This is a genomic window from Psychrobacter sp. NG25, from assembly GCF_015234355.1.
In the GTDB taxonomy this organism is placed as follows: domain Bacteria; phylum Pseudomonadota; class Gammaproteobacteria; order Pseudomonadales; family Moraxellaceae; genus Psychrobacter.
This window is the reverse complement of the sequence record NZ_JADGMV010000009.1, coordinates 57,672-115,342: the sequence shown is the minus strand read 5'-3', so window position 1 is coordinate 115,342 and position 57,671 is coordinate 57,672. Positions and strand designations below refer to the sequence as shown.

The 57,671-nt window shown below is 42.5% G+C and carries 48 protein-coding genes and 1 pseudogene (2 of these 49 cut by a window edge); 21 read left to right on the top strand and 28 right to left on the bottom strand.

The features are described 5' to 3' along the window. From IPZ60_RS13040 to pilG, 4 genes and pseudogenes are all read right to left on the bottom strand, one after another. Nucleotides 1–989 (bottom strand): annotated as a pseudogene (locus tag IPZ60_RS13040) (methyl-accepting chemotaxis protein) (its annotated part extends 58 nt beyond the left edge of the window); the annotation flags it as partial. A gap of 531 nt (nt 990–1,520) precedes the next feature. Then, nucleotides 1,521–2,051 (bottom strand): chemotaxis protein CheW, encoded by a 531-nt coding sequence (locus tag IPZ60_RS13035; RefSeq protein WP_194198165.1) that lies wholly within the window; start codon nt 2,049–2,051, stop codon nt 1,521–1,523. Nucleotides 2,052–2,054: 3 nt separating this feature from the next. Next, nucleotides 2,055–2,417 (bottom strand): PleD family two-component system response regulator, encoded by a 363-nt coding sequence (locus tag IPZ60_RS13030; RefSeq protein WP_194198164.1) that lies wholly within the window; start codon nt 2,415–2,417, stop codon nt 2,055–2,057. A 281-nt stretch (nt 2,418–2,698) separates the two neighbouring features. After that, nucleotides 2,699–3,076, bottom strand: a complete 378-nt coding sequence (pilG, locus tag IPZ60_RS13025; RefSeq protein ID WP_110924035.1) for a twitching motility response regulator PilG — start codon at nt 3,074–3,076, stop codon at nt 2,699–2,701. 680 nt (nt 3,077–3,756) lie between these two features. Between pilG and IPZ60_RS13020 the strand changes: the two genes are divergently transcribed. From IPZ60_RS13020 to IPZ60_RS12990, 7 genes are all read left to right on the top strand, one after another. After that, a complete protein-coding gene (locus IPZ60_RS13020) occupies nt 3,757–5,016 on the top strand; it encodes an efflux RND transporter periplasmic adaptor subunit (protein WP_194198163.1) in 1,260 nt (419 codons plus the stop codon). Nucleotides 5,017–5,325: 309 nt separating this feature from the next. Continuing rightward, nucleotides 5,326–6,048 (top strand): response regulator transcription factor, encoded by a 723-nt coding sequence (locus IPZ60_RS13015; protein ID WP_110924036.1) that lies wholly within the window; start codon nt 5,326–5,328, stop codon nt 6,046–6,048. 106 nt (nt 6,049–6,154) lie between these two features. Next, nucleotides 6,155–8,242 carry a sensor histidine kinase gene (locus IPZ60_RS13010; protein WP_194198162.1) on the top strand — a complete coding sequence of 696 codons (2,088 nt, stop codon included), beginning with the start codon at nt 6,155–6,157 and terminating at the stop codon, nt 8,240–8,242. 256 nt (nt 8,243–8,498) lie between these two features. Next, entirely contained in the window at nt 8,499–9,269 is a 771-nt protein-coding gene (locus IPZ60_RS13005; RefSeq protein ID WP_194198161.1) for a methionine ABC transporter ATP-binding protein, read from the top strand. A 48-nt stretch (nt 9,270–9,317) separates the two neighbouring features. After that, nucleotides 9,318–9,974, top strand: coding sequence for a methionine ABC transporter permease (locus IPZ60_RS13000; RefSeq protein ID WP_370463045.1), 657 nt, complete (start codon nt 9,318–9,320; stop codon nt 9,972–9,974). Nucleotides 9,975–10,204: 230 nt separating this feature from the next. Then, the gene (locus IPZ60_RS12995; RefSeq protein ID WP_194198159.1) at nt 10,205–11,161 is read left to right on the top strand and encodes a MetQ/NlpA family ABC transporter substrate-binding protein; all 957 of its coding nucleotides are present in this window, start codon (nt 10,205–10,207) and stop codon (nt 11,159–11,161) included. Nucleotides 11,162–11,557: 396 nt separating this feature from the next. After that, nucleotides 11,558–12,406 (top strand): aldo/keto reductase, encoded by an 849-nt coding sequence (locus IPZ60_RS12990; RefSeq protein ID WP_194198158.1) that lies wholly within the window; start codon nt 11,558–11,560, stop codon nt 12,404–12,406. Between the two features lie 243 nt (nt 12,407–12,649). On the opposite strand, the gene ccmE is transcribed toward IPZ60_RS12990, so the two are convergent. The 5 genes from ccmE to ccmA all read right to left on the bottom strand — a co-directional run bounded on the left by ccmE (nt 12,650) and on the right by ccmA (nt 16,072). Next, a complete protein-coding gene (gene ccmE / locus IPZ60_RS12985) occupies nt 12,650–13,150 on the bottom strand; it encodes a cytochrome c maturation protein CcmE (RefSeq protein ID WP_194198157.1) in 501 nt (166 codons plus the stop codon). 244 nt (nt 13,151–13,394) lie between these two features. Then, nucleotides 13,395–13,616, bottom strand: a complete 222-nt coding sequence (ccmD, locus tag IPZ60_RS12980; protein WP_110924042.1) for a heme exporter protein CcmD — start codon at nt 13,614–13,616, stop codon at nt 13,395–13,397. Nucleotides 13,617–13,632: 16 nt separating this feature from the next. Beyond that, nucleotides 13,633–14,421 (bottom strand): heme ABC transporter permease CcmC, encoded by a 789-nt coding sequence (gene ccmC / locus IPZ60_RS12975; protein WP_110924043.1) that lies wholly within the window; start codon nt 14,419–14,421, stop codon nt 13,633–13,635. A gap of 214 nt (nt 14,422–14,635) precedes the next feature. Then, a complete protein-coding gene (locus IPZ60_RS12970) occupies nt 14,636–15,292 on the bottom strand; it encodes a heme exporter protein CcmB (protein WP_110924123.1) in 657 nt (218 codons plus the stop codon). A 150-nt stretch (nt 15,293–15,442) separates the two neighbouring features. Then, nucleotides 15,443–16,072: a heme ABC exporter ATP-binding protein CcmA gene (ccmA, locus tag IPZ60_RS12965; protein WP_194198156.1), complete on the bottom strand. Its 630-nt coding sequence runs from the start codon at nt 16,070–16,072 to the stop codon at nt 15,443–15,445. Nucleotides 16,073–16,205: 133 nt separating this feature from the next. On the opposite strand from ccmA, the gene IPZ60_RS12960 reads away from it, so the two are divergent. From IPZ60_RS12960 to IPZ60_RS12950, 3 genes are all read left to right on the top strand, one after another. Continuing rightward, complete coding sequence (locus IPZ60_RS12960; protein WP_227669363.1) at nt 16,206–17,255, top strand: hypothetical protein; 1,050 nt, start codon at nt 16,206–16,208, stop codon at nt 17,253–17,255. Nucleotides 17,256–17,319: 64 nt separating this feature from the next. Beyond that, nucleotides 17,320–18,114 (top strand): YbjN domain-containing protein, encoded by a 795-nt coding sequence (locus IPZ60_RS12955; protein ID WP_194198155.1) that lies wholly within the window; start codon nt 17,320–17,322, stop codon nt 18,112–18,114. Nucleotides 18,115–18,172: 58 nt separating this feature from the next. After that, nucleotides 18,173–19,081, top strand: coding sequence for a histone deacetylase (locus IPZ60_RS12950; protein WP_194198154.1), 909 nt, complete (start codon nt 18,173–18,175; stop codon nt 19,079–19,081). A gap of 33 nt (nt 19,082–19,114) precedes the next feature. On the opposite strand, the gene IPZ60_RS12945 is transcribed toward IPZ60_RS12950, so the two are convergent. Next, on the bottom strand, nt 19,115–19,897 hold the full coding sequence (locus IPZ60_RS12945) for a sulfite exporter TauE/SafE family protein (protein WP_194198153.1): 783 nt from the start codon (nt 19,895–19,897) through the stop codon (nt 19,115–19,117). A gap of 223 nt (nt 19,898–20,120) precedes the next feature. After that, complete coding sequence (gene coaBC, locus IPZ60_RS12940) at nt 20,121–21,494, bottom strand: bifunctional phosphopantothenoylcysteine decarboxylase/phosphopantothenate--cysteine ligase CoaBC (protein ID WP_194198152.1); 1,374 nt, start codon at nt 21,492–21,494, stop codon at nt 20,121–20,123. A 128-nt stretch (nt 21,495–21,622) separates the two neighbouring features. Here coaBC and radC point away from each other — a divergent pair, with 128 nt between their 5' ends. The 3 genes from radC to IPZ60_RS12925 all read left to right on the top strand — a co-directional run bounded on the left by radC (nt 21,623) and on the right by IPZ60_RS12925 (nt 27,453). After that, complete coding sequence (gene radC / locus IPZ60_RS12935; protein ID WP_194198151.1) at nt 21,623–22,306, top strand: DNA repair protein RadC; 684 nt, start codon at nt 21,623–21,625, stop codon at nt 22,304–22,306. A 301-nt stretch (nt 22,307–22,607) separates the two neighbouring features. After that, entirely contained in the window at nt 22,608–25,676 is a 3,069-nt protein-coding gene (locus tag IPZ60_RS12930) for an acyl-CoA dehydrogenase (RefSeq protein WP_194198150.1), read from the top strand. 400 nt (nt 25,677–26,076) lie between these two features. Further along, on the top strand, nt 26,077–27,453 hold the full coding sequence (locus IPZ60_RS12925) for a dicarboxylate/amino acid:cation symporter (RefSeq protein WP_194198149.1): 1,377 nt from the start codon (nt 26,077–26,079) through the stop codon (nt 27,451–27,453). A gap of 95 nt (nt 27,454–27,548) precedes the next feature. Here the strand turns inward: IPZ60_RS12925 and IPZ60_RS12920 are convergent, their stop codons facing one another. Continuing rightward, a complete protein-coding gene (locus tag IPZ60_RS12920; RefSeq protein ID WP_110924051.1) occupies nt 27,549–28,304 on the bottom strand; it encodes a TSUP family transporter in 756 nt (251 codons plus the stop codon). Nucleotides 28,305–28,801: 497 nt separating this feature from the next. Here IPZ60_RS12920 and nhaA point away from each other — a divergent pair, with 497 nt between their 5' ends. The 3 genes from nhaA to IPZ60_RS12905 all read left to right on the top strand — a co-directional run bounded on the left by nhaA (nt 28,802) and on the right by IPZ60_RS12905 (nt 32,134). Next, complete coding sequence (gene nhaA, locus IPZ60_RS12915) at nt 28,802–30,004, top strand: Na+/H+ antiporter NhaA (protein ID WP_194198148.1); 1,203 nt, start codon at nt 28,802–28,804, stop codon at nt 30,002–30,004. Nucleotides 30,005–30,167: 163 nt separating this feature from the next. Next, entirely contained in the window at nt 30,168–30,752 is a 585-nt protein-coding gene (locus IPZ60_RS12910) for a DUF2799 domain-containing protein (RefSeq protein WP_194198147.1), read from the top strand. Between the two features lie 41 nt (nt 30,753–30,793). Then, on the top strand, nt 30,794–32,134 hold the full coding sequence (locus IPZ60_RS12905) for an oxygenase MpaB family protein (RefSeq protein WP_194198146.1): 1,341 nt from the start codon (nt 30,794–30,796) through the stop codon (nt 32,132–32,134). A 113-nt stretch (nt 32,135–32,247) separates the two neighbouring features. Here the strand turns inward: IPZ60_RS12905 and IPZ60_RS12900 are convergent, their stop codons facing one another. Next, complete coding sequence (locus tag IPZ60_RS12900; RefSeq protein ID WP_194198145.1) at nt 32,248–32,985, bottom strand: CoA pyrophosphatase; 738 nt, start codon at nt 32,983–32,985, stop codon at nt 32,248–32,250. Between the two features lie 481 nt (nt 32,986–33,466). Between IPZ60_RS12900 and IPZ60_RS12895 the strand changes: the two genes are divergently transcribed. Continuing rightward, a complete protein-coding gene (locus tag IPZ60_RS12895; protein WP_194198144.1) occupies nt 33,467–34,030 on the top strand; it encodes an NUDIX hydrolase in 564 nt (187 codons plus the stop codon). Between the two features lie 99 nt (nt 34,031–34,129). Here the strand turns inward: IPZ60_RS12895 and IPZ60_RS12890 are convergent, their stop codons facing one another. Continuing rightward, nucleotides 34,130–34,594, bottom strand: coding sequence for an ABZJ_00895 family protein (locus IPZ60_RS12890; RefSeq protein WP_194198143.1), 465 nt, complete (start codon nt 34,592–34,594; stop codon nt 34,130–34,132). A gap of 158 nt (nt 34,595–34,752) precedes the next feature. After that, nucleotides 34,753–37,845, bottom strand: a complete 3,093-nt coding sequence (locus IPZ60_RS12885; RefSeq protein ID WP_194198142.1) for an insulinase family protein — start codon at nt 37,843–37,845, stop codon at nt 34,753–34,755. A 584-nt stretch (nt 37,846–38,429) separates the two neighbouring features. On the opposite strand from IPZ60_RS12885, the gene IPZ60_RS12880 reads away from it, so the two are divergent. Further along, nucleotides 38,430–38,891 carry a universal stress protein gene (locus IPZ60_RS12880; protein WP_194198141.1) on the top strand — a complete coding sequence of 154 codons (462 nt, stop codon included), beginning with the start codon at nt 38,430–38,432 and terminating at the stop codon, nt 38,889–38,891. A 90-nt stretch (nt 38,892–38,981) separates the two neighbouring features. Continuing rightward, a complete protein-coding gene (locus IPZ60_RS12875; RefSeq protein ID WP_194198140.1) occupies nt 38,982–39,443 on the top strand; it encodes a universal stress protein in 462 nt (153 codons plus the stop codon). A 142-nt stretch (nt 39,444–39,585) separates the two neighbouring features. Here the strand turns inward: IPZ60_RS12875 and IPZ60_RS12870 are convergent, their stop codons facing one another. Next, nucleotides 39,586–40,521: a LysR substrate-binding domain-containing protein gene (locus IPZ60_RS12870; RefSeq protein WP_194198139.1), complete on the bottom strand. Its 936-nt coding sequence runs from the start codon at nt 40,519–40,521 to the stop codon at nt 39,586–39,588. Nucleotides 40,522–40,744: 223 nt separating this feature from the next. Here IPZ60_RS12870 and IPZ60_RS12865 point away from each other — a divergent pair, with 223 nt between their 5' ends. Continuing rightward, nucleotides 40,745–41,827: a YeiH family protein gene (locus IPZ60_RS12865; RefSeq protein ID WP_194198138.1), complete on the top strand. Its 1,083-nt coding sequence runs from the start codon at nt 40,745–40,747 to the stop codon at nt 41,825–41,827. A gap of 245 nt (nt 41,828–42,072) precedes the next feature. Here IPZ60_RS12865 and IPZ60_RS12860 read toward each other — a convergent pair whose 3' ends face one another. The 6 genes from IPZ60_RS12860 to IPZ60_RS12835 all read right to left on the bottom strand — a co-directional run bounded on the left by IPZ60_RS12860 (nt 42,073) and on the right by IPZ60_RS12835 (nt 51,293). After that, on the bottom strand, nt 42,073–42,282 hold the full coding sequence (locus tag IPZ60_RS12860; protein ID WP_045453470.1) for a cold-shock protein: 210 nt from the start codon (nt 42,280–42,282) through the stop codon (nt 42,073–42,075). 244 nt (nt 42,283–42,526) lie between these two features. Beyond that, entirely contained in the window at nt 42,527–42,949 is a 423-nt protein-coding gene (locus IPZ60_RS12855) for a YbaN family protein (protein ID WP_194198137.1), read from the bottom strand. Between the two features lie 405 nt (nt 42,950–43,354). Next, the gene (locus IPZ60_RS12850) at nt 43,355–44,656 is read right to left on the bottom strand and encodes a VWA domain-containing protein (RefSeq protein ID WP_194198136.1); all 1,302 of its coding nucleotides are present in this window, start codon (nt 44,654–44,656) and stop codon (nt 43,355–43,357) included. Between the two features lie 52 nt (nt 44,657–44,708). Next, a complete protein-coding gene (locus IPZ60_RS12845; protein WP_194198135.1) occupies nt 44,709–46,310 on the bottom strand; it encodes a hypothetical protein in 1,602 nt (533 codons plus the stop codon). Nucleotides 46,311–46,534: 224 nt separating this feature from the next. Next, complete coding sequence (locus IPZ60_RS12840; RefSeq protein WP_194198134.1) at nt 46,535–47,989, bottom strand: Na+/H+ antiporter family protein; 1,455 nt, start codon at nt 47,987–47,989, stop codon at nt 46,535–46,537. Nucleotides 47,990–48,347: 358 nt separating this feature from the next. Continuing rightward, on the bottom strand, nt 48,348–51,293 hold the full coding sequence (locus IPZ60_RS12835) for a valine--tRNA ligase (protein WP_194198133.1): 2,946 nt from the start codon (nt 51,291–51,293) through the stop codon (nt 48,348–48,350). Nucleotides 51,294–51,609: 316 nt separating this feature from the next. On the opposite strand from IPZ60_RS12835, the gene IPZ60_RS12830 reads away from it, so the two are divergent. Next, nucleotides 51,610–52,782, top strand: a complete 1,173-nt coding sequence (locus IPZ60_RS12830) for a formate/nitrite transporter family protein (RefSeq protein WP_320108740.1) — start codon at nt 51,610–51,612, stop codon at nt 52,780–52,782. A gap of 192 nt (nt 52,783–52,974) precedes the next feature. Here IPZ60_RS12830 and IPZ60_RS12825 read toward each other — a convergent pair whose 3' ends face one another. The 6 genes from IPZ60_RS12825 to IPZ60_RS12800 form a co-directional block, all read right to left on the bottom strand. Then, nucleotides 52,975–53,898, bottom strand: a complete 924-nt coding sequence (locus IPZ60_RS12825; protein WP_110924069.1) for a bile acid:sodium symporter family protein — start codon at nt 53,896–53,898, stop codon at nt 52,975–52,977. 492 nt (nt 53,899–54,390) lie between these two features. Continuing rightward, complete coding sequence (locus tag IPZ60_RS12820; RefSeq protein WP_110924071.1) at nt 54,391–54,861, bottom strand: YbjQ family protein; 471 nt, start codon at nt 54,859–54,861, stop codon at nt 54,391–54,393. 49 nt (nt 54,862–54,910) lie between these two features. Beyond that, nucleotides 54,911–55,375, bottom strand: a complete 465-nt coding sequence (locus IPZ60_RS12815; protein WP_194198132.1) for a YbjQ family protein — start codon at nt 55,373–55,375, stop codon at nt 54,911–54,913. Nucleotides 55,376–55,469: 94 nt separating this feature from the next. After that, complete coding sequence (locus IPZ60_RS12810) at nt 55,470–56,027, bottom strand: YecA family protein (protein ID WP_110924074.1); 558 nt, start codon at nt 56,025–56,027, stop codon at nt 55,470–55,472. 293 nt (nt 56,028–56,320) lie between these two features. Further along, entirely contained in the window at nt 56,321–56,557 is a 237-nt protein-coding gene (locus IPZ60_RS12805) for a PA3496 family putative envelope integrity protein (protein ID WP_110924075.1), read from the bottom strand. 211 nt (nt 56,558–56,768) lie between these two features. Then, nucleotides 56,769–57,671: the 3' portion of a hypothetical protein gene (locus tag IPZ60_RS12800; protein ID WP_194198131.1), read on the bottom strand. It continues 573 nt past the right edge of the window; 903 of the gene's 1,476 nt are visible here — the last part of the coding sequence; its start codon lies off the right edge, out of view; it ends in the stop codon at nt 56,769–56,771.

Below are 57,671 nucleotides of genomic sequence, written 5' to 3'. Positions count from 1 at the left end.
TTAAAGCCTGTTACGGATTCTTGTAGTGCTGCAGCCATTTCGCTCAGCTCACCAATAGATCTCGCCGTTGCCATCGTACCAGAGGACGTTTGTGAAGTAATATCCTGAATGATATTCATGGTGTGTGAGATATGTCCAGCAGACTCGGCCTGTTGCAATGCAGCATTCGAGATGTTTTGAATCAAATCAGCCAACGTGTTAGAAACGCTCTGTACCTCTTCTAGTGCTTCACCAGCATCTTTTGCTAACCGCGCACCGCGCACAACTTCAGAGGTCGTTGACTCCATCGATACAACCGCTTCGTTGGTATCTGCCTGAATGGTTTTTACCAGTGTTTCAATCTGTTTTGTTGCATTGGCTGAACGCTCAGCCAGTCGCTGTACTTCATCAGCAACAACCGCAAAGCCTCGACCCGCTTCACCAGCCATCGATGCCTGAATAGCAGCGTTCAATGCCAAAACGTTGGTTTGGTCAGCAATATCATTAATCAAACTAACGATATCACCAATCTCTTGCGAAGACTCACCCAGACGTTTGATACGTTTTGACGTCTCTTGAATCTGATCACGAATAACGTTCATACCTTCAATGGAGCGCTGTACAACTTCTGCCCCATTATAAGCAATGGCAACTGAGCGCTGAGCAACAGTCGCAGACTCTGAAGCGTTATTTGAAACTTGGTCGATCGAGATTGTCATCTCATTAATGGCCGCTGATACACCAGCAATTTCTTGCGCTTGATGTTCAGATGCTTCAGCAAGCTCAACCGCATTCATCTGCGTTTGATCTGAAGATTGCGAAACGCGATCAGCCGTATTGTTGATAACCAGTACCAACTGACGGAGTTGGTCAATTGCAAAGTTCACTGAATCAGCAATTGCGCCAGTGAAATCTTCTGATACTGTTGCATTGACCGTCAAATCACCTTCTGCCAAATCACCCAATTCATCAAGCAAACGCAGAATAGCTACCTGGTTACGCTCGTTTTCTTCTTGAATTTGACGCGCACGCTCAGACTCAGCTTCTGCTTCTTGACGTCGACGTAGTGTTTCTTTTTCGATAAGTAATCGTTCTGAGCCACCACGCTGCTTAAGTAATTGGTACAGAGCAAATAGAATCCCCAGCACCCCTATTGCGAACACAACTACGGGCAAAACAACTGACTGAGTAAAGTCAGAAAAATACTGACTCACCGATGATAAGGAATTTACCAACCAAATCAAACAGGCCACACTTATCGAAACAAAAAGCACTAATAATAATTTCCACTCACTATTAGCGTTTGTGCCACCCGCTGTTGCATTAGGTGTACCAGCTACAGGTTTATTTATAACATCACTCATCATGCGTATTCCTTTCAAACAATCATCAAAGTCTTATCGTGACTGACTTTGACAATCTCATTGTTATAAAAACAACAGTGATTAACAAAGCCTGTGTGAATGCTGACATCCAACCGTATCGTATCGTGCGCTATTATTTGATCATAGCCCTAACAGTCAGATATCTGTTATCGATAGCTATATTGCAGCATCGGTATATTGCAAGTCTTGTGCGAGTAAACTGGGCATAAAAACATACCAGTCTTGTTCATTTTTAAAGAACTTACCATGATTATAAGGTGCAAAAGGCGAGTTAGACTCAATTGCCTCTGCACGGTATTGATCATGAGTAAATTGTTCGATACCAATAACTTGATCTACGACCAGTCCTGAAAAGAGATTGTCATGATCGATGACAATGACTTTACGTTGGCTCATTTGCGTTAAGCGACTAGAAACCTGTAGAAATCGGGACAAGTCAGTTATCGGTAGTAAGCGTCCACGAATATTGGCGATACCCAGCATCCAAGGCTTTACTAAAGGCAAGCTGGTATACTCTGGCATGGCTAATACTTCTGATACCTGACCCATCGGCGCAACCAAACGCTGTCCACCAATCTCAAATACAACACCTTGCCAATCATACTCTTGTCCACCGCGGCGACCACTTTTGCGCGCGCGTGCCAAATCTGCTAAACGCAGAAGCTCAATAAAACCTTTGGAAGCCACAATCTACTCCATTACTTTGCGAATGATATTAACCAAGCTATTTTCATCAACTGGTTTGGCGATATACTCTTTAGCACCTTGACGCTTTCCCCAAACTCTATCTGTTTCTTGATTTTTAGTACTGATCATAATCACAGGAATATGATCAGTCGTTTTACCACGAGTAATTTTTCGAGTGGCTTGAAAACCATTCATTTCAGGCATTACTACATCCATCAAGATGACATCTGGTAAATGATCAACTGCCATTTGACAGCCTTGCTCGCCATTTGTCGCCTCTAATACTTGAAAGTTATGTCTAGCAAGCATATCGCGAAATTTCGCCATCTCAGATGGCGAGTCGTCAATGACTAAAACGGTAGTCATAGGAATTTCCTTTATTTTCGAAAATATCCAAGAGGATATGTTGTTATATTATTGAGACAACTAGAGTAAAAATCATTTGCCAGAGATAAGCGGCAAAATCACTTTTTTAACAGTTGTTGTGAAATATTGAGCAATTATTATTAATTGTCACTCATGTTAAGTATTTTGACTTTGTAACTCAACCTACAAAAACATGCATAAATCATACCAACAATAATCCTAAACGAAACTTTATATTTGCAGATGTACATACTTTACTACTAGCAATGACACTTGCTGTATTAGCGGTACTGGTTGATTGCCTCAAACAGCTCGTCTTTACTAAACGGCTTTGTCAGATACTCATCAGAACCAACAATACGACCACGTGCTTTATCAAATAAGCCATCTTTGGAAGACAGCATAATGACTGGTTTGTTAGCATAGTCAGGGTTGTTTTTTATCAGAGCACAAGTCTGATAACCATCTAAACGTGGCATCATAATATCGACAAAAATAATGTCTGGGTTGTTATCAACAATCTTTGCTAAAGCATCAAAGCCGTCAATAGCAGTTACGACTTCGCAGCCCGCTTTTTGAAGTAAGGTTTCTGCGGTACGGCGAATGGTTTTTGAATCATCAATTACCATTACTTTCAAACCATTAAAATCATTTTCCATTATCATTGTCCTATAAACGACTATTTATTCGTAATTCTATCGATCAATACAAAATTTTAACGTGTCATATCACTTATTATCGGATTGATACGAACGGCTAAATTTGCATTACCATGTGTTATGACAGAGAACCTACTATCTGTCAGTATCGGCCCATCAAACATGCTGTCAACATGAGTTACTATACGCACTTTTTTATTAATAACCTTAAAAAAATAAGCCAAAAAAATAAGTTTTTCAGGTGAACTACTCAACTTTCAGTATCACTAATTAAGATAGGGCTCTTTTTATATCATGTAAAGCACTGCCCCACTGACCGCTTGAATTGTTATCTAAATAGAGACAGTTCAAATCAAAATAGTCGATAACTTTATGATATTTTTACATTATATAGAAACGATGAAAATATTGCTGAATAATCTTCTTTTGTTCTATAAATGTATCAATTTACTTTATTAGGTTTGTTTTTAGCACAATTATTGACCTCTTTCTAGTCATAATCAAGTCAATGTACGAACTGCCCAGTAATGTAAAGATTTTTTTTGCTAGCCATATTTGCTATTTTTAACATTATTCGGTCTGGTAATCGCATATTTATAAAATTAAGTAAGTGTTTAGCAGCCGTTTCACCGCACTGTAATTCACTATATAATAAAATGATAACTACTATGGTGAACGCGATGACAGTTTCCAAAATTTTAAAAAACAGCAGCTATGTATTGAGTGCCATACTCATTACTGCCTGTCAGCCACCATCGCCTACTGACGCAGCACTAGCCACCGAAAAAAGCCCAACAGTAGATACTCCCGTTGTCATTACCGATGATAGTGTAACCATTACACCTGATCATATATTGAGTATAAAACCTTCACGTTACCAGCCTAGCCTTGGCCTACAAGGCAACATTGAACCTATTAAGCAAACCCAATTTGTGACAGTACATCCTATCAATGTAGAAGAGGTCTTGGTTACTAAAGGCCAATGGGTAGAAAAAGGTACACCACTACTCGTTGTCAGACGATTGGAAACAGAAAGCAAAACGGTCAACTCATCTAATACATCAGACGATATAGCGACAGACTCAGGTAAGCCTGATCAAGACACTCAGGTGCAAAATGGTACTGATGTTGCCAAACAGACTAACGCTCAAGATACCAACGCAAACGCTAAACTCAATCAACCTACGCTAAATAATGATACAACCATTAAGAAAACTTCATCTGATGGCACAGAGCCATTAACGAAAAATGCAGCTATAGCTAGCTCAAGTGATGACGAGGTTAATAGTAGTAAGGGCATAGAGATCTCAAAGCCTCAGTATAAATTGATTACTATCCGTGCTAGCTTTTCAGGACGCGTAGAAAACCTGTATGCAAGAGCGGGTCAAAAGCTAGAAGCTCGAATGCCACTCCTAAAATTTAGTGATGAAACTAAATTACACTTTACTGCTATGCTACCTATTCAAGCTGAACCCCAACTATCGGTAGGTCAAACTGTCAACTTTACTGCTGAAAATATCTTAGAAAAATTTACGGGACAAATCAGTAAGCTGACTGCGACCAGTCAACCGAAAAGACTTATGGTCAATGTTGATGTTATTGACAATGAGGTCAGTCGTAAGCAGTTATTACCAAATATGAAAGTAACCGGGCGAGTCAATTATGGTCAGATAGATGTGGGTACTATTGTACCGAAGCGTGCGCTACACGATGTCGACTTGACAGAGTTGCAAGCGCCACCATATAAACCTCTCACGCCACTGACGGCTAATGTGTGGATTATCGGACAAGATCAGCATTTAAAACGCTACCCTATTGAGGTAGTCGAGTACAATCCCTCGACAGAACAATATTTAATTGCAGGTATTAGCAATGACAGTCTGATTTGTTTGGCTGATTTGCCGCTTGATTCTGATGGTAAAAAGGTCAATGTTTCGTAGTCATCCATACCGACAGTTACATTGTGTAGAAATATTAACAAAGCCTCTCTTGTTTTGTAACAGCCTAATTAGGCAATATAACAGTATGATATATCGCATTAGCCAAGTATTATAAATTACTAAGAACTAACTACTGGCTAGATAGTTTTTACTTCTGAAAGCAATTACTTTTGAAAGAAACTTTGAAATCTTAGAGGCTTGATGGTTTGAATGCTTTAGAAATTAAAATCATTGATGTATTTGTCATGATTTAAATATCAGAGCATATTAAACTTCTGATAAACCATAACAACAACTAGAGGATAACCCATGAGTAAGCAAATTTTATTGATTGAAGACGATCCTGATTTAGCTGAATTGATCAGCGATTATTTAACCATGAACTATTATGATGTGCATCATGCAGGTCTTGGTCAAGAAGGTCTTGAATTATTAGATACCAAAGAGCGTGATATTGACTTGGTTGTTCTTGATTTGATGCTACCTGATATGGATGGTATGCAAGTGTGTCAGAAAATTCGCGGCAACAAAAACAATATGACCAACAAAGTGCCAATCATCATGCTGACAGCGAAAGGTGATACAACCGATCGCGTATTAGGTCTTGAGATGGGTGCTGATGACTATATCTCTAAGCCTTTTGAACCGCGTGAACTGCTAGCACGTATTCGTGCTGTCATTCGTCGTCACGAGCAACCGAATCAAGCAGATAGCCAGTCAGACAGTTTGACCTTTGGTCGTTTGAGCGTATTCCCTGATAGCCATGAGGTAACTATCGATGATGAAGCTGTACGTTTGACGACGCATCAGTTCCAATTGTTGCATTATTTTGCCACACATTCTGGTAAAGTACTGAATCGTGAGCAGCTTTGGCAAGCTATGCCAAACGATGATAGCTCAGACAACATCGATCGTGCCATTGACGTTCATATCTCACGTCTAAGAGCTCTAATTGAAGACAATCCACGCCAGCCAAAACGTATCATCACGGTACGCGGTGTCGGTTATCAATTTGCCACTGATCAGGTTTGATCACAGAAAACAGCTGACGGATCGAAAAAACACTCATACTGTTGATTTAGTCGTATAGAATCAACAGTATGCATCGATATAAGCGTCTAATAATAGAGATGGTTTAATGCAGCAGTTGGGTTTTCGTTCCGTATTTGCCAAGTTGTTTGCCAGTGTCATGATGGCACTTATCTTATTTGCAGTGGCTATGGTGCTGTTGACGCAACTTGTGCATGATAAAGATGCAGGTATTCGCTCAGAAGTACTCGCTACACAAATCTTAGGACAAATAGACCCGTTCCTGCATGAACTAAATACCTCCATTAGCCGAGACAATCGCTTACAGTCTCGCTTTATGTTGGCAGTGGTCAAAAAAAGCTTTGATATCTTTGATGAGTCATTACAAGCTAAGATGGGCTTGTATGACAGCCAAGGTCGGTTGCTCATGCAAACAGACAACAGTGACCTACCGCTAGAGCTGCCAGAACCGCCTTCTTTGTTATCTCGTGTTTTCCCTTCATTTGCAGAAACGTCCCCTACCAAGCAAGCTCAAGTCTATAGCGCTACTGGCTATACACTGTTATATGAATCACGCTTACCACCCAAAAAACCCGTACTATCTGCTGCCTTGAATTTATTCACAGGTACTTTGTTGCTGCTATTCATTATGGCAGGTGTCTTATGGTGGATTGCTCGAACCATTACTTGGCGTATCAATCAGATGAGCCAACAGATGACACAGTTGGGTGATGGCGACTTTACGGTACGAGTGAATGCTCGTGGTAACGATGAGATTGCATCATTGGCACGCGGATTTAACCAAGCTGCACAAAAAATCGAACATCTTATCGATGCCAATAACTTGCTATTAGCACACGCCTCTCATGAGCTACGCACGCCCATTACTCGTATCCGCTTGCAAATCGAAATGATGGACATGCTGACTGGTACGCTACCAACCGATACCAAAGCAAAATTTGATAAACGTGCTCATGCAATCAATCGTGACTTGTCAGGGCTTAATGATTTAGTAGAGAGTATTTTATTGGTCAGCCGCTTAGATGCTGGTCATGCCCTCCAACAAGTTGAGCATTTAGATTTATACGACTTAGTCAATCAAGAACGCCAGCATTATCCTGAAGCTACTCTAATTGGTGAGCACATCGTCATTGATGGCCAGTCATCGATGTTGACTCATTTAATCCGCAACTTACTAACCAATGCAATGTTACATGGCAAACCGCCAGTGACAGTATTACTGTACGGTGTTCAAACGATCGATGAAGCTGATAACGTTCCTGACTATCTGCTACAAACCGTGTTATGCAAAAGCTTTGCTGATTATGGTAGCTCTGATTTCGAATCATATGATGCACCCATCGATGTCAGCGAAAATGGCACTCGCGACGCTTTAGATTTAGATGATTCGTTGAATACTATCGATAAGAGCAAGTCTGAAATAACAGATACAAAAGATATATTACCAGCACCGCCTATCTATAAAAACGGTACAAGCATTACGCCAGATACTGATGACGAAAACCTGGAAACTAGTGTTACTCTTATAGAAGACAATGCTAACGATAAACAGAATGATGCTGATATTACTAAAAATTCAACAAATCTCAGCGATACAGTTGAGACCAATAGCGAATCTTCATTGATTGCTGACTATTACAGCTTCACCAATGATTTGACCGACAGAATCAAAAAAGTTATTTGGAGAATCGTTCCCGATACTGAGGTGTCTACTGATAGCGATACAAGCATTCATTCAAAAGACGGTCAAAAAACGAATAAAGCATCTATTGATTCTGGCATCGTGAAAAATAACACCAAAACTGGCATGCAGAATGACTCTAAAGATAATGATCAAAATACTGTTGAAACTCAGAGTTCACCACGCAAAGAAAGCCTATTTGCCAAGCACATAAAGAAAGCCAAAGCGGAACCTGTACGCCCATTACCTAAATATGCAGTGCTGGCAGTGATTGACGAAGGTACAGGTATTCCTGAAGACAAACGTGAAGAAGTATTCAGTCCCTTCGTGCGTTTACAGCAAAAAAATAAAGGCTCTGGACTAGGCTTGTCTTTAGTGTCGCAAATTGTCACTGCACACCAAGGCCGTATTCTCACCGACACACTCAATGGCTATACTCGGTTTTTAGTCATCATACCAGTCGAGCATGATCCGCATTACCACCAGTATGATTAGTTGATCGTGCTATCAGATGCACATTTCCTATCACGCCTTCACTACCCTCTCGCTTCCTCAAAGTTCTCACTACTAATAGCTATTAGTCATAAGCCTGTCACGGATGTGCATATCCAAAGTGCTTGATAATATGCTATATTAGCGCCCCTTATTATAGGGTTGTTAACGGTTGTTTTTTAATTGGCTTCTTACACAGTAGTAGAAGCGAAACAACACGTTCATGACTATTAAAATATTATTGAATTTTGAGCCCTCCATGAATGACATGATTGTCTTAAACGATGTGACCAAAAGCTTCTTAAGCGACCGATCAATCAAGGACAAAAACGGCAAACCGCATTGGTTTACTGCCGTTGAGCCGACATCTCTCACTATCCAACAAGGCGAAATATTCGGCCTAATGGGATATTCAGGTGCCGGTAAATCAACCTTATTGCGTCTGATTAATATGCTGGAACGCCCAGATGCCGGTCAAGTCATCATCGATGGTACTGACTTAACGACGTTATCTGCCAGTGAGCTGCGTATCGCACGTCATAATATTGGTATGATTTTTCAGCAGTTTAACCTGATGTCTAATCAAACTGTTTTTGATAACGTTGCATTTAACTTAAAAATCTCTGGTTATCCAAGCCGTGACATTCATAAGCGAGTGATGGATTGTCTAGCAATCGTTGACTTAACCGACCGTGCAGGCCACTACCCTGCGCAGCTATCAGGTGGACAAAAGCAGCGTGTTGGTATCGCCCGTGCGATTGCACCCAGTCCAAAAGTACTATTGGCCGATGAGCCAACCAGTGCACTAGATCCTGCGACGACCCGCAGTTTGCTGACATGCTTACGTGATATCAACGAGCAACTTGGTGTCACCATTGTCATTGTGACTCATGAGATGAGTGTCATTCGTAGACTCTGTGATCGCGCTGCATTGTTACATCAAGGACAACTACTAGAAGTTGCAGATGTAAGAGACGGTCTGATTCAGGCAACCACCCCTATTGGCCAAGGCTTAGTGCACGAAGACTAATGAGGCAGGAGAAAAAACATGTTAACTGGTAGTGAATTATCCGCCTCGATAGATAAACTGTTGGTGCTGCGCAAAGAAATTATAAGTGCCTTTATTGATACGTTTATTATGCTCGGTATCTCTACAACAGTCGCCATTGTCATTGGTGGGCTGTTTGGCATATTCTTATTTTTGTCCAGTGATCGACAGTTTTTGCAAAATAAGACGCTATATGGCGTGCTTGGTGGTATCACTAACTTTATGCGCGCCTTTCCTTTTGTGATTTTAATGATTGCTATGAGCCCTTTTACTAAGGCAATCGTAGGTACTGGTATTGGTCCTATTGCCGCATCATTAGTACTCGCTATCGCTGGTTCGTTTTACTTTGCCCGTTTGGTCGAGCAAAACTTACGTGAAGTGCCGCGCGGTATCATTGAAGCCACTGAATCGATGGGTGCACGTCCCTTTACCATCATCAAAGTTTTACTCAATGAAGCCCGCTCAGGACTGGTATTGTCCGTGACCATACTTTGTATCAGCCTGCTCTCTTATTCAGCAGCTGCGGGTATGATTGGTGGTGGCGGTCTGGGTGATTTGGCCATTCGTTATGGCTATTATCGCTACCAAACTGAGGTTATGGTTTTTATCGTTATTGTATTATCGATAATGGTCATCTCAATTCAAGCTTCTGGTAACTGGTTAGCCACTCGCTTGGATAAACGCTAGAAATAGTATTAAGAAAGAATAAAACGAAGTGAAACAGTGCTTATATGAAGAATGCTCAAGGCTTGATGCCGATTCATACTAAGCAAAATGCTTGACTTTGTTACTGAGACCCTTTAATTTTGTTACTAAATTAGCAACCATTAACTCAGCAGCATTACTATTGATAATGTTGCTTTTTTTGATGGTCACTATTTAACCCTTTACTCCATACCTCTTATTAAGGAAGTTCTATGAAATTAACAGATATCAGCCGTCAGTTGGCGACTGCATTTGCCGCTGTTGGCGTATCAAGCCTAGTGCTAGTTGGCTGTAGCAATTCATCAGCACCAGAAGCGACACAAGAACCTGTGACTGAGGGATCAACTGCAGAAACTGCTGCTAGTGATATCGACCCTGAGCATACAAAAATCATTATCGGTACTACTGAAGGTGATTTTGCCGATATGGTACGTAACCAAGTAAAAGGCTCACTTGAAGCTCAAGGCTATGAAGTTGAACTGATTGCCTTTACTGACTATGTGCGCCCTAACCTTGCATTGGCTGAAGGTGATTTGGATATCAATATTTTCCAGCATAAGCCTTATCTTGATAACTTCAAAAAAGAAAACAATCTTGATCTAGTAGAAGCATTCCAAGTACCAACGGCGCCACTTGGCATTTACTCAGGTAAAAAGAACACGCTTGACGCTGCTTTCAAAGGCATGAGTGTTTCTGCACCTAACGATCCAAGTAACTTTGCACGCGCCTTGGTTATGATGAATGATCTTGGTTGGATTAAGCTAAAAGACAATATCGATCCACTAACTGCATCAAAAGCTGATATCGCTGACAACAGTAAATACGATATCGATATCATCGAATTAGAAGCTGCTCAATTACCACGCGCCCGTGATGAAGTTGACTTTGCCGTTATCAATGGTAACTATGCAACGGACGCAGGTATCGAGCTGACTGAAGCTCTATTCCAAGAGCCAAGCTTCTCTTATGTCAACTGGTCAGCGATTAAGTCTGCTGATACTGGCAAAAAATGGGTTGAAGACGTGACCAACGCTTATAACTCAGAAGCTTTCAAGAAGTACGCTCATGACACTTTCCCAGGTTATAAATATCCAAAAATCTGGGGCGCTGATCATGGCGCGCATACTGACGCCGCTGCACCTGCTGAAGCTGAAGCAGCTGCTCAGTAAGTAGACTAACACTCAAAAATGGTTGCTCTAAATAAACCATTTTTGAGTTTAAGTAGTAAAAGCCCATCATTCATAAATGATGGGCTTTTTTTGGTCTCAATTTTATCAATGATAAACAATTACTTATCGTCAATTCGATTTAAAAATAGTACAAGGCAACTGAGTGTAGACGCATATTGAATACTTCAAGCGAAGCTAACGCAGTAATATTTTTATAGTGGAATGATCTATATAGTGAAAATGACGTTACAGCCTGTTAGTCCTTTGTAGGAAACCGTCACTTGCTCTTTCACTTCACACTGATTTTTCTTATAGTAGATAAGCTTAATAGTTACTAGGTAAAATTAAATACAACTATTGCTGATAAATTAAATAATAAACTATAAGGATAATAATATGAGTGTTAAAAACTATAAAATTCGTACCGCTGGACAAGCGAACATCCCTGTACTCGGTCTCGGCACATGGCAATCAACCGGACAGGATTGCATTGAGGTCGTCAAACAAGCGTTAGAGATGGGTTACGAGCATATCGATACTGCACAGGCTTATGGCAATGAGAAAGAAGTTGGTCAAGGTATCAAACAATCAGGTGTGGCTCGCGATAAGTTCTTTTTGACGACGAAAATATTTCCTGACGATATGAAGTTTCAACCAGAAAAACTAATCGCAGCGGCCAAGCGCTCTTTGGAAGATTTAGATACTGATTACGTCGATTTACTGCTGTTACACTGGCCTGATGATCGTGTGCCACTGTCTGAAACCATTCCTGCATTATGTGAATTACAGAAACAGGGTTTAACGCGTCATATCGGTGTTTCTAACTTTAATATCGCTAACATTATTGAAGCTAAAAAGTACGCTGACGTACCAATTGTGGTCAATCAGGTTGAGTTTCATCCGTTCATCAAGCAAAACACATTGCAGACTTTCTTGAACAATCACCATATTTTATTAGAAGCTTACTCACCGCTCGCGCGTGGTGATGTGTTTGATAACGATACCATTAAAGAAATTGCAGATAAGCATAATGTGACACCAGCACAGATATCATTGGCTTGGATTTTATCAGATAAACATCGTGTCGCCATTCCGAAGACTGCAAACCCTGACCATCTACAAGGCAACTTATATGCCCTCAACGTGCAATTGAGTGCTGAAGAATTAGAAAAAATTGGCAACTTAGCTAGCAGAGCTGGTCGCAAAATTGAACATCCTGACTATAGCCCTGTATGGGATGACTAATTCTTCGTTGGATTCTACCGTATCCTAAATCTAAACGAGCAAAGCACATATTTGATTAGGATATATTCTAAAATCATATAAAAAAGAGCCGCTAATTGATTTTAGCGGCTCTTTTTTATGGTTAAATTCGTTCAAATACAGTCGATTCAGTTTAAAAGCAGTACAAGGCAACCGAGCGTAGATGTATATTAAATACTTTGAGCGAGGTTTACGCTGTAATACTTTTATAGTGGAATGAATATATTACTGCTGCAGCGTATCGGTCTCATGAACCTTTTCAGCAGGATTGTATTGCTCAGAAGAAGGTACGGCACCGCTTCGATTGTTCTCTTTCATTGATTTGGCTACTTCTGGAGGCATGTAGTTTTCGTCATGCTTAGCCAATACTTCACCAGCTACAAAGGTATCACCTTGCATTTTACCAGTGGCAACCACACCTGAGTTTTCAGCGAATAAATCTGGCAAGATACCTTGATAAGTTACTGGAACGGTTGATTCAAAATCAGTAATCGCAAACTCAACATTCAGTGGATTGTCTGCTGCACGCTGTACGCTACCCGCTACCACCATACCGCCTGCACGAATGCGCTTATCTTGTGGCGCCTCACCTTTTGCTATCGCGGTCGCGTCAAAATAATAATCAGTCTGTTGCCCAATAGCATAAATAACCAATACCACGGCGATCGCTGCACCTGCAAGCGTAAACATAACCCACATCAGTTTTTTGCGACGAACTGCGTTCATACCACTACCTCATTGATGAGTCGCTGTTTTACAAACCATAATCAATCTATAAAACAGAAAAATTTGAAGAAACTACCATTAGAAAAACTTTCTAAAAATGTCTTTCTAATCGTACTCTTCTAACGGCTATATGGTAGCATTTTTCGGACAAATCAATAGGCCTTATAGTGAGGTATGATGTTACCCATTGATAAATGGCTCACTGACCATTTATGCACTAAAGTCATGATATCGAAATGTTTTTTTAACGAGAGTGCTTGGTCGCAGATGGTGTTGCTTTAGTCGTACGCTGTGCCTGACGTGCTTGCTGAATTGTCAGCTGCTTGATAAGGGCTTGTCTCTGGCGGCGACTATAAGCAATAAAAATCAGCATCGCGCCAACCGTGATTGCCCAACATGACCAAACAAAAACACCATGCTTACCCATGGCGATGAACTCAGATACGCTATAAAAATAGGGCTGCATAATCGTTTCCTAGCCGTTATTTATGTTGACCACGGATGTATTCTTTCACCCATGCTTTGCCTTGGTCACGATACAATATCAAAGTATTGGTACGATAAATGGCTAATGTTGCCACCAGTAAATAGCTACCAATTACCATCAATAGCAATGGCATCCACATATCTGCCGACATCTTTGGCGCTGAGGTTAAACTAAAAGTTGAACCTTGATGCAACGTATTCCACCACTGTACTGAGTACTTGATAATCGGTAAGTTCACGGCACCAACAATCGATAAAATGGCTGCCGCTTTGCCGCGATTGGCAGTATGCTCAAAGGCTGCGAACAATGCCATGACACCGGCATATAAGAATGCCAAAATCAGCATAGACGTTAAGCGTGCATCCCAGACCCAATAAGTGCCCCAAGTGGGTTTTGCCCAAATGGAGCCTGTAATCAAGCTAATAATACAGAGCAAGAAGCCTATGGGAGCAATCGCCTGAGCCACCAAACTGGCTGTCTTAATCTTCCAGACTAAATAAATTGCCCCTAGTATAGCGAGCGCAAAATAAATAGAAATCGCAAGACCAGCAGCTGGTACGTGGATAAAGATAATGCGATAGCTATTGCCCTGCAAGTAGTCAGGCGGCGCAAAAGCAAGCCCCCAAACGCTACCTATCAGCAGGCAAATACTGGCTAATATGGCCAACCACTTAACCCAAGGTCCAAAGATACGGAAAAACTCCTTGGTACCCACAGTGGTCAAAAAGCCTTGCCAAATGCGCTGCCACAGGCTAGGAGATGAGACGTTATTCAGGTTGGGCATGGGGATAAACCTATTTGCGCAGCTCTTTGATCATAACAGACACAGCACACTATGAGCGCTACTATCTATTGACCTGCTGGCGTTAAACACTGGATAGAATCTACAAGTGATTGTTTGCGTATTAAGTTGGCTATTATAGCAAAATTACCCGTTTTCAACAGGCTGTTAATACAAAGGTTTTTTATGAGGACTGTTGATGCATCCTACTTGGTTTTTAATTAAGCCACGCCATTTTTAAGGTCATCGCAATCACCCATGGCATGATCAAAACTGAAATAATACTGCCTGCCAATAATAACGCTAAAATAGGCAAGCCATTCAAACCAGAAGCGAACAAATCAACGGCACCAGTCGCAAAAATCAATACCGGCAACTGCATTGGCAAGGCGATTAATGGCACGAGCACTGCGCCATTTTTCAATGATAGCGTCAAACTACTGGCAACTGCCGACAGCATCAAAAGCATGGGACTACCCGTCACAATAGAGGCCATTAGTATCCACGCCTCAAACCAACTAAGCTGAAACAATGGTACGGCAAGCAAGCTGAGCGCTGCCACAATACCACTACTAAAAATCCAATGAATCACCAAACGTATCAATACCCACAGTGGCAATGAAGCATTGGCGACGACTAATTGTGCGAGCGTACCATTATCAAGCGCGGGCTTAAATAGTCCATCAACGCCCATTACTAGTGATAATAGCGCGGCAATCCATACGGCAGACACACCGAGCCGCTGCAATAGCGCAGGCTCGCTACCAACTGCTAACGGAAACAAGGTTATAATGACTAGAAATAGTACTAAAGGATACAACCACTGCACCGCGCCCTGCTGCTTCACTTGCCATTCACGACGCCACAACTGCATAAAACCAATGCCGCGCACAGCTGATACGATAACGTTCGAGCCTTTATTTGTTGTTTGTACGGGGCTGTCTGTCATTATCCGTCCTTTTACCTATACTGCTTATAGTTATCACACTTATTGAAGCTATCGCACTTCTTATAGCTATCGCATTCACACCATATAATCTGACAAATCGAGCACTTGATTGGCAACGCCAACGGCCTGATGACTGGTCATTAATATTGAGCCACCAGCATTAGCAAAGTCACTCAATCTGTCTTCCATTCGCTCCACCATATCGACATCAAGCGCAGTAAAAGGCTCATCAAGTAACCACAAAGGTGTGATATCAGGGGTCAGTAGATATAATCTTGCGAGGGTAATACGGCGAGTCTGCCCAGCAGATAAATGACTTGAGCTAACGGTCTCAAATCCTTGTAATCCTACCCAAGCGAGCGCATCATCAATATCAGCCACACTGGGTGTGATACCATATAAATTCAGTAGAAAAGTCAGGTTTTGTGCCACGGTGAGATTTGGATGAATACCCAATTGGTGCGAGACATATAAAGGTTGAATAGGCAGACTTAAAGCCCCTTGGTAAGCAACCTCACCAGTAATGACTGGCAGTAATCCAGCCAGCTGCATCAATAGTGTCGTTTTACCCGTACCATTTGCACCAATTAAATGACAGATGCTACCTGCAGATAAATTGAGAGAGACGGCTTCACATAAAGGTATTTCACCGCGCTGGACTGTCAAACCGTCAAGCACCAGTAAAGGCGTATCCAAAGCTGTCATCAAAACCTCTCATTATTTATCAAACAGTAATCAATATTCACCACAAACAAATATGATGTTCATGGCATAATACTTTATGCTTACCACAAACACTCAGTATAACAAATTGTCGATTACTATGACCTCAAAACCTATGCAGACTTCAAAAGATAACCAAAACCTAGACTTAGAAACAAACACGTCGACGTTTACCATTAATAGCTTAATCAATGCCCAAGTTGATTTTATGCAGCATTGGTTACGCCAGCAGGCTGAGCCACTGAGTATGGAAGCTTGGCAATGGTTTGGCACACAACCACTTAACAAATACATCAGCCGTGATAACTTGCAGCATTTGATGAGTGATTGGCTACTAAGTCAGCCCATGACGGCGGTGATGCGTAAGGATATCCGTGATATTTTGCACACGGTTATTTATCACCCAGTCAATGATAACGTACCCCTATCCGAGCTAGTAGATGATACACAGGTTGAGACGCTAGCCAACTATGTAGGCAGTCATGAACAGCAGCGCAATGTTTTAATTCACACGCTAGTTGGCAATGAAACCTTTGCAGACTTACTGACCCAGACGCTATATCACGCGATCAACGACTTTATGGAAAGCACACTAGATAAAGCAGGCGGTGTTGGTAAATTGATGAAACTGGGACGTAGCTCTTTTGAAAAGGCGACCAACAGAAATCTTGACGAAAAGCTGCAAGCCTATTTGCACCGCAATATTAAAGATTTAACACGTCGAGCAGAAGCCAATGCACAAGCACATCTATCAAATGAAGAAGTGGCACGGTTATTAGTCACTGGTTGGGCGCGCATCAAAGAGCAGCCTGTCAGTCACTTGCAAACATATCTGCGTGACGAGCCTGACAACAGTAGTATTGATCATATCGAAGCCAGTATTCAGCAGAGCTATAACCGCCTGCGCGTGTCGCCGTATTTACATACGCTAGCAGCAGCAAGCATCGATACTTGGTATGACAATCATCAAACAGACACGATTGCGACTGTCGCTGCCAGTTTGCATATTGATGAGCAAGCCATGACACAGTTTAGTACGATGCTACTGCCTGTCGTACACGATGCGCTTGATAGTCCATGGTTTGTGGCACATATTCGTCAGATGTTAGAAGCGTTTTATGCACAATCGCATATCAAAGAAGGGTTGGCACTCAATAACGAGTAACTCAACATTTTGGGTTAAACAGCGGACACCATTATCATTCACTTATTGATCAGCAACATACATTATGAGCCAAACGACTAAACGCAGCTTGTGGCAAAAACTCAAACAGTTATTGACTGCTGCTGCACCGCAGGCTGTTGCTGATACTGATGTGCGCAATGATGATATAAGTAGCAGAGAGACTAGTGTCTTACATGACCATAATGATGACCATAGTGACTCGCATAATCATAATGAGAATAAGAGCAACTCTAACTCTCCCATTGAAAATGAAAGTGAGCAGGTGCAACCTGATGCTTTAAGCTTAGATAAACAGCAACCCGAGCAATCTGACACACTTATTATCGACTGTCTGAAGCAGTATCTTAATACCAAAAAATGGCACTATACTTATCATCGCCCGAAAGCCAATGATGACCAGCAATCACATCATTTGTCTTTTTCGATGCGTCACAAACAACTAATCTGTGCTTATCTATTTCGCTGGCAGGAGAAAAACAAGCTGCTGGCCATCTATGGTATTTTGCCATTTTCAATCCCAGAGAGTCATCAAAGCGCTGCGATGCTACTAATCACTCAAATCAATTACAATATGATGATTGGTAACTTGGAAATGGATGTTAATGACGGAGAAATACGCTATAAAACCGCCATCGATGTCGAAGCAGTTGATATAGACAAGGCACTGATCGAACACTTACTACAAAGCGTGGTTGCTATGACCACCGTCGCTCATGAGTTATTTAGTGATTTAATCAACAATCAAGATCCTGCAGAAGACATGCAAACATTACTTGCAGAGTTAAACCAACAAGCAGACGCTCGCACGTTCTTTTTGCCCACGCAGTTTGTACAATAGAGCCATCGTTAGCCATTATCCTACTATCCACTCACCCGTTTAGAAAACCATCGCCCTTATGCTAAAAATTGCTTACTCTGATATTTTTCGTTACTCAGTGCCTGAAAAGCATCGCTTCCCTATGCAGAAGTACACCATGATTCCTGAGCGCTTACTGGCCGAAGGGACTATCACGACCGATAACTTTTTTGCGCCTGCACGCTTGAGTGAAGACGAGATTTTGACCACTCATACGCATGATTACTGGTATCAACTGAAAACGCAGACATTACCGCGGAGAGAAGCACGTGCCATTGGCTTTGACATGACACCCGGGCTGGTAGAACGTGGTCGTTATATTGCCCATGCGACATATGAATGCGCATTATATGCACAGCAATATGGCGTGGCAATGAATGTCGCAGGTGGCACACATCACGCGTTTTCCGATCATGGTGAAGGGTTTTGTGTCTTTAACGATGTCTGTATTGCTAGTAATTTATTATTAGATCGCGGATTGGCACAAAAGATTTTGGTGGTTGATTTAGATGTGCATCAAGGTAATGGCAACGCTAGCATTATGTTAGATGAGCCACGCGTTTTTGTGTTCAGTATGCATGGTGCAAAGAACTATCCTTTTCGCAAGCAAATATCAGATTTGGATATTGAGCTAGATAACGATACGGGTGATGCCGAGTATTTACAGATATTAAAGGATACGCTACCACGCCTAATAAAAAAGTTTGCACCCGACATGATTTTTTATCAGTCTGCGGTAGACGTATTGGCCACTGATAAATTAGGGAAACTCGGTTTGACGATGGAAGGTTGTAAAGCGCGTGATGAATATGTATTGCAGCAAGCAAAAGCCACCTACATTCCTGTTGCTATCGTGATGGGTGGTGGCTATTCAGAAGATATTGAAGATGTGGTCGAAGCGCACTGCAATACTTTCCGTCTGGCGCAGCAGATATTCTTTGGTAAGTAAACTGCACCTATGCCAACTTAAAGACGTTGGCTACTACAAAAATGCCGTAATCCCCTGCCAACCCACACGAATACCAAGCACCGTGACAATCAATAAAATAAGCTGACGAAAGCGAGCTTGCGGCAAGTAACGACGCAGGCGAATACCAACCAAAAGAGTAATGATAGATATCACACTGAGTAAAGTAATCAGCTGCCACTCACCACTGGTCAACGCCATAATTGGTTCACGTAGTACGATAATCTGGGCAACTTTACCCAAGAAATAACACATATTGCCGACTTTCGCGATGGTGTTTTTATCATCGCTGGCAGACAGCAGATACATCATCAGGATGGTCGACATGGCATTGGTCGCACCGCCAATAACGCCGGCGCTAAAACCAACCATAATCAGCACAGGCTTGGTATCTGGTAGACGTATTTGTTTGCCAAGTAAACTACTGATGACATAAAAGGCAATAACCGCTGCCAATGTTAATAAAATATAAGCACTATCTATCCATAGCAATAACTTGGCACCCAATATACTGCCAAGTAAGCTGGTCAATGCCAGTAACCAATAACGCCGACCATAATAAGTAAAGTTTTGCCAAATCGTACGACCACCACCAGACAACCAAGTCATCGCATTGAGTAGTATAGAGGGAAAAATAACCAGCACAATAGCGTGTGGTAACGGGTAAATACTCGCAAGTGCCGTGGTTGTCACCAACGTCACACCTAGCCCGCTAATACCATGCAGCAGCGATGCCATTGCAAAAATCAAAGTCAGTATTAGCATCTGCATGCTATCGTTACCCGCCATTTCCATCATATGTCATACCACTCACGGCTTTATGTCTACATTTATAGCGACAGCACTAAGGCCTGCCCTAATTTCAATAATGGCAATAAAAACGCAATAGTTCTTAGTCCAGTAAAGCAACTAAGGACAGATAATATTTTCATATTACCTGTCCTTAATGCCGTTCGATGGGGACTTAGCCAGTTTCGTTTTGGCGCATCACATACTGTCTTATTTAGATTGAACGCATATCTTAGCTATTATGGCGCTGCCAAACTGTTTCACCGATGATGCTAGCCAATTGCTCAGCAATCTTATCTTTGCTTGCTTTTTCAAGCATGATGCTATCATTCTCATAATGCTCTGAGAAAAACACCTGCATAGCATTATCGTCACTAGCAAAACCAATATCAGCCCGTGAGACATCATTACAAGCAATCAAATCTAAGTTTTTGGAAATAAGTTTACCACGAGCATAGTGCTCGACATCTTGGGTTTCTGCGGCAAAACCAACGACAAACAATTCTGGATGAGCAAGAGAAATAGTCGCCAAAATATCAGGATTTTTAACTAAATTAAGCATCATTGCATCTTGCGTTTTTTTGATTTTTTGCGGAGCAGCCTCTTCCGTACGATAATCAGCAACAGCAGCCGTCGCAATAAAGATATCAGCGACTCTCACATTATCATCGGTGCTAACCGTGACATCATCCTGCTCGTCCCCGCAATCGCAATCACCGTGGTGGTCATGTGAATGTGAGTGGTCATGATGATCATGGTCGTGGTCATGCTCGTCTTCAGATATGTACTGTAGCTCGCTATGTGTACCATCCACACATTGTTGCGCGGCAGTCAGCATCTCTTGCGCAGACAAGACATCTATGCGCGTGACTTTAAGCGGTGTAGGCAGTGCCACCTTACCACCTGTGATCAAAATCACCTCGGCACCAGCAGCTACACATGCACGTGCCAAAGCAAAACCCATTTTTCCGGTAGAGTGATTAGACAAATAACGAACTGGATCAATTGCTTCTACTGTCGGTCCAGCGGTAATCACCACTCGCTTGCCTGCAAGTAGTTGCGGTGTCGTTTGCATGGCATTGAATAATAATACTTCGGCCAATAGCTGCTCAGGCTCAGGTAGTCGCCCTGCTCCCACATCACCACAAGCCTGTTCACCGCTTGCAGGCTGTATCACATGATAATTCATGTCGCCCAGCGTTTGCACATTCAGGTTTACCGCTGGATGTGCCCACATCTGCTGATTCATCGCAGGGGCGACAATGACAGGTGCGGTGGTAGCAAGACAAACGGTGGCCAGCAGATCATCCGCCATACCCATCGCAAGACGTGCGAGCGTATTGGCCGAGGCTGGCGCAATGACGATTAAATCTGCCCATTTAGCCAATTCAATATGCCCCATCCCTGCTTCTGCTTGCTCATCCAGTAGTGAGATATGCACCTCATTACCAGTCAAGGCCTGCAGTGTCAGCGGTGTGATAAAGGCCTGTGCACCTGTGGTCATAATGACGCGCACATTAAAGCCCGCTTTAATTAATAAGCGGGCAAATATAGCAGATTTATAAGCGGCGATACCGCCAGTGATAGCAAGCACAATATTAGACATAAGCATGGCAACAATAAAAAAGTTGAAAGATAAAATTGCGCTTATAGTAACAATTATGAGATAAGTTGGGTAAGAATTTCGATATTTACCAAATATCTCTAGCAGCAATCCATTTTCAAGGAGTGATAATGGCGATCAAAGACTGGCATGAAGATGACAGACCACGTGAAAAGTTGTTGAAGTTTGGTGCGGCTCATTTGTCCGATGCAGAAATATTAGCCATATTTCTACGTACAGGCACTCAATCACAGTCAGCGATTGAGTTGGCTCGTCATTTGATCGAGCAGTTTGGTAGCTTAGCAGAACTATTGGCAGCCCCGCAAGACATCGTTCTAGCCTGTCATGGTATCGGCCCTGCAAAATACTCACAGATGTTAGCCTCGCTTGAGATGGGTACGCGCTATCTAGACAGTCAACTCAAAACAGGCCAAGCGCTCGGGCGCTCTCAAGCAGTCAAAGATTATATCAGCACTCAATTGCGCGGTGAGCATCGCGAGGTTTTTGCTGTTCTTTGTCTGGACAATGCACTCAACCTGTTAAACTTTGAGATACTATTCACAGGCGGCATCTCATCATGCTCCGTCTGCATGAAGCACGTATTACGCCACGCATTAAGTCACGCAGCCAGCCAGTTAATCATCGCGCACAATCATCCTCATACCGACTCCAAGCCATCGACAGCTGATAACTTACTCACCTATGAGTTAAAAAATGCCTGTGATTTATTAGACATATCGCTAGTCGATCATATTATCGTCGGACGTAACGATACTCTATCCTATGCCGAAAGCTGTTTGGCGCCTTTTGGTTAGTTTTATCTGACTTATTTGGTCTTTGGTCGCACTAGCTATATACTTTATGCAGCTTGATACATATTATCGACACAGCGTAGCATTTTAACCGTTGATAGTCGCCGACAACTGTTTCATATTGATGGCTAACTTCGTCTTTTATTTGTCTTTTCCTAATTGGACTTCAAAGTCAATTATTGGTAGCTGGCTTAACCTAGCTATAAGACCACTAAACGTCCGAAAAATAACAACTATATAGATTCAAACATTTTTATACCTACATTTCTCACGCTTTTGGTTCAGCGTTACAAAGGAGACAGTCATGGCAATTGGCTTATTTATTTTGGCAATCATCATTCAATTAGCCATGGTTTTGGCCATCTTTTTGTTGTCCCTGTCACGTGTCACTGGCAGTATTACTGCTCTTGTTACTGTCATCGTTACTGCCGTTATCAGTCCATGGTCACTTATATTAGGTGTGCCGATAGCGCTGCTGTGCTTGGTACTACTCGTAGCCCCTCTTCGTCAGTCACTGATTACCAAGCCTGTCTATAAAGCATTGGGCGGCGCGATGCCGAGCATGAGTGATACCGAACGTGAGGCACTTGACGCGGGCACTAGCTGGTGGGAAAAAGAGCTATTTATGGGTGCGCCTAACTGGGATACTTTTGCCAATTATCCGTATCCAGAACTGTCAGAAGAAGAACAAAGCTTTATAGACAATGAAGTAGAAGTGCTGTGTGCCATGCTTGATGAGTGGAAAATTCAGCATGAAGATAAAGACCTGTCGCCTGAGGCGTGGCAATTTATTAAAGCCAATGGCTTCTTAGGTCTGATTATTCCTAAAGAATTTGGTGGTCTAGACTTTAGCTCGTATGCGCAAAGCCGTATCATGAGCAAAATCGCCTCTCGCTCTCCTACAGCCGCTGTAACCTGTATGGTGCCAAACTCGCTCGGCCCTGGTGAGCTGTTGATGCATTATGGTACGGATGAGCAAAAACAACGCTGGCTACCCGGTCTTGCTAAAGGTGAAGAAGTACCTTGCTTTGGTCTAACGGGTCCTGAAGCAGGCTCAGATGCGGGTGCTATTCCTGATACAGGTGTGGTTTGTTACGGCATGCATGAAGGCGAGCAAGTACTCGGCCTACGTATGAACTTCTCAAAGCGCTGGATTACGTTGGCACCTATCGCCACAGTCGTGGGCTTAGCATTCAAAATGCATGACCCAGAAGGCCTGCTCGGAGATTCTGAAAAAACCGATTACGGTATTACCTGTGCACTCATTCCTGCCAACCATCAAGGCGTCATCACAGGGCCACGTCACAACCCGATTGGCTCGCCATTTATGAATGGTACAGTCGATGGCAAAGATGTCTTCATCCCATTAGATTACATCATCGGCGGTGTCGAAAATGCGGGTCGCGGTTGGCGCATGCTGATGGAATGCTTGGGCGTTGGTCGCGGCATCTCTCTCCCTGCATTATCAACCTCAGCCAGTGAAATGACGTATCTGTCTGTCGGTGCCTTTGCTAAGGTTCGTGAGCAGTTTAAAATCTCTGTTGGCAAGTTCGAAGGCGTACAAGACGCCACCAGTCGTATGGCCAGTAATACCTATATGCTAGAAGCATTCCGCCATCTCGTTACGTGCGGATTGAACCAAGGCGGCACGCCATCGGTCATGACAGCCATGGCGAAATACTATGCGACCGAAACCATGCGTAGTGTGATCAACGACGGTATGGATGTCGTTGGTGGACGCGCAGTACAGATGGGTCCCCGTAACTTTTTAGCGACACCTTATCAAGCCATTCCGGTCTCTATCACGGTTGAGGGTGCAAACATATTGACCCGCTCATTGATGATATTCGGTCAAGGTGCCATGCGCTGCCATCCGTATCTATTTGATGAGCTACAACTGCTACAGAGCAAAGATAAAGAAGGTGCGACTCGAAAATTCGATACGCTTTTCTTTAGACATTTGGGTTATACCTTCAATCGTGGGGCAAAAGCCTTCGTCGCAGGGTATGTCGGGGGTAGCAATAATGCCCCAAATTTTGCAGACAGCTTTACCCGTCCCTACTACAAACATATTAACCGCCTAAGCGCGGGCTTTGCCCTAACGGCTGATATGGCGCTAGGACTGTTGGCTGGCGACTTAAAACGTAAAGAAATGCTCTCTGGTCGCTTAGCCGATATTCATAGTCATTTATTCATCGCAACGGCTATTTTGCAGTTTTATGAACATGGCACCAAATCAAAGTCTGAGCGCTTACATGCTGAGGTTGCCTTGCAAAACAGCTTATACACCATTCAAGAAGCTTTCTTATCATTCTTTGATAATTTTCCAAATCGTATGGCAGCCAAATTGGTCAGCTTTGTGACTTTCCCAAGTGGTCGTATCTTTACGCCGCCAAGTGATGAACTCAAACGCCAATTGGGTGATACCTTCATGGATGACTTTGAGGCCAACCCTTTCCGTGATTATCTAAAAACCATGGTCTACTACACTACCGAAGAAGACGATGTGACTGGGCGTATGGAGCATGCATATCAGACCTTGACCAGCATCGAACCGTTATGGCAGAAGTTTAAAAAAGCAGAACACAATGACAGCTTTGAAGGTCTTACCTTTGAAGATCATGTCGTGCATGCCAGCCAAAATGAAGACATCACTGAAGAAGAGGCCGAGGTACTTATTCAATATAATGCCATACGCTTTGACTCGTTATTGACCGATGTCTTCGATGAACATCTATTGCAGGCACAAGAACGCGCCAATCCACATAGCCTCGATAATGCTGTACAGCAGCTGACTGACTATGCTGAACTAAAAAGTGCGGCACAAGCTCGAAATGGTATTGCGACTGATAACGATACCTTAGTTGATGATTTCGATGTTCCTACTAGTGATAACGTTCATGCTGCCGATAATATTTCTGCTAGTGATAATGTTCATGATAGTAGCAATACTTCTGCCAATACCGATAAACCAACTGGTGATGCCAACCCAAATCATGGCTATGAGGTCGACGGTGATGTCGAAATGGTTGCTGAGCAGAATACTGTTGAAGAAATACAGGCGCAGACCGACTTTGAAGACTCCGATCCTGAGACAGAAGCACTTGATCCTCGTTACCGTGATGCAGAATCGCATTTAAGCGAACGCATGAGTAATAATCATCGTCTCAATAAATACAATGCTGAAAATTCTGACAACTTGGATAGCGCTGACAAATCTGACCATTTGGAAATCGCGAATGACAACGTACAAAAATCCAATTATCTGAATAGCACTGAAACTCCACAAGTAGAGGATAACGTAGAGAAACCATCTGTATCCGAGAGCAAGTGGCGAGATGGTCTGCGTCGTGACGAAAGCGATAATGTATAAGCACGGTAATATAAAAATGTGACCGTATTCAGGATGTAAAAATCTCAAATACCACATGACTATTGTTTAATTTAAAAAGACTGTCCAATTCGGGCAGTCTTTTTTTTGGTTACAAACAAAAACTTTTGCTTATCATTAGCGGAAAAAAGCAGTATTATCTGCTTTCTTAAAATCGTGGGTAGCCTTATAAGCCGATTTATTCTTAGGTTTATCTCGGCTGAATCATAAAAAAATGTTGCAGTAACCTTAACAATTATTTTATATTGTTTGAGAGCCTGACATAAAATGACCAATCAAAATTTATAGACGTAGCAAGATCGGGTGTAGAAACAGCAATCATTTACGCATTGATTTATTATCATACCTGCTATTGGACGTTGTACACAAAAGGATAGAGGTTATGTGGAAAAATATGGGACTGACGGGCAAGATCATGGTTGCCATGGCGCTCGGTATCATACTGGGTTTGTTTATAAACTATTCAGGACTAAACGCTGAAGGCGGCTTTGTTAATACGTATATTACAAACGGCTTTCTCGCTATTATTGGCAAGCTATTTGTTAACTCACTCAAAATGTTGGTTGTACCACTAGTACTTATCTCATTGATTTGCGGTGTGTGCGGTATTGGTGATATTCGTCTGCTTGGTCGTATTGGTACCAAAACCTTTATGATCTACATGTTCACCACTGCACTTGCTATTGCAACGGCGATTGGACTTGGCATTCTGTTTGGTATTGGTAAAGGTATGGACATCGGTACAGATGCTACCTTTGAAGCCGCATCAGCGCCGCCTTTGCTTGATGTATTCTCTAATATTATTCCATCAAACCCCATCAGTGCGATGGCCAATGGCGATATGTTATCCATCATTTTCTTTGCGATTTTGATTGGTGTCAGTATCTTGATGGTTGGCAAACCTGCTAAAGGCTTGGTTAAAAGTTTAGAGCTCATCAATGAAGTCATCTTAAAGATGGTGACCATCATTATGAACCTAGCACCTTATGGTGTCTTTGCGCTATTGACTAAAGCCATGGCAGAGCTTGGCTTAGATTTGATTTGGTCATTGCTTGGTTATGTGGCTGTATTGATCGGCTCATTGGCGTTCCATTTCTTTATCACCATGATGATTGTCCTAAAAGTCGCTTCAGGCTTATCAATCAAAACCTTTTTGGCAAAAATGCGTGAAGTACAGATTTTTGCATTCAGTACCTCAAGCTCGAACGCAACGATTCCTATTACCTTGCGTACCGTTACTAAGCGTATGGGTGTGAATAACTCTGTTGCCTCGTTTACCGTTCCTTTTGGTGCCACCATCAACATGGATGGTACGGCAATCATGCAGGGTACAGCGACCATCTTCATTGCCAATATTTATGGTATTGATTTGGGTGTGACCGAATATTTAACTGTTATCTTGATGTCAGTATTAGCCTCTGTTGGTACCGCTGGTGTACCGGGTGTTGGTCTGATTATGCTATCGATGGTCTTTGCACAAGTTGGCTTACCTATCGAAGGTATTGGCTTAATCTTAGGTGTGGATCGTATTCTTGATATGTTACGTACTGCTGTGAACGTTGGTGGTGATGCTGCTGTGACAGCTATCGTAGCAAAATCAGAAGGTAAAATGGATGTAGCCATTTACAACGATCCTAACGCTGGTGCCAAAGATGTATTCGACGGTCATATTGATGAAGACAATGAGCGCGAATTCTCAGAAGTCTTTAGCGATGGCATCATGGGTAGCGAGTACGATGATGTCGATCGTCGCAGCTAACCACGCTTGCTAAAGAGACGTCCATAAAATAAAAACCTCAGTCAAAATTGGCTGAGGTTTTTTTATAATCAATAACCAGTAAAACCAATAACTAATTAGCCAAATACGTATTTAGTAATCATCGCCAAACACACCACCACGATCATCGGACGAATCAGCTTACTACCGCCCTTGACCACCATGTGCGAGCCAAAGTATGCCCCTATCGTTTGTCCAACCATCATCGCCAGCCCTACTTTCCACAAGACATTACCGCCTATGATAAAAAAGATTAGCGAGCCTACATTGGTAGATAGGTTCAATACTTTTGCGGCACCTGTCGCTTCTATAATCTGGCGACCGCGCAATGCCACATTACCAAGCGCAAAAAACATACCAGTGCCTGGCCCAATATAGCCATCATAAAAACCAATGATTGGTGCAACGACTTTTTGCCATTTACTTTCGGATATGCGTGGTGCTGCCTCTACTTCACCAAGTCTAGGCGCAAACAATGTATAGATACCAATAGCGGCAATCAAAAACGGAATCAGCTTTTCGAGCAAATCCGGTGGTGACATCTGAACGGCAATCGTACCGATAACGGAACCAATAAAAGCAGCAATAATACCTACTTTTATACGTTGTGGCTTTACGACACCTTTTCGAATCATCGTAATAGACGCTGCAAGCGCACCTGATGCAGCCTGTAGCTTATTGGTACCTAGCGTGAGTACTGGCGGGATATTAGCAAGTAACATGGCTGGTATGGTCAGTAAACCACCGCCGCCCGCGATGGCATCAATAAACCCTGCCAACGCTGCCACAGCCGTAAGCATTAAAATGACTTCTAGTGAAAGTGATAAGTCCATGACACTGACCTGCAAAATTTATAATAGAAAAAGAAAGCCCTAAAAATCGGCTTTGGGAATTAGATTTAAAATACTGCTATTAGCATTTCTATTAACATTGTTATTAATACTGTTATTAAAGTTGCTATTGAAGTCGCTTTTAGGGTAGCTATTGGTTTTACTAATGTCGCTCATTATAGAGATAAAGGGCTAAAAAAAACCAAAAACATGGCAAAGTCTGTTAAATTTGTCTAACCACTTACCAAATACGCAAGATAAAAGCAGTCTGATTAAAGATTGTATCGACTGGCTGTATTTTTATCTATGACCTCAACTTTGTCACATCGCTATTACTAATGTGCTGAGCTAATGGTTTTTGATTGACGTATTTTGTTGTGTATATTAATAAGAGTATGAGAAACTGTTCTTGTCTGGCTACTATATCGTTGAGAGCAGTAGTATAGATATTTGAAGTTATTGAACTATTTAGTAAATTGTATTTAGCAAATGAGGATGATATGGCAATACGAAGGATTAAAGCATTTTTTGAGTTTGAGGCGGCAGGTGGTATTGTCTTAGCATTGGCTGCTATTGCTGCAATGATTATTGCTAACTCCCCTCTTAATACGTGGTATGAAGGCTTTATCCATGCCCCTGTTGCTATCCAAATCGGTGAATTTGCTATCGCTAAAGACGCGCATCACTGGATCAACGATGGTCTGATGGCGATTTTCTTTTTCTTAGTTGGCCTTGAGCTCAAACGTGAAGTCTTAATTGGCGAGCTATCTAACGTCAAACAAATCATACTACCAGCGGGTGCGGCATTGGGCGGCATGATTGCCCCCGCTATCGTTTACCTACTCTTTAACTATAATGAGCCTGAGTTCTGGAAAGGATGGGCGATTCCTGCGGCCACAGATATTGCATTTGCGCTTGGTATCTTAAGCTTATTAGGCAACCGCGTTCCCAACTCCCTAAAAGTATTCTTGGTATCGATTGCTATCTTTGATGATATCGGTGCGATTTTGATTATCGCTTTATTTTATACCAGTGATTTGTCCTTACAGTCATTGGCATTAGCCGCGTTATGTCTGCCTTTCTTATATATCCTTAATCGCCGCAATGTCACTAGTATCACGCCTTATCTACTCATCGGTGTGATTATGTGGGTCGCCGTACTCAAGTCTGGCATTCATGCTACCTTGGCTGGTGTGGTCTTAGCACTATTTATACCTATGTTTGACCGCACGGATCCTGAGCACTCTCCGCTTGAGGAGTTAGAGCACGATCTTCATAATACCGTTGCCTTTGGTATCTTGCCATTATTCGCATTTGCAAACTCAGGCATATCACTCAAAGGTGCAGGATTGGCGGAATTGTTCCACTCTGTCCCGCTCGGTATCGCTGCTGGTCTATTCATCGGTAAGCAAGTTGGTGTCATGGTCATGTGCTGGTTAATCTTTAAACTTGGCATCTCAACGATGCCTAGAGGCATGAACTATAAGCAGGTTTATGGCGCTGCTTTACTATGCGGTGTGGGCTTTACCATGAGTTTATTCATCGGTGGCTTAGCATTCGCTGGCGATACTGCCATGTTCGATGAGCGCTTAGGTATCATCATGGGTTCAATCGTTTCAGGTATTGCCGGTTACATCATGCTCAAAGTCAGTTTAAAAGACAATGTAAGTGGTACGTCAGTTGATTTGACTCGCCCGCATTGATAATAAGGTAAGCCACTTAAGAGCGATACAGCGAATAAGTGGCTCATTGCCCAAGCCTTTAAGGTGTTTTGGCTTAAGAGTTTTTTAGCTTAAGGGTTTTCTACTTAAAAATGTTCTGACTTCAGGATATTAAAATTCAGGCACATCGCTATAGGAGACAAGGGTGCGACGGTTTATAAAGCGACTCTCATCAAGTATGGCTATCATTGGTAGCATTTCTCTACTATCAGGATGTGCCACCCTCTCTAAACAAGAATGCCTCATCGGCGACTGGCAGGCTATCGGCTATAATGATGGCGTCGCAGGCTATCAATCAGACCGCTTAGCATCACATGCCAAAGCCTGTGCCAAGGCCAACGTGGCTCCTGACTATCAAGCATGGGAGCGCGGTCGCCAGTTAGGGCTCAAACAATACTGCATCACTGATAACGCCTATAACCTTGGTAGACGTGGACGCAAGCTCAATAATGTCTGTCCAGTCGCCATAGCGAGTACGCTACAACAAGCCAACCAGCGTGGTTTAGATTACTATACGTTAGAGAATCAACTAGATAGTGATAAAAGACTGTTAGAAGAATACCAAGAAGAATTCGATAAATTGGAAGGTGGTGCGATGCTAGGCTTTGCCAATGAAAAAGAGGCACGTGCACGTTTACTATTACTCGCTGATGAGCGACGCCAAATCAAACGTCGTATCGATAACACGCAAAGGCAATTGGACTCATTAAATCAGAAGAATAGACATTAGGGCGTGATGAGAAAGTCCAACCATAACGGCACTTGATAAATATGGATTCAATCGATATCAATAAAACAGTAACTGATAGCATCTCACCTCATAAGCAGCCGTCAGTAGAATCTTATCTACGTCATGGGCGTACCACTGCGATAGATGACCACAGCGACCTACAAGTCCTAAAGCGCATCAAACGCTATTTATTACCCAAAAACTTTGTCATCTCGCAAGACCTACTAGATGAGATAGTCGCAGGTTACGATGTTGGCGACCCACTGGCAGATGCATTGGCTAATGATGGTATCCGTTTTGCAAAGCCATTACAGCAACTAATCATCGATGGAAAAGTAGATAATAACCTTGTACAAAACCCCTCATTCAATACGCTAACGGCGCAATTTGGTAGCCATCCTGATTGGTTCGATCCCAAGCTGGCGCAAGTTGGTGCGGTTGCCTATCGCCGTTACCCACTCATGCTCATTTGGCTATTGCGCAATGTCGCATTGATGGCAGGCTATAGCATCCCTGCGCTGTCTTTACCACTGATTCAGACTGGCGCATTGATGCACGATGCCCTACCTCGCCTGATGCGCACCTATGCCTACATACTGGCCGTCTCTGAACATCCACGGTCGAGCATGAGCAATGACCAAAAACCTATTGATGAAGTGCTAGCTCTTGGCTCTGAAGGCTGGCGACAGTCTATCAAGGTGCGTCAAATCCATACCTTAGTACGGCAGAATCTACTGAAAGGTAAAGGTAATGCTGTCACTGGCGTCATAGCAGAGGTAGATCAGCACCGTAATCCTGATGGCAGCTGGAATACTGATTATTGGGGCATTCCCATCAATCAAACCGACATGATTGCCACGCATTTACAGTTCTCATTATTGATTATGCGCGGACTGCGACTACTGGGTGCACGCATCAGCACCGAAGAAGCGGAAGGGATTTTGCATTTATGGAATCTGGCCAGCTACTGGATGGGCGTTGATTTGGATCGCTTGCCAAAAGATGAGGCCGCCTGTTGGGAGTGGCTCTATACCTACCTCTCTATCCAACAACTTGATTTTAAGATGGGACAGCCACTGGCAAAAGCGTTACATGACTTACCACGCCAGCTTATGGGTGAGGACAATAGACGTGGACGCTTCGTTGAAATGGTCAATGCCAGCGTGACACGTACGTTGGTTGGTGATGATATTGGTGATGGGCTAGATTTACCGAAATCTAAGATACGTTTTGGTGTCTTGTCTTCAGTACCGATTCTTTTTGCGCTGGATACCGCACGTCAGCACAATCAGAGTGTTGCTAAAAAACTAGAAGCATTCCGATTCAAACGCCAAGATAATATGAACTGGTGGCTAAAGAAAAATGATGACTACTATAAGTAAATAATCACAATATAGTCGGTTCAATATAATTTGGATACAAGGAAGGCGAGTGAAAGTACTACAGCTAGTAGACTAAGCGAGACTGACACCGTATCCAATTTATAGAGGATCGACTATAACCTTGTGTCTTGTATACGGTAGTACCAGTCGAGCTGCCGATCAAAGCCTGTTTCTAATAAGCTAGCAATCACTCGACCTGTTAGACCCCATACCGTTTCACCATCCACTTGCCAGCTGGGCGTGAGAATGGTCGCCTTTTCATCTTGCATTGCATACTCCACTGCGTACTCCACAGTAGGCTGAGTGACTAAAGATTCAAAGTCTGCCCAAAAAATGCGTGAGATTTCTCCAGGTTCTGGCACCAATATCAGATCTGGGGCAATGAGCGCAACGATAGGTCTGACACTCATACCGCTTTTAGAGGTCTGAATAGGCAGTTGGCCGATCAGTTGGACTTTATTAGACGGTAGTGCCGTCTCTTCACAGGCTTCACGTAAAGCTGTGATGACATTATTGCCATCGCCCTGATCATGTTTACCGCCCACACAAGACACCTCGCCCGCATGACTGTTCATATGAGCAGCCCGAAGCGTCAATAACAACTTAGGACGACGCTCATGAGTAATGGCTACCAATACTGAGGCATCCGCAATCGGCGTTTGATACAGGCTGTCTAAGAGACGAGCACTGTGAGAACCCTGATAAGAGTCAGGCATTATTGAACCAGTAACGGTATTTAAAGTTTCACGTTGCACCCGCTCAGCCAGCCTTCTGAGCGTGGGATAACGAATAAAGGTTGGCACAGCGACTGAAAATTCATCCAAACTTACAGACTGTGGTGGAAGTAGCATTATAATTGCCCTATGTTTTTATCAGTATTCATAATCGTCACGATAAGTTTATCTCTTTTATTGTTAGTCGATGTTAGCGCAATATACGTTATCACTGCACATGCTTTATGTGACCGCAGCTCCTTATATAAGGTATTCGCAAGTACATAGTAAGAATATCAAAATTAATCAGCTACAAACGGGCTGTTTTTACGAGCACTGCTAGTACGACAAAATTTGTGTTATCTTAGACTGAAGCACGGCGACTATAAGCGAGTCCAAACAGTTTAAATAAAAGACAGCCAAATGCTAATAGTGGTGAACGCGATGATCTAGCCAATGTAAAACAGTTTGGCTATAAATGGTTTAACCATAAACGGATTGGCCATAAATGAAAACAAGATGGGCTATCAGCCTACAATAAGAATGATAATTCTTAAAATAATGACATCTTTTTCTTATCTATTTTTTATTCCTACTATCATTATACAAGGCAGTTGATATGAGCTATTGTCTCCAATGCGGTCATAAAGCAGAACGAAAGATACCACCTACAGATAATATACCGCGCTTGGTATGCCCAAACTGCAACTATATTCATTACGAGAACCCAAAGGTTATTTGTGGTTCACTTGTCGTACATAAAAACAGAGTACTGCTATGTCGCCGTGCCATTGAGCCTCAATACGGTTTATGGACGTTACCAGCTGGTTTTATGGAAAACGGTGAAACCATGGCAGAAGGCGCTGCACGTGAAAGCTATGAAGAGGCTGAAGCAGTCGTTATCAATCCACACTTATACTGCCTATATGATATTCCAGATATCGGGCAAATATACTCTATTTATTTAGCTGATCTCAAAGACGGTGCTTATGGAATTGGCTCTGAAAGCCTTGACTCGGCTTTGTTTGCCGAAGAAGATATTCCATGGGATGAGATTGCTTTTGAAGCCATACGTCGCACTCTAAAAAGCTATTTTGAAGACCGCAAGCAATTCGATGACCATGCTGACTTCCCTATACATCAAGATCATATCGGCAAAGACCAAAGTATCAAACGTTTTTAAACGTCGGCTCAACAACCCGTCTATCTGTTAAAAACCGCTATCTCGAATAGAAATAGCGGCTTTTTATTGCCTAACACTTTAATCGCCTTACAAAACTTATCATGTCTTCCACAACCTTTGCATGTACCACAAACTATAAAAAATGACGGCATAATGAATAATTAAGGTAACAATTCCCACCACTGCCATTACTTTATGCATGCCACTATCATGAATGTCTACCCATGTGATATTGATATTCATACTTGTTATAAGTACATTCATATTTAGTACAAACATAACCACTGATACAGCGGTAATCATCAGCACAGAGAGAACGGCAATACGACCACATTCAGCCTTGTCCAACCCTCGATGTTGACGCTTACGAAATAAAAACGTCACTGCCATATTTAGCACAGCAATGATAGCAACGGTTAAAAGCACACCGCCCACTATAAAATCCAGTTGATTCAAGACATACGTCAACAGCACATAGCTAAGTGCATAAAAAACAGCATACACTAACAAGCTTTTATAAGATTTGGTGTACTCAGTCACTTCTATGATGGGTTTATTTGCCAAGTTGATTCCTATTAATTAACTGCTAATACAAAATAGCCCCATCTTAAATTACTTGCAGCCAAAATAAAAGCAGACAATATTTTAGTATTGTCTGCCTGTTTAATGCTCACTATCAAGATCTGGCTTTCATTTAAAGATTTCTTATACAAAAAGCGATATTAGCTCTTTATTTTACAAACGTTAAAGCCAAGATTTTTAACGGCCTCTTCTTTATCATAAGGCGCCAATACCGCACGCGCATGCTTCTGCCCTTGCAGATATTGCTTGGCAACGCGCTGTAAATCAGCAACCGTCACTGACAATATTGACGCACGCATTTTACGCTGCCAATCGACACCGCGATGATGCAGATTCGCAAAGCACGCTTTGACAGCCTCACCAGCTGGAGAACCCGGCTTATCCATACCTGAGATAATACCTAAGATGGCTTCTTCTAGCTGCTCGTCGGTCTGAGGTTCATTCAATAACCATTCGATACTGGCATCAAAGTGAGCAAAGGTCTCAGCACACTGCGGATCACGATAGCTAAAGAATTTAAAGGCACACGCATTGGCATCGTAACCCGCACCGCCACCATAAGCACCACCGCGCTCACGAATCGCACTGTGCAAATAGCCGTTGCGTAAGTAAGGCGCCAATACCATCAATGCTGCCGTGTCAGGATGGTCGGCTGCTGGAACGGTATAAGCACTGGCATTATGATAGACGTTGGTTGGTACTAACCAAGCCAAATCCTCAACATCGAGCACGTCGTTTTTAACATCGTCGCCACTCTCTAACGCCTTAACCGTATCAGTCACACCATTCAGCGCTGTATCAAGTTGCAAGTCTGCAAACTCGCTCGGGATACTGTCTTCAATACTCGTATCAGAACTACGGAGCTGCTTGGCAATCTTTGGCGCTTGGCTGTCTTTCCAACTATCGACAATCAAACCGCTTAAGCGTTCGCTTTGCTCGGCTTCACAGATGATAACGGCGTGCTTAGGCAAGCTGATCAAACGTTGATGTAAATCCATCAAGCTGGTGGCCAATTTATCCCACTGTGCATCATCCGTACTGGCGTGGGTCAAGAAGTCTTTTAGCGCGTTTAATGCTGGTAGACCGCTGCGTACATATTCTAACTGTGCTTGACGACTCATACCACGACTGGCGGTTTGCATGGCATAAGAATGCCCAGAACCTGCAAGGTTTGACTGCCAACCTGCTTGACGCTGCTGCAAAATTTCTTTGATACGGTCATGCTCAGAAAAGATACTGTGCTCCATGACTTCTTTGAGCAAATCAATCGCTTCGGGCTTACGATTAAGCGCACGCGTTGCCACAACGAAATAACTGCTAATCGCTTGGCTATCATCAACATTGGTACGTTGGCTAATACGAGCGGTCACACCAGAAGAATGCGCCGCTTGCTTGGCTTGCATTTCATGAGCACTTAGCGTGTCCGTCCCTAACTCTGACAACAGACTTAAATAGATAGGCAATAATGGATGATTAATCACGTCATTGACTGGCAGCTCATCACTGTTAGCTTTACCAATCGCATCGGTCAACGGGATGATCACTTGATAGTAATAGATACCATTAGTACCCGCTTCATATTCAAATAAAGTGCTTTCTTGCCCGCTCAAACTTACCTGCTTTTGCGTACCTTGCTTAAAGCTAATATCCGTTGGTACGTCTTCTAGACCTACCTTTGGCAATAAGCTCAAATCATCTGGCGCGGCTTGACGTGCTGCTAAATCCAATGCCTGTTTGTGCAAGATATCTTTGTCATCGGCGGTCAAATCCATCTCAATAGTATCCAGACGCGTCTGCTCAGCGGCGGCAAGACGGGCTGTTTTTTCGCTATCAGGGGTCAATGTGACACGGACACGATGCTGATTGTCTAACAGATGGGTTTTGATTAAATTCGGTAGCCACTGTGCATCTTTTACTTGCTCGCGCAGCCACTGCAAATGCTCATCAACTTCCCATACATCGATAGGATTACCATCATGAATGGCGGTACTAAACCCTTCTAGCATCAAGTTCAGACCATAAGGAATGCTATCACCGCCGATATGACGCTGATCAATCTCGATTTGGTGCAAAATAGTTTCGATGGTTTCGTCATCGACTGGCGAGCTAGCCACTTCCGTGAGTAAATCAATAATGCCTTGTTCTACTGCTTCGGCATGCTCAGGGTTTGATCCGCGTAGACCCGTATAAAAGGCCATCTCGTAATGACTGTCATCGAGTCCCAATAGCGGGCTTGGTGCCTTACCCAGTAGATGGCTGTCAAGATAGGCACGCAGTGGTGAGCCAGCATGCTCAACCAATACGCCTTCTAATAAACGTAATGCCAAACGCTGCTTAGGATCAGTAATCGATGGTAATAACCACGCCACGACATGATGGGTTTGATCAGGGCCAGCTTCATCAGCTGTATAAGTATCTACCGCGCTAACGGGTGCAGACAAACGCTGCTCTGGACGCGATACGTGTTTTTTGCCCGCTTCAAACTGAGTCAAAGCATCTTCGTGTATTTTGGCTTGGGTTTCAGCAACTGGAATATTACCAAAGCTCATAATCACGCTGTTCGATGGATGGTAATGACTTTGATGAAACTCAACCAACTCAGTATGGGTCAAGTCTGGGATCTCGGCAGGATCACCGCCTGAATTATAGTGATACGTCGTCGTTGGGAACAAATGATGAGCAACCGTATGATACAACTGGTCAATCTCACCGCTCATTGCGCCTTTCATCTCGTTAAAGACGATACCCTTAAATTGCGGCTTGTCATTTTCATCTAACTCAACACGGATGCCCTCTTGAGCAAAGTCGAGCGGATGAATACTAGGGAAAAACGAGGCGTCAAGATAGACAGCAAGCAAGTTGAAATAGTCGTTTTTGTTTTGCGTTGCATAGGGATAAGCTGTCCAATCAGCAGCGGTCATCGCATTCATAAAGGTATTGAGCGAACGTTTAATCATTGAGAAAAACGGATCACGGACAGGAAATTTTTCAGAGCCACATAGCGCCACGTGCTCTAAGACATGAGCCTCCCCTTTTGAGTCCATTGGCTGTGTGCGAAAGCCAACCAAAAAAGCATTTTCGTCACTTGGATGCGCCAAATGATAATGCATTGCGCCTGTTTTGACGTGTTGGCTGATCAATACATCCATCGACAGCGCGTCAATGTGGCGGTGTTCAATCAACTCAAATGCAGGGTGCAAAGTTAAATCTGCAGTAAATAACGTGTCGGTCATAATTGTCCTTATGGATTGCCCAGTTTTATCTAAATATGCCATTTAACCTATCAATGAAGTCATCAGCGATAAAATAAAATTAGGGTAAACAATAGATAAATATTGATGGTGAATGTAATACTTATCGTAGGGTCTTTTTTATATGGTGGTCATATAAAAATATTGTGAGTATTATTGTGATTAACCTATGAGTAATATTCAAATTTAATGGCAGGTATCAATACATCATCTCAAATGACAGCGATACGCCTGTATAAATTAAAAAGAATTTGCCTAACGGAAATAGATGGGGTTCGCACGGTCATAAGTCAAGCCAGCCATCTGGCAATAATAGATAGCTTTGCCGACTTTTTACTAAAAGCCTTCTTGTTAAAGCCTCTGTGCTCAAATCTCAGTTATCAAAACTTTCATTGTTAAAACATTAGTTATCGAAACCTTTTTTGTTAAGACCGTTCTAACAAAGCGTTGTATCAAAACCGAAAGCACCTTATCCAGTCATTCCCACAATTAAATAGTGGTTTTAGCCCTTAACAAAGGCGTGCGTCACTGTTACTATAAAGTTAACTACTAATTAGGAGCACCTGATGAGCTACCGACATGTTTTATTAGTGACAGACTTATTGCCTGATGCGAACGAAGTTGCTCTAAAAGCCAAGCGCATCCTTGCAGGCTCTCCTGAAGCGAGACTGTCAGTCTTACATATCGTTGAGGATGATATGGTACGCTTTGGGTATGAGTTAGTACCTGCCTCTAGTCTATCGGGTGATGTCGATGGCGAGCACTGGCAAGAAGCTCGAGCAAAGTTAGCACAGTTCTTAGAGTACAATGAGCTCAATGCAGCCAACTCTGAGGTGACTGCCGCCATCTCCAACAGCAAAGGCATTGTCAATTACTGCCAAGAAAAGGCCGTCGATTTACTCATTATCGGACGCCATGAGCGCCACGGTATTGCCGCTTGGTTGATGGGAGCAACGGCAGACAGTATATTGCCAAACGTGCCTTGCGACAGTCTAGTAGTGAAGCTCGATCAGCCTGTACCAGAGTAGTCAATTATTTAGGCAATGACAGCCCAGAACTACTTAACAGCAACCATAGGTAGTGCTATAGTGAAGACTACCTGCCACGAGGAATCGCTCATGAGTTATCAACATATATTACTGGTTACCGACTTGTTATCTGATGCTGACGTGGTCGCCCAAAAGGCCAAACGTATCGTCGATAACCGTCCTGGCTCTAAATTATCGGTACTGCATATTGTCAAAGATACAATGGTTGGTTTTGGCTATGAGCTGGTGCCAGCCTCTAGCTTATACGATGAGATTGATGATGAACGCTGTCAAGAAGCTCGAGCCAAACTAGCAGAATTTTTGGAACGCAACCAATTAAATGCCGTTACGTCTGAAGTAACCACTGCTATCTCGAATAGTGAAGGTATCGTCAACTATTGTCATAAGCACGATGTAGATTTATTGGTCATCGGTCGTCACGAACGCCATGGTATTGTCGCTTGGTTAAGCGGTGCCACTGCAGATAACATCTTACCAAACGTGCCTTGTGATAGTTTGGTGGTTAGACTGGATAAACCTGTCTCAAAATAGCTTACATTTCAAAGTTTAGTTAATGAGGTTTAAACTAAGTGGCTTGTATTAAAAATAGGCCTTAATAAAGCGTTTCATAGCATATGTTATGGAGCGCTTTTTATTATCTATTTTCAACCTTTCAATCATTACCTTGCAGTCGTTACTCTGATGTCAAAATATCAATAAACGTCTGCCAAATAGGACTTTGATGGCGAGCTTTGTGCCAGACTAGCCACCATGTCCGTGACAGATCGATTCCTGCCACATTCACTTGTACTAATGTACCTGCTGCCAGCTCTGGATCAATCACATACTGCGACAGACAACCCAACCCAATATCGGCACTGACCATATGCTTGATGGCTTCTGATTGTTGAATCGCCATAATGACGTCCGCATCGGGTAAATGCTTTAGCAACTGCTCATCGATGATCTGCCGCGTACCTGAGCCTGTCTCTCGCACCAGTAATGGCAATCGTGCCAGTTGTTCAATACTAAGCTCGTAGCAATCGCCCGCATCATTATAGGATGCTATATCTACTAGCCACTGACTATCACGCTTGGCAAATATCATTAATTTGTCCGTTCGCCATTCTCGTTGTTCAATGGCTTTCATATCTGTCGGACGCGGCATCCCTTCTACTAGGGCAATATCGATATTGAGTTGCTCAACCTCAGCGACCACTTCTTGGGTATTGGCAATATAGGTGTTCACACTCGCATCTGGCAGTGCTTTATATAATTTAGCCAGCAGCGGTGGCAATACATAATTGCCTATGGTAGTACTCGCACCAATATGAATCTGTCCTGCTTGGTGCTTATGATAATGCTCAAGCGTTAATGACTGCCCCAAGATTGCTTGCGCTTGTATATAAATGGGATGGGCATTCGGGTGCTGATTGAGCCGACGACCAACGCGCTCAAACAACGGCATTTGCAATCTGGATTCCAGCTCAGTCAACGCGCTACTGACGGCTGACTGTGATAAATGCAGCTCTTCACTGGCACGGCTGGTGCTGCCCGTCTGATAAATACTCACAAATACCGCCAATTGCTTTAGCGTAATCTTCGGTAGCGTCTGCATCGCTTTTTTCATTAGTTCATGATGCCTTATGTCAGTTTTTAGCCTATTTTCTTTGCTATACCTATCTTGGTTCAATCTTAATATCTTTTTTATTAACCTTAGACAATCATAACTAACCCAAAAAATCGATAGTTCGTATCTTATCAATCTGTTTTTATTATAAATCAGCTTATCTTATACTGTCTATTCATAAGTTTATGCTTATTTCGATTAGCGATAATAGGATAGGTCTGTCATGCATACTTTTGCCCACTCAGTAAATCGTTACTTTCCAAGCAATCGGCACTTAGCAGGATTGGTCGTGGTGCTGGTCGGTAGCTTATTTTGTTTATGGCTTAATACTGGTCTAGACACTTGGTCGAACGGGCGCATCGTCGGATTATCTTCTTTAACATTGGCGATTTTGTTCGGTATGCTGTTGGGCAATACGGTGTATCCTAGTTTCGCTGAGCAGCTAAATGCTGGCGTATGCTTTGCCAAAGGTCAAATCTTGCGCTTAGCGATTATGTTTTATGGGTTTAAGCTGACGATGACTCAAGTGGCTAGCGTGGGTATGCCAGCGATTATGACCGATGCACTGGTACTGATATCGACCTTTCTACTGACTTATTGGCTAGGCACGAGATGGCTGAAAGTCGATAAAAAAACGACTCTATTGATTGGCTCAGGCGCTAGTATTTGCGGAGCAGCCGCAGTCATTGCCGCAGAGCCAGTGGTCAAAGCAGAAGCACATAAAGTCACTATTGCTGTGGCTACAGTAGTTGTCTTTGGCACTATTGCGATGCTGCTCTATCCATTTTTATATCATCTCGGTTGGTTGCAGCCTTGGCTAAATGCTCAACAATACGGCATCTATACTGGCTCAACCATACACGAAGTCGCTCAAGTCGTGGTCGCAGGTAACGCGATCAATCCTGAGGTCGGTAATACAGCTGTCGTGACCAAAATGATACGCGTCATGATGCTCGCCCCTTTTCTACTGATTTTATCTTTTGCGTTGACCAAAGGCAGCAACGATCATGGCAATAAGCCTTCCATCATGAGCCGTATTCAACAAGTCAATGTGCCATGGTTCGCCTTTATTTTTATTCTTATTGTTGTATTGCACACATGGATGCCGATGTCTGACAGCTTTGAGCGAAGCATGGTCAAGTTTGATGATATATTGCTGACGATGGCTATGTTTGCACTGGGATTGACGACTCATCTGAGCGCGATTAAACAAGCTGGCGTGAAGCCACTCATCTTGGGGGCTATTATGTTTGCTTGGTTAATCATCGGCGGTGGCCTGATTAATATTGGTATTAGCTCTATTTGATAGATTCACTTCTTCAGCGCTACGCTAGCCTCAATCTCTAACGCCCCATCCTTCACCACACTCTCTAAAAACAGAAATGCCTACGACTATCGAAATAGTACGTAGGCATTTTTGATTCTATATTTTGATGTAAAAGCCATTTGATATTTAATGACTCATATCAAATGACAAATGATAGACGAAAAAAAACGAACCCGAAGGTTCGCTTTTCTACATCTATTCATCTATCTGTCTATAAAGACAAATTAGATAGCAACGATGTTATGTGCTTGTGGGCCTTTTTGACCTTGAGTTACAGTGAACTCAACTTCTTGGCCTTCAGCTAAAGTTTTGAAGCCTGAACCAGTGATTTCGCTGTAATGAGCAAAAACGTCTGCGCCAGTTTCTGGAGCGATAAAACCGAAACCTTTAGCTTCGTTGAACCACTTAACTGTACCTTTTTGAACGTCTGACATAATATAATCCTACTTTTAAATTTATTAATGGCCTAGTGACCGGTAACGCTTGCAAATAGCTACTGAACGATAAATATTAAAACGAAGGATTATAACTAATACTACGAGGTAATGATTTGGTGCAGAACTGCTCTTAAGCTTGGGCATATTATAAGTCGAACATCCTGATTTCGCAAGTCCTATCTGAGATTTCGTGTAACTGGAGGCCTTTTTTCGCTGTTTTTTGTCCTATTTTCACTGTTTTTTAGGCATTTGGTAATCGGAACAAATACACCGCTACCCCACTACAGACCGCCGCTACCGCCCATGCCATCCACATCATATCAGCAGGTAAACGATAAAATAACATAGACGTCGATATTGCCATCATTATCGTCGCTAACCACTTGGCATAGTAAGGGACTGCATGATTATTTTCCCAATCACGGACAAACTTCCCAAAAAACTTATGATTAATGAGCCAAAAATGAAAACGTCTTGAGCTACGCGCCCAGCACCCTGCTGCTAGCAATATAAATGGCGCGGTGGGCATCACTGGTAGTAACGCCCCCACTATTCCCAATACAAAAAACAGCCAGCCTAACGTCAAAAAAAGCCAACGTACGGTAGGGCTCTTCGATTGATTGGTCTTGGGACGGTGATAAAACGTTTTTTTTGATTGAGTCATAGAAGTCATGTTTTTAGACAATACGGCGATAAAGGCAAGCAGCTACTGATTTATAAGATAGCTACCTATATAGGTAAGTAAGCATGCAATACCACCGAAAGCGATACAAGACTATTTTTGCGAGGTTTTTGCTATAAATAGGTAGGTTTGGTTAATGATGGGTAAATAAACAACCAAACCTATCTCTTGCGTTATCTTTATGGATACCTATCTAGGTATTTATCGACTGGTTATTAGGGCGTGTCTTCATTTCAAAAATGGTGATAAAAATGAGATAAATTGCCGTCAAATGAGGAAAATAGTGCAGATAATATCGGGATATTAACCAGCTATTTGACGATGTTTGACAAAATTTAGCTGTTTTTAGCCCATTTAGATAACTATCGAGTGGATTGAAGATATGCCCTAGTTACCGCCAATCACTATCCCAAGCTGCTTGGCTTCTTTTAGCCACATTGGGAACTCTTCTAGCATGTTTTCATACAAGGCTTCTTCGCTGATATCATCCAAATCATCTAGTTCAAAAAAGTCGCAATTATCAATCACGCGCCCTGCCATGTCGTCTAGTTTTTTTAGGATGCCATAACCACGACCACCCAAGCCCACAAACTGCCAGAATATCGGCAGTTTCGCGGCTTCCGTCATGACTCTAGTGATACCGCGATTGTCATTCACCCCGCCATCACTGATAAATAGCACGTAGACAGGCACATCCAAGCCGTCCTTTTGATAAAACTCAGTGACTGCTTTCATGACCTCTGCTTCGTTGTTGATGCGCGGGCCAAGTGCCCATTTGCGCCAGCCGCCATGAGCGTTGTCAATGAAACCGTCATAGTTGCTCAGCCCAATCTCACCCAAGTACTGCGGATCTCGTGCAAACGCCCAGCAGTCTAGCGCTTGGTCGTCATCGAAGCTCACTGCCAATGGCAATATGCGGTTGACTACCTCTTGCACGCGGCCTTTTTTGTACTGTCTGTTCATTGAGCCTGAGGCATCTAACACCAACGCTACCTTTGCCGTTAATTGCTGCAATTGGCGTTTTTCAAGCGATATTGTGGCTTTTTTGGCCAGATTGACGAGTTTAGGCGCCTTGTCTAGCATGACCTTTTCAAGCGATGGTTTTGCTTGAACTGGCGCTGCGGTCGGCTCGAGTACTTGTGGGCTGCCCTCTTCTACGTCACCACCGAAATGCTGCACGATGGCGGCAAGTCCACCATTAAATCCTTGCGCAACGTTGGATACTCGCCAAACGCCACTTTTACGATAAAGTTGCATCAGCATACTGGCTTGCTGCTGGGCAAAGTCTGCTGCTTGATATTCTGCCTGTGCTTTTTGCGATTGTTGCCAAATACCAATCTCTAACGATTGAATTTGATTCAGCGGGGTGTCGGCTGATAATACGAAAAATAAACTGTCTATATTCGCAGCCAATTTGGATAAATTGACTTCAAACTCGGCTTGGATACCTTTATTTGCCGTTGGCTGCGACTCGTAATGGGTGAGCTTGATTTGCCCGCATGGAGAGGTTGGCTGATTATAAAACACCATGTAATCATCGTTGATCAGTTTGCCCGCTGCGTCTAAGGCAAAGCAGCTAATGTCCATCTCTATTGGGCTTTGACGAGTGAACTTAAGCGTGATTGGTGCGGTATCGTCAATAGCAAGATTGCTTAGAGGCGCGCGTTGTCCGACGGTGAGATGGTTCATGGTGTTCCTTATACAAATTAAATATTATTGTTATAGAATTTTATACTACTGTTTAATGCTGCGTATTTCTTTTAACTGCAACAACTGTTTGCCAAATTAAGACTCCAAACCATATAAAGAAAAGTAGACTTATAAACTCAAAACCTTGTTTAGCTTCTAATAATTTATTAAAAGGAATAATCACCTTCGACCCTTCATTAGCATAATAAGTTACTGTATCAAACCAAGAGACAGCTCTATCACCTCCTATTATATTCACTAAATTTAACGTCTTAATTACCCATTCGTTTTGATGTATAAGAAGATGAACATATAATGCTACAGATGCACATAAGATTAATATCGGCCAAACATAATTGTTTCCAAATCCAGATATTACATAGTTAGCGTTTAAAACAAATCTTCTAAAAGGGTTTTTTATCCACTTTGTTTCTTTTCTATACTCCCTCATTTCATAGGTAAAAAAACGACTCGCCTCTATTTTTTTATTATTTTTTTCGAAAGAATTTTTTATTATTCTCAATGTCTCTCTATCTGTTCCCACTAAATTAATATTAGTATTTAAAAAATTAGGTTCTTGTTTTATGTTGGCACTAGAAAAATTTAAACCTGATTTAAATTTTGTATTTCTAAAATTAGAAAAATCTTTGAAGGTAGTATAGATAAAATCTGTTATATTTTCTTTTTTTCCATCACCAAATACCACATATTCAAATGCAGCAAATTCTTTGAAAATACTCTTACGAAACTTAGCTTTTATAAATGAACTTTTATATACATCAAAAATACCATCCACGTTAGAATTATCAAAATCAATATTTTTCACTGATGAATACTTTAACTCAAACTTCTTATTGAACTTACTATTCTTAATACATAGATCTTCTATAAACATAGAACTCTTTAGATTTGACAAATAATTTTTAACGTTAACTTTATCTGTACTTTTTTCTAAATCTATGCCATTTATAGAGAAATTAGAATCAAAAATACAGTTTTCTATTACTATTATTTTTATATATCTTATAGGGTATACACATAAATCATCATACTCTGTATTAGAGTAAAATTCTGAATTCGAGAAGAAAGGAAATTTGAAAGATGTATTAAATAGTTTCAAATTATTTATAAATACACAATCCAAAAATAAGCCTTTATAAATCTCCAACCTACCTATCGTCTCCCATCCAATTGTTACATCTTTCTCAAATACGCACTCAAAAAAAATAAAATTTTCATGATATGGTTTTACATTTATGCTTGGGATACTTTTCTGTAAGAAAATATCTTTTGTAAAACAACATTCATTAAATTCAGACCTTTCTATATATTTAGTTATATCAAATGTAATATTACAGAAATTCCACTTTACGGAATAAATATTTTTTATTATATCTTCAACTTTCTTACTTATTTTATAATTGGATGGAAAAGAAACTCTATCTATAATCAGCTCAACGCCTTCAATTAAAAGAAAATCTTCATAGTCAAAGTCTAAATTATTTTCTTTTAATTTACTTATGATCAAAAAATCAATGACATTAAACCTATTATTCTTGCATTCCCTGAAAGACTTATCTAAAGAATTACAGATAATTTTTATAAAAATATTTTCAAATTCTTCATTCTCATAATCTTCTGCAGAGCATTCCATGAATATCAACCTTTTATAAAAATCAGTATTTATAAACTAAAAAATAAATGATACCACACAATTATCTATTTAATGATTAAAAAACCAGCTGTCAACTCAAAAAAACACCCCCATCATGGAGGCATTTTTTTACTATCAGACTTCTTACTACATTGACTTACAACGCTTTCAACTGCTCCATCTGCGCTGTCATCGCGGTCAACCACCCTTCACACTCAGCCAGTTTAGCCCAACAGCCATACCACAGCGACCAAAGTAAATAGCAGCATACCAATATTGGCATGGAAAAAAGTCGGAATCACACTGTCTTTGATATGGTCATGCTGTCCATCCGCATTTAGACCAGCAGTCGCACCAAGCGTGAGTGTAGACGCAGGCGAACCAGCATCACCCAATGCCGCAGACGCACCAAGCATAGCCAGTGTCGCTAATGGAGAAAAACCAAGCGCTACGCATAATGGAATATAAATCGGCGCCAAAATCGGTACAGAGGCAAACGAATCACCAAAACCAATCGTGATAAACAAACCCACGATTAGCATCATTGCAGCACCGAACAGCTTATTATCACCTAAAATATGAGTCGCAGAAGCCACTAATGGATCGATGTCACCTGTAGCCGTTAATACCGCGCCGAAACTGGAGGCGATAGTAATAATCACGGCGATTTCAGCCATTAATCGAACGCCTTGAGTAAAGACATCATCCTGAGCTCGCCAGCGATAAATACCAGAGAAGCCAAGAATCATAAACCCTATCATTGCGCCAATAAACAATGAATCAAAATACATTTGGAACAGCAATACCACTATCACGGCCAATGCGGTAAATAGCAAAGGCTGTATGCCTATTTCTATTTTTTCTTGATCGGCTGATACTGACATTTCTTGTTTTTGTGATTCGATATAAGCGCGTGGCTTACGATACGTGATAAATACAGCGACCAGCATACCAGCCAAAATACCCATCACTGGAAAAAACATCGCTTTAGGCGCCATACTCGCTGTGGCAACAAACCCAGATGCCGCACCCACCGTATTAAAATTTTCTAATAAAATTTCGTTGAGATAAATCGCACCAAAGCCAAACGGTAATAACAGATAAGACGCACTGATACCACAAGCCAGAATACAAGCGATGGCACGACGATCAATTTGTAGACGATTCATCAATCCAAGTAATGGCGGGATAAGTACTGGAATAAAAGCAATATGTACTGGAATCAAGTTTTGTGAGAGTAATGAGGCGACAATGAACAGTATAAACAACATCCATTTGACCTGTTTGCGTACATGAGCACCTTCACGATTTAGGCTACGAGCCATTTTTTGCGCGACCCAATCAAGCACACCACTCCTCGACAGTGCAACGGCAAATGCACCGACCATGATATAAGTCATACCTACCTGCGCACCACTGAGCAAGTTGTCATTCAATACTTGCAAGATATCTGGAAACGCCATTTGTGCATGCAGACCACCTAGCAAAGCCGCTGAGACCAAAGAAACCGCAACAGGAATCTTGATAAGACAGAATACAACCATGAGTACAATGGCCAACACCACAGCATTGATCGGAATAGACAGCAACGACAACAGTCCATAAATAGCCGCTAAAGCAACCAGTACAGGTAACGCTCGATTAAGAAAAAACGTATCATCTCGATAAGCAGCTAACATAATATCCCTCAAAATAATGTTTCAAATAAATCAAATGGGTAAAGTGAACTCAAAAATAAAAAAACAGCATGCAATATACACCCCTTAACGCTGAGGAGTCATTCCTATTTGGCTACTAACGTATTACTACTCCTTAACAGTGTACGTTTGGACGATGCTATAGTCAGCGAACTACTAAACCGCTACGGTGTTACCCTCCCTAGAAGTACTATATGTACAATCTGCGGTCGGTTGCCTTGTAGCTGTTTTAGATTTCTTTGACTATATATGGGCATTTTACTGACCGTCATCTTGACAATAAAAAACGCCATCACAATTGTGATAGCGTTTTTTATTCATACAGCTATTGTCATAGCAATTACAGGTTCTTTAACTCTTCCATCTGCGCTGTCATCGCCGTCAACTGACCTTCTAGCTCAGCCAGTTTCGCTTTCTCAGCATCGACCACTTCCGCAGGCGCTTTACTCACAAAGCCTTCATTATCTAGCTTACGCGCGATGCCTTCTGCTTGACCTTTCAACTTATCATATGACTTACCCAAACGTGCCAGCTCAGCCGTTGGATCAATCAGACCTTTCATCGGTACGAGGACACGTAGCTGACCAACCATACTTGATGACGATAGTGGAATCTTTTGATCAGAGCCGTCACCACTATTTATAATCTCTAAGCTCTCGACTTTGGCAAGCGCTTTGAACTGGTTTTTGATACGTGACAGACGCGCATCTTCATCAGCAGAGATATTTTGTAGTAGCACTGGCAGACGTACGGCGTTGCCCAGTTTCATCTCACCACGAATGTTACGGACGCTAGCGATTAGCTCTTGTAGCCACGCCATATCCGCCTCAACCTGCTCACTGATTTGTGCCTCATCCGTTTTTGGATAGTCAGCGACCACAATGCTATCGGTGTTTTTACGACCCAGTAGCGGTGCGACCGTCTGCCAGATTTGCTCGGTCAGATACGGCATGATTGGATGGCTAAAGCGTAGCGCCGTCTCTAACACGTGCAGCAGCACATAGCGGATTTGCGCTTTACGCTCGTCAGACACCGAGTCATCATTTAGACTGGCTTTGGCAAGCTCAACATACCAATCACAGTACTCATTCCAGATGAACTCATAGATATCTTGGCTGACCATATCGAGACGATACTGAGCGAAATGCTGATGGATATCGGCAACGGTAGAGTTCAGACGACTCATGATCCATTTTTCTGGTAATTCCCAAACGTCAGGGTTTGCCGTTTGGTCGATAGACTTGGCAGCACCTTCACTATCGACACAGTTCATGAGTACAAAACGGCTGGCATTCCAAATTTTATTACAGAAATTACGATAGCCTTCGACACGCTTTAGATCAAAGTTAATATCGCGACCGGTACTAGCTAAGGATGTAAAGGTAAAGCGCAATGCATCCGTACCAAAGGCTGGGATGCCTTCTGGGAATTCTTTACGCGTTTGTTTTTCGATTTTGGCCGCATCTTTTGGATTCATCATATTGCTGGTGCGCTTTTCTACCAATGCTTCCAGATCAATACCGTCGATCAAATCAATCGGATCTAAGACGTTGCCTTTTGATTTTGACATTTTTTGACCATTACCATCACGTACCAGACCATGCACATAAACGGTCTTAAACGGTACTTGCGGCGTGCCGTCTTCGTTTTTCACGAAGTGCATGGTCATCATAATCATGCGGGCAACCCAAAAGAAGATAATGTCAAAACCTGTCACCAATACGCTGGTTGGATGAAAGGTATCCATCACGCGTGGATCAGCGTTGACGTCTGCCCAGTCAAGCGTACTGAACGTCCATAGACCAGAGCTGAACCACGTATCGAGCACATCATTATCTTGGCGCAATACGATATCATCGCTGAGACTATACTTGCTACGCACCTCGGCTTCGTCACGGGCGACATAGATTTCACCCGTCGCATCGTCATACCATGCAGGGATACGATGACCCCACCACAACTGACGGCTAATGCACCAGTCTTGCAGATCGGTCATCCACGACATATACATGTTTTTGTACTGTGCAGGGACGAACTCGATGCTGCCGTCTTCTACCGCGTCAATCGCAGGCTTGGCCAGCTCTTTGACAGCGACATACCACTGATCGGTCAACCATGGCTCAACGATCGTACCGCCACGCTCAGCACGTGGGGCTTTGAGTGCGTAGTCTTCGATATCTTCTAGCCAGCCCTGCTCGCCTGCTTGCTCCACAAGGAACTTACGAGCGGCAAAACGCTCAAGTCCTGCGTATTCGCTAGGCGTGGTCTCTAACTCTGGCTCACGCGTTTGCAGATCAGGATAGACTTCCATCGATGCTAAGATATTGGCGCGCTCATCGAGGATATTAATCAATGGCAAGCTATGACGACGACCCAATTCATAATCGTTGAAATCGTGTGCTGGGGTGATTTTGACACAACCCGTACCGAAGTCTTTTTCGACATAATCATCAGCGACGATAGGCACGACACGACCCGTAATTGGCAAGGTAATGGTTTTTCCGACTAAATGTGCATAACGCTCATCGCTAGGATTGACGGCGACAGCGGTATCACCAAGCAATGTCTCAGGACGTGTAGTAGCAACGACCAGATAGTTTTTGCCATCTTGAGTCGTTAGCTCTGCATCCGTGAAATGATAGCGGAAATGCCACAAGCTACCTTTCTCGTCGTGGTTTTCCACTTCTAAATCAGATAGCGCGGTTTGGAACTTCGGATCCCAGTTAACCAAACGCTTACCACGATAAATTAAACCATCGTCGAACAGGCGTACGAACACTTCTTTTACCGCGTTAGACAGACCATCATCCATGGTAAAACGCTCACGCGACCAGTCAACCGAGCTGCCCAAACGGCGAATTTGGCTGGTGATATTGCCGCCCGACTCTTCTTTCCATTCCCATACTTTATCGATGAAGTCTTCACGCGTCATATCACGGCGCTTGATACCTTGCGCCTCCAAACGACGTTCAACGACCATTTGGGTTGCGATACCAGCATGATCCGTACCTGGCTGCCACAGTGTGTTATCACCATCCATGCGGTGATAACGCGTGAGCGCATCCATGATTGCATTGTTAAAACCATGTCCCATATGCAGCGAGCCAGTGACGTTCGGCGGTGGTAGTGCGATAGAAAATGACTCGTCTTTGTCAAAAGTCGGCTGAAAATAGCCGCTTTCTTCCCAGCCCTGATACATGCCTGCTTCGACTTCCGCAGGATTATAGGCGTTTTCAAGTTGGCTTAAGGCCGCTTGGATAGAAGCGGTTAGGTTGTGGTTACTCATAATGGCATTATCTTTTATTGATTGAATGTGATCAAAGTTAATTGAATTAAAGCGAATATAAAATTAGGAAAATAACGAATAGAGTGATTTTAACGCAGATAGGCAGATTTTGTTAGATGGTAAGGCAATTTATAAAGCCTGAAGGCAGTTTTTGAGCAAATTATTAAACAATTAACAACAGCAATCGGCTCAATGCTAAACATAATCAGCGATCGTCGTACGATAGAATATAACTTCTGTCTCAATATAGTTTCTGTCTCTACGTTCGATACTTCTTATATAGCAAAACTATTATCTCTTAACCAGTGAGTTTACCGTGCCCCAAGATATTGATAGTCATACTGAACATCAAAAAGACTTGCAGACCTCATCTACAGATTATGAGCACTTAGCTGATGAAAGTCATAAAGAAGAATTTCAAAGAAGCCAGAAAAAAGACCAGCAAGAAGGCCGTCAAGACAGTCAGCAAAAAAGCAACCAAAAAGACTCTCAAGAAAGCAGTCCCAATGGCAAAGCTAATGACAATAATAATGACAATAATAATGAGAACACCAATGAGACAAACGTCACTGAAGACCTAAAAGATAATGATCTGCCAGAAGAAATCAGTGACGAAGACAAAGAAACCATCAAAAAAGTCGCCAATGATGACAATTTGAGTCATGCAAAAAGCTATGCCAGTATTTTAGTTGAGCAAGTCATGGATGCCAAAGAGACCTTTGAGCGCTCGCTTGGCTCGCTATTCACCAGTGCTTTTACCGCTGGGCTTGAGATTGGTATTAGCTTCTTTATGATTTTATCAGCTTTTGCGCTCCTCAGCAGAGTACTACCCAGTGAATACGCCCTCGTACTCGCCTCGTTACTTTACCCCATCGGCTTTATTATCGTTGTTATTGGTCAGTCACTATTGTTTACCGAACAAACATCCCTCTTGAGTCTACCAGTACTCAACGGTATTGAACCGTTGGCTAAGTTGCTGCGTCTATGGGGCATCGTGATCGCTGGTAACGTCGTTGGTGGTTGTTTATTTGCTGCGTTAATGATTGGCCTCGGTTTAAACATGCAGTTGTTCAGCGTCAGCGACATTGACGCGTATGCCGAGCATGTCTTAGGATTTGAATGGTGGGTGATATTTGGTAGTGCAGTATTGGCAGGTTGGATGATGGGCGTGACGGCGTGGCTGGTGACCTCGGCACGCGATACACTGAGCCGCATTGTCTTAGTTACCATCATTACGGGCAGTATCGGATTTTTGGGTTTACATCACAGTATCGTGGGTAATATTGAGGTATTTTCTGCCTTGCTTTATGGCAATACCGTCAGCCTATGGCGATATTTAGTCTTCTTGGCAGTGGTACTGGTGGGTAATACGGTCGGTGGCGTGGTGTTTGTCGCAGTACTGAAAAACCGCACGTTCTTGTTTGAAATTGAAAAAGTGAAAGAGCAGACAGCCAATGCCAAAGAAAGAGTAGATGTACGTCGTCGTTAAGCTCTGTCCTCAACCCTGTCTTGCGCTATGTTCTACAGACTGTATGTAATGAGATATAGTAGCCATAAATGCAAAAACCCCATAACAGACTTTGAAATATCAAGCTGGTTATGGGGTTCAATCAATAAAGACTTAGTCGCAATTTATAGAGCGGTTAATTAAAAAGCGACTGAGTAATTTATAATCTTCAGATTAAAGTCTACGTGCTGCCATCACACTACTGTCTATCTCAGTTTGCTTCGCCTTATTGTGTTGCGCACTGAATACTCTCACCATAATACCTGCGGTTAAGAACATGATTAGCGTATAAATAGCTGGCGTCAGCGACATTTTATAATTGGCCAATAATGTCAATGCCATAAACATCGAAAGCGTACTGTTCTGTAGGCCGACTTCCATGGTGATCGATCTTCTTTGTGCTGGATTCAGACCAAACCATTTACTGGTGTAATAACCAAGCGCCATCGTTGACACGTTCAATATCAATGATACAGGGCCAGTGGCTATCAAGGCTTCTACAATGATGTCTTTTTGCACATAGCTTAGGAATAGCACCAAGAAGCTGAGGAATATCACGCCAAAACGAGAAACCATAACCTGTGTCTTATCTGCAACCGTGGGCGCATAGCGTTTGATCAACATACCAACGCTCACAGGTAAGATAGTCAGAGCAATCAAGCTGACCATGGTTTTGACCACTGGCAACTGAAACTCACTACCCGCGCCCATGAAGTACACAAGCGAAAAACTGAGGACGATAGGAATGGTAAACACGGTAATGACGCTTGCAATAGCGGTCATGGTGACCGACAGTGCGACGTCACCTTTGGCCAAATAAGTGAATAGGTTTGAGGTGGTGCCGCCAGGACAAAGCACCAGTAACATAACCCCAACGGCATATTCAGGTTCTAGGGACATCGAGGTTGCCAAGGCAAAACCAACCAATGGCAAGAAGATCAGCTGATTGGTTAGGCCTATTGCGACTGCTTTGGGGTATTTGACGACTCTTTTAAAGTCATTGGTAACTAAGGACAGACCCATCCCCATCATGATCAAAAAAATACCAATGGGAATGACTTTTGAATTTACAAACGTGACTAACTCCACACCTTCCATAACTACATCCTTGTAGATAGAGCCCTTACATAGGCAGTTTTATGACAACTTTGTGATGCTAAATCAGCCAATCCTGCTGATATTTTGGGTAAAAGCCATCGCAGTCATCAACGTTTTGTATGACAACATTACTCGACAGCATTCCATGCCATCTTTCACATATATTCACTAATCGTAATAGAGCGGTATCATAAAGTATATCGTTGTACAGGCAGCTTTATCCATTTTATTCAACTACTCACCAGTCAGTATTCAAACGTAGGATATCCACCATATAAAAGTATAGAAAAACCTTAAGGTATACCCTTATTTATATTGTTAGGCCTAACACGAGTAGATTGGCCGCTAAGAAAGGAATCAGGCATCATATAATCGACCCTCTATAATTTCTTGTTAGACATTGATAGCAATGCAAGGATAATTAAGACAAGTGCTTATTTTGGGGATAAGAAAGAAGGTAAGATTAAGGATATATCTTAAATTGGCAGGACTTTAGTGACGGTCAGTACTGATGACTGCCGTACCATAGGCGATGGCTTCTACCATGCTGCCTAGTTGATTGACGTTAGTCACCTCAAGACGTAGACCATAAATATGATTACAACCTTTGGCATTGGCCTCGGTACGCATCCGTACGATAGCCTCACGGCGGGCGCGATCTAATAACGTCTCGTAGGTGGTGAGGTTTTTACCAAAGATACTTAAGACGCGGGCGATAATCATTTTGAAGTAATCTTGACCAATCACCACACTACCTAGTACCAGCTCACCCTGACTATTAGCCGCAATATTGGGACGATAAAAGCGCTCACTTGACACAATGATATGACTGAGTGCTTGCTCGTCGATGCTCAACTGTGCCAAATGCTGACGCTCGTGACGCGTGCCAAAAAACCAACCAGCCGCGAATAATAAAACAAACGGTGCATAGTTGATGAGAAATTGGGTAAGGGAGTTGTTCATAGCACGTCTCTTATCATACAAAAGCATCAATGCTTTAAGATTCGGTTATCTAACCAAAAGGATTGAAACGTGGCAATTCATCAGTAGGTTCTGATGATGGGGTTTGCGTACTTGGGTGTTGACCTGAGTGATGCGATTGACCCGTTTGATAATGAGAATCGCTTGGCGGGTTTTGAAGTGACTGCTGCGGCATCGGTATTGCTTTGACAGCAGTACCATAAACAAACAGCTCAGAGGCTCCCTGCGCGATACTAGAGGTCGAAAAACGCAAACCAACGACTGCGTCAGCACCCAAAGACTCTGCCTTGACGATCATGCGGTCTATCGCTTCTTGGCGCGACTCTTCTAGCAGCTCGGTATAAGCCGTCAGCTCACCACCGACGATGTTTTTTAGTCCAGCAAACAAGTCTTTACCGACGTGCTTTGAGCGTACCGTACTGCCGTACACCACATCTAAACGCTCGGTGATTTGATAATTAGGTAAGTGTTCAAGATTAGAGAGCTGTACAGTCATGTTACGACCTTATCAGTGAGTTAAAGAGGTGTAAAACTGCATGAAATATAATAAGCAGCGCTATTAATAGTACCGCTTATTAAATACAAAAATGTTAATCATTGGTATGAAACAACAAAAACAGCTCAGTCAAATTGCCTTCAATGCTATTGGCCATTTGCACCAGCTTATCTTCATCTTTACGCATCTCAGCAAGCTCTGGATCTTCGTCATCAATACCGCTCAATACGATCATTGGCAAAGTCAACACTGCCACGTCTTCTGCGGTTTCTTCATCTTCAAACCAATCACTGGCTTCATCACCATACATCGCATCGACAAAGCCGATTGACCAAGCAACGATATCTGAGTCATCTGAAAAGTCGACGGCCACTTCTTCATCACCAGCGTCTTCACCAAACGGTAGCTCGATAGGCGTCTCGTTTTTTAACTCAGCGATGATCGAATCACGCCAGCGTGTGATGCCATCGATCACGTTTTCTGGAATCTCACTAGTGTGGCCTTCAAACAATGCATCCATCCAGTTAGGCAATGGACGACCAATGACTGTCGCCGTCAAAAAACCATGCGCAGCGACACTGTCGAGCACAAACTGGCTCTCTTGATTGTCCATATAGTCTAGTAATTCGTCAAAACTTAATTGGTTACTCATGGTGTAGTTGTCCTTGAAAGGTGGATTGCGACAGTCTTAATAAATGCGCAATAAACGTTCAGTTACGTGCAAAATCAGTGATAATTTGAGGATAAAGGTCATTCGAATAAACATTCAAACAACCATTATAAAGTCAGAATTACTGCATAGAATGGGCTGCTGGCAACCATAGAAAAGTAATAAATAAGATATCATTAACCTAATACCATTAGGTGATGAGCCATTATTACGTGGCTTTAGTCGGCTTAAATGACTTAACTTTATTATATTGTGTGAGACCTTTATTCTAAAATTTAAAAGTCGTCATCATCCCAGTCATCGCCATCTTCATCGAAGTTATCGATGTCATCTAAATCGTCTTTTAGCTCTTTAGCCAACCGTTTTTCTTCTAACAAATTATCGATTAGACGACGTTTTTCAAGACTGCTTAAGCGCGTACGTACACTCGTCTCAGCCTCTTCCACCATCTTTGCATCATCATCATCGATGAAATCATCATCAAAATCGTTGTCAATATCAGCGTCACTCATGACAAACTCCTATCATTTTTGGCAAAGGTATTAAGAATACATTAATATATATATGCCTTATAAAGTCTCTACTGAACGTTGTCAATGCTTTTTATCACTATGGCCTATTTTGGCTGCAATACCAAGGTAATGATGTGGGCAATATAACAGACAATTGTGTACATAAAAACAGGAAAATTGCCATTAATTAAACATCATTACATAGATACTATTAAATATGTGACTCATCTTCATTTTCAATCATCAGTACCGAATTTCGGACATCCGCCAAGCGTTGAATCATTGAATCATTCCCACCATCGAATACGGCACATTCACGCTCATAAACGGTAGTTGGGCGCATGATACTCTGTACTTGTACATGATGGCTGATTTGCTTGAGTCCAGCATTCGGTAGCAAGATCAGCATCTGCTCTTTTTTGCCAACACTGTGCAGCAATTGCATCATCGCATCACTTTGTGCATCATCACTGACGCCCGCTTTGGCAGGTAATGCAAAGCGTGACAGCTCGATATGCTTGTCATGGATAATCTTATTAAGCATTAAATACAACTTACCAAGCATCACGCCTGCTAGTGCAACTTTGGCATGGCTGTTATCCGCTTTTAATAGCACACTCGCACCGCTGTCATCGAACTTAGGCTCATTTATCATGCTCACACCTAGCAACAATGGCTGCTTGAGTAGCTCAGTCGCTGCTTGGTTTAATAGCTGAGTACATAATGCCAAATAAGGCAAACGCTGAGCAGGTGCAAGACGCTCAAGCATATTGAACTCGTCATGGAATACAATCTGTACTCTCACGCTGTCAAATGCTCGTGTGGCAGACAATCGCGAGGCACTATTAGATTTATGAGTACTACTGCCGCTCATTTCATCTTGCGTGCTTTCTTCTACTTGGTCATCTGCCGCACCATTAATAGCCGTACTAGAATGAGTGGTATCGCTCGCCGCACTTTGATTTTGTTGTGTTCTTAAATACTGGTTTACTTCACTATTTACATCAAACTTACGAAGGTCAGCTGGCTTATGCTCTGCGCCGTCTTCATCCAAGCTATCCATTGTTTGAGAGTCATTTTCTTGGAGATCGTTTGTTTGACGGTCAGCTGAGCG

Excerpts from the sequence above, each read along its gene's own strand:
- IPZ60_RS12815 (WP_194198132.1), bottom strand. The coding sequence starts at position 55,375 with ATGACTGTACAGCTCTCTAATCTTGAACACTTACCTAATTATCAAATC.
- IPZ60_RS12895 (WP_194198144.1), top strand. The coding sequence starts at position 33,467 with ATGAGCTATTGTCTCCAATGCGGTCATAAAGCAGAACGAAAGATACCA.
- IPZ60_RS12950 (WP_194198154.1), top strand. The coding sequence starts at position 18,173 with ATGCTAAAAATTGCTTACTCTGATATTTTTCGTTACTCAGTGCCTGAA.
- nhaA (WP_194198148.1), top strand. The coding sequence starts at position 28,802 with ATGGCAATACGAAGGATTAAAGCATTTTTTGAGTTTGAGGCGGCAGGT.
- radC (WP_194198151.1), top strand. The coding sequence starts at position 21,623 with ATGGCGATCAAAGACTGGCATGAAGATGACAGACCACGTGAAAAGTTG.
- IPZ60_RS13010 (WP_194198162.1), top strand. The coding sequence starts at position 6,155 with ATGCAGCAGTTGGGTTTTCGTTCCGTATTTGCCAAGTTGTTTGCCAGT.
- IPZ60_RS13030 (WP_194198164.1), bottom strand. The coding sequence starts at position 2,417 with ATGACTACCGTTTTAGTCATTGACGACTCGCCATCTGAGATGGCGAAA.
- IPZ60_RS12990 (WP_194198158.1), top strand. The coding sequence starts at position 11,558 with ATGAGTGTTAAAAACTATAAAATTCGTACCGCTGGACAAGCGAACATC.
- pilG (WP_110924035.1), bottom strand. The coding sequence starts at position 3,076 with ATGGAAAATGATTTTAATGGTTTGAAAGTAATGGTAATTGATGATTCA.
- IPZ60_RS12905 (WP_194198146.1), top strand. The coding sequence starts at position 30,794 with ATGGATTCAATCGATATCAATAAAACAGTAACTGATAGCATCTCACCT.
- IPZ60_RS12945 (WP_194198153.1), bottom strand. The coding sequence starts at position 19,897 with ATGATGGAAATGGCGGGTAACGATAGCATGCAGATGCTAATACTGACT.
- IPZ60_RS12875 (WP_194198140.1), top strand. The coding sequence starts at position 38,982 with ATGAGTTATCAACATATATTACTGGTTACCGACTTGTTATCTGATGCT.
- IPZ60_RS12850 (WP_194198136.1), bottom strand. The coding sequence starts at position 44,656 with ATGAACCATCTCACCGTCGGACAACGCGCGCCTCTAAGCAATCTTGCT.
- IPZ60_RS12880 (WP_194198141.1), top strand. The coding sequence starts at position 38,430 with ATGAGCTACCGACATGTTTTATTAGTGACAGACTTATTGCCTGATGCG.
- IPZ60_RS12860 (WP_045453470.1), bottom strand. The coding sequence starts at position 42,282 with ATGTCAGACGTTCAAAAAGGTACAGTTAAGTGGTTCAACGAAGCTAAA.
- ccmD (WP_110924042.1), bottom strand. The coding sequence starts at position 13,616 with ATGCAGCCCTATTTTTATAGCGTATCTGAGTTCATCGCCATGGGTAAG.
- IPZ60_RS12955 (WP_194198155.1), top strand. The coding sequence starts at position 17,320 with ATGAGCCAAACGACTAAACGCAGCTTGTGGCAAAAACTCAAACAGTTA.
- IPZ60_RS12820 (WP_110924071.1), bottom strand. The coding sequence starts at position 54,861 with ATGAACAACTCCCTTACCCAATTTCTCATCAACTATGCACCGTTTGTT.
- IPZ60_RS12845 (WP_194198135.1), bottom strand. The coding sequence starts at position 46,310 with ATGGAATGCTCTGCAGAAGATTATGAGAATGAAGAATTTGAAAATATT.
- IPZ60_RS12960 (WP_227669363.1), top strand. The coding sequence starts at position 16,206 with ATGCAGACTTCAAAAGATAACCAAAACCTAGACTTAGAAACAAACACG.
- IPZ60_RS12925 (WP_194198149.1), top strand. The coding sequence starts at position 26,077 with ATGTGGAAAAATATGGGACTGACGGGCAAGATCATGGTTGCCATGGCG.
- ccmE (WP_194198157.1), bottom strand. The coding sequence starts at position 13,150 with ATGAACGCAGTTCGTCGCAAAAAACTGATGTGGGTTATGTTTACGCTT.
- IPZ60_RS12805 (WP_110924075.1), bottom strand. The coding sequence starts at position 56,557 with ATGAGTGACGCTGATATTGACAACGATTTTGATGATGATTTCATCGAT.
- coaBC (WP_194198152.1), bottom strand. The coding sequence starts at position 21,494 with ATGTCTAATATTGTGCTTGCTATCACTGGCGGTATCGCCGCTTATAAA.
- IPZ60_RS12870 (WP_194198139.1), bottom strand. The coding sequence starts at position 40,521 with ATGAAAAAAGCGATGCAGACGCTACCGAAGATTACGCTAAAGCAATTG.
- IPZ60_RS12930 (WP_194198150.1), top strand. The coding sequence starts at position 22,608 with ATGGCAATTGGCTTATTTATTTTGGCAATCATCATTCAATTAGCCATG.
- IPZ60_RS12885 (WP_194198142.1), bottom strand. The coding sequence starts at position 37,845 with ATGACCGACACGTTATTTACTGCAGATTTAACTTTGCACCCTGCATTT.
- IPZ60_RS12840 (WP_194198134.1), bottom strand. The coding sequence starts at position 47,989 with ATGTTAGCTGCTTATCGAGATGATACGTTTTTTCTTAATCGAGCGTTA.
- IPZ60_RS12855 (WP_194198137.1), bottom strand. The coding sequence starts at position 42,949 with ATGACTCAATCAAAAAAAACGTTTTATCACCGTCCCAAGACCAATCAA.
- IPZ60_RS12995 (WP_194198159.1), top strand. The coding sequence starts at position 10,205 with ATGAAATTAACAGATATCAGCCGTCAGTTGGCGACTGCATTTGCCGCT.
- IPZ60_RS12865 (WP_194198138.1), top strand. The coding sequence starts at position 40,745 with ATGCATACTTTTGCCCACTCAGTAAATCGTTACTTTCCAAGCAATCGG.
- IPZ60_RS13015 (WP_110924036.1), top strand. The coding sequence starts at position 5,326 with ATGAGTAAGCAAATTTTATTGATTGAAGACGATCCTGATTTAGCTGAA.
- IPZ60_RS12825 (WP_110924069.1), bottom strand. The coding sequence starts at position 53,898 with ATGGAAGGTGTGGAGTTAGTCACGTTTGTAAATTCAAAAGTCATTCCC.
- ccmA (WP_194198156.1), bottom strand. The coding sequence starts at position 16,072 with ATGACAGCTTTGGATACGCCTTTACTGGTGCTTGACGGTTTGACAGTC.
- IPZ60_RS12970 (WP_110924123.1), bottom strand. The coding sequence starts at position 15,292 with ATGCAGTTGTGGCGTCGTGAATGGCAAGTGAAGCAGCAGGGCGCGGTG.
- IPZ60_RS12900 (WP_194198145.1), bottom strand. The coding sequence starts at position 32,985 with ATGCTACTTCCACCACAGTCTGTAAGTTTGGATGAATTTTCAGTCGCT.
- ccmC (WP_110924043.1), bottom strand. The coding sequence starts at position 14,421 with ATGCCCAACCTGAATAACGTCTCATCTCCTAGCCTGTGGCAGCGCATT.
- IPZ60_RS12920 (WP_110924051.1), bottom strand. The coding sequence starts at position 28,304 with ATGGACTTATCACTTTCACTAGAAGTCATTTTAATGCTTACGGCTGTG.
- IPZ60_RS12810 (WP_110924074.1), bottom strand. The coding sequence starts at position 56,027 with ATGAGTAACCAATTAAGTTTTGACGAATTACTAGACTATATGGACAAT.
- IPZ60_RS12835 (WP_194198133.1), bottom strand. The coding sequence starts at position 51,293 with ATGAGTAACCACAACCTAACCGCTTCTATCCAAGCGGCCTTAAGCCAA.
- IPZ60_RS13020 (WP_194198163.1), top strand. The coding sequence starts at position 3,757 with ATGACAGTTTCCAAAATTTTAAAAAACAGCAGCTATGTATTGAGTGCC.
- IPZ60_RS13005 (WP_194198161.1), top strand. The coding sequence starts at position 8,499 with ATGAATGACATGATTGTCTTAAACGATGTGACCAAAAGCTTCTTAAGC.